General features: G+C 31.3%; 61 protein-coding genes, 1 tRNA gene and 1 other RNA gene (1 of these 63 running past the window's edge). 45 read left to right on the top strand and 18 right to left on the bottom strand.

Annotated features, from left to right (window positions below):
• From QZN45_RS01875 to QZN45_RS01840, 8 genes are all read left to right on the top strand, one after another.
• Positions 1-135 carry the 3' portion of a 30S ribosomal protein S17e gene (locus tag QZN45_RS01875; RefSeq protein WP_067043908.1) on the top strand. The gene continues 63 nt to the left of window position 1, outside the view, so only the last 135 of its 198 coding nucleotides appear in the window; the start codon falls outside the window, past its left edge; it ends in the stop codon at positions 133-135.
• Positions 136-352: 217 nt separating this feature from the next.
• Complete coding sequence (locus QZN45_RS01870) at positions 353-1,573, top strand: aspartate kinase (protein WP_292605256.1); 1,221 nt, start codon at positions 353-355, stop codon at positions 1,571-1,573.
• A complete protein-coding gene (gene dapA, locus QZN45_RS01865; protein WP_296810734.1) occupies positions 1,570-2,463 on the top strand; it encodes a 4-hydroxy-tetrahydrodipicolinate synthase in 894 nt (297 codons plus the stop codon). The genes QZN45_RS01870 and dapA overlap by 4 nt, the downstream gene beginning before the upstream one ends.
• 12 nt (positions 2,464-2,475) lie before the next feature.
• On the top strand, positions 2,476-3,297 hold the full coding sequence (gene dapB, locus QZN45_RS01860; RefSeq protein ID WP_296810731.1) for a 4-hydroxy-tetrahydrodipicolinate reductase: 822 nt from the start codon (positions 2,476-2,478) through the stop codon (positions 3,295-3,297).
• A 9-nt stretch (positions 3,298-3,306) separates the two neighbouring features.
• Positions 3,307-4,356 carry an aspartate-semialdehyde dehydrogenase gene (gene asd / locus QZN45_RS01855; RefSeq protein ID WP_292880429.1) on the top strand — a complete coding sequence of 350 codons (1,050 nt, stop codon included), beginning with the start codon at positions 3,307-3,309 and terminating at the stop codon, positions 4,354-4,356.
• A gap of 230 nt (positions 4,357-4,586) precedes the next feature.
• Entirely contained in the window at positions 4,587-6,023 is a 1,437-nt protein-coding gene (locus QZN45_RS01850) for a hypothetical protein (RefSeq protein ID WP_296810727.1), read from the top strand.
• 369 nt (positions 6,024-6,392) lie between these two features.
• Positions 6,393-8,003, top strand: a complete 1,611-nt coding sequence (thsA, locus tag QZN45_RS01845) for a thermosome subunit alpha (protein ID WP_292880422.1) — start codon at positions 6,393-6,395, stop codon at positions 8,001-8,003.
• Positions 8,004-8,045: 42 nt separating this feature from the next.
• Positions 8,046-9,050, top strand: coding sequence for an adenosylcobinamide amidohydrolase (locus QZN45_RS01840; protein WP_296810724.1), 1,005 nt, complete (start codon positions 8,046-8,048; stop codon positions 9,048-9,050).
• Here the strand turns inward: QZN45_RS01840 and xseB are convergent.
• Entirely contained in the window at positions 9,040-9,258 is a 219-nt protein-coding gene (gene xseB / locus QZN45_RS01835; protein WP_292605245.1) for an exodeoxyribonuclease VII small subunit, read from the bottom strand. The two genes, QZN45_RS01840 and xseB, sit on opposite strands and share 11 nt — an antisense overlap.
• Positions 9,258-10,646 carry an exodeoxyribonuclease VII large subunit gene (gene xseA, locus QZN45_RS01830; protein WP_296810721.1) on the bottom strand — a complete coding sequence of 463 codons (1,389 nt, stop codon included), beginning with the start codon at positions 10,644-10,646 and terminating at the stop codon, positions 9,258-9,260. The genes xseB and xseA overlap by 1 nt, the downstream gene beginning before the upstream one ends.
• Before the next feature lie 147 nt (positions 10,647-10,793).
• Here xseA and QZN45_RS01825 point away from each other — a divergent pair, with 147 nt between their 5' ends.
• The gene (locus QZN45_RS01825; RefSeq protein ID WP_292605241.1) at positions 10,794-11,027 is read left to right on the top strand and encodes a PRC-barrel domain-containing protein; all 234 of its coding nucleotides are present in this window, start codon (positions 10,794-10,796) and stop codon (positions 11,025-11,027) included.
• Positions 11,028-11,036: 9 nt separating this feature from the next.
• Positions 11,037-11,564, top strand: coding sequence for an orotate phosphoribosyltransferase (gene pyrE / locus QZN45_RS01820; protein ID WP_292605239.1), 528 nt, complete (start codon positions 11,037-11,039; stop codon positions 11,562-11,564).
• Between the two features lie 38 nt (positions 11,565-11,602).
• Here pyrE and QZN45_RS01815 read toward each other — a convergent pair whose 3' ends face one another.
• The 4 genes from QZN45_RS01815 to QZN45_RS01800 are packed head-to-tail and all read right to left on the bottom strand — an operon-like array spanning position 11,603 to position 14,018.
• Complete coding sequence (locus tag QZN45_RS01815; RefSeq protein ID WP_296810717.1) at positions 11,603-12,109, bottom strand: molybdenum cofactor biosynthesis protein B; 507 nt, start codon at positions 12,107-12,109, stop codon at positions 11,603-11,605.
• A gap of 14 nt (positions 12,110-12,123) precedes the next feature.
• The gene (locus QZN45_RS01810) at positions 12,124-12,423 is read right to left on the bottom strand and encodes an ArsR family transcriptional regulator (RefSeq protein WP_292605235.1); all 300 of its coding nucleotides are present in this window, start codon (positions 12,421-12,423) and stop codon (positions 12,124-12,126) included.
• Between the two features lie 6 nt (positions 12,424-12,429).
• Entirely contained in the window at positions 12,430-13,227 is a 798-nt protein-coding gene (locus tag QZN45_RS01805; RefSeq protein WP_292605233.1) for a winged helix-turn-helix domain-containing protein, read from the bottom strand.
• Between the two features lie 5 nt (positions 13,228-13,232).
• The gene (locus QZN45_RS01800) at positions 13,233-14,018 is read right to left on the bottom strand and encodes a winged helix-turn-helix domain-containing protein (protein ID WP_296810715.1); all 786 of its coding nucleotides are present in this window, start codon (positions 14,016-14,018) and stop codon (positions 13,233-13,235) included.
• A 302-nt stretch (positions 14,019-14,320) separates the two neighbouring features.
• Between QZN45_RS01800 and QZN45_RS01795 the strand changes: the two genes are divergently transcribed.
• The 4 genes from QZN45_RS01795 to QZN45_RS01780 are packed head-to-tail and all read left to right on the top strand — an operon-like array spanning position 14,321 to position 17,728.
• Positions 14,321-14,827, top strand: coding sequence for a ribonuclease VapC (locus QZN45_RS01795; RefSeq protein WP_292605229.1), 507 nt, complete (start codon positions 14,321-14,323; stop codon positions 14,825-14,827).
• Positions 14,824-15,945 (top strand): DUF2117 domain-containing protein, encoded by a 1,122-nt coding sequence (locus QZN45_RS01790; RefSeq protein ID WP_296810712.1) that lies wholly within the window; start codon positions 14,824-14,826, stop codon positions 15,943-15,945. Before QZN45_RS01795 ends, QZN45_RS01790 begins: the two co-directional genes overlap by 4 nt.
• 14 nt (positions 15,946-15,959) lie before the next feature.
• Positions 15,960-16,934: a methanogenesis marker 2 protein gene (locus QZN45_RS01785; RefSeq protein ID WP_296810709.1), complete on the top strand. Its 975-nt coding sequence runs from the start codon at positions 15,960-15,962 to the stop codon at positions 16,932-16,934.
• Between the two features lie 5 nt (positions 16,935-16,939).
• Positions 16,940-17,728 carry a DUF4013 domain-containing protein gene (locus QZN45_RS01780; RefSeq protein ID WP_296810707.1) on the top strand — a complete coding sequence of 263 codons (789 nt, stop codon included), beginning with the start codon at positions 16,940-16,942 and terminating at the stop codon, positions 17,726-17,728.
• Here the strand turns inward: QZN45_RS01780 and QZN45_RS01775 are convergent.
• A complete protein-coding gene (locus QZN45_RS01775; protein WP_296810705.1) occupies positions 17,725-18,474 on the bottom strand; it encodes a thermonuclease family protein in 750 nt (249 codons plus the stop codon). The two genes, QZN45_RS01780 and QZN45_RS01775, sit on opposite strands and share 4 nt — an antisense overlap.
• Before the next feature lie 129 nt (positions 18,475-18,603).
• Between QZN45_RS01775 and QZN45_RS01770 the strand changes: the two genes are divergently transcribed.
• The 10 genes from QZN45_RS01770 to QZN45_RS01725 all read left to right on the top strand — a co-directional run bounded on the left by QZN45_RS01770 (position 18,604) and on the right by QZN45_RS01725 (position 27,286).
• Positions 18,604-20,151: a methanogenesis marker 3 protein gene (locus tag QZN45_RS01770; RefSeq protein WP_292880399.1), complete on the top strand. Its 1,548-nt coding sequence runs from the start codon at positions 18,604-18,606 to the stop codon at positions 20,149-20,151.
• Positions 20,123-20,590 carry a methanogenesis marker 6 protein gene (locus QZN45_RS01765; protein ID WP_292605215.1) on the top strand — a complete coding sequence of 156 codons (468 nt, stop codon included), beginning with the start codon at positions 20,123-20,125 and terminating at the stop codon, positions 20,588-20,590. Before QZN45_RS01770 ends, QZN45_RS01765 begins: the two co-directional genes overlap by 29 nt.
• 13 nt (positions 20,591-20,603) lie before the next feature.
• Positions 20,604-21,059, top strand: a complete 456-nt coding sequence (locus QZN45_RS01760; RefSeq protein WP_292605213.1) for a methanogenesis marker 5 protein — start codon at positions 20,604-20,606, stop codon at positions 21,057-21,059.
• Between the two features lie 4 nt (positions 21,060-21,063).
• Entirely contained in the window at positions 21,064-22,305 is a 1,242-nt protein-coding gene (locus QZN45_RS01755) for a methanogenesis marker 15 protein (RefSeq protein ID WP_292605211.1), read from the top strand.
• Positions 22,306-22,321: 16 nt separating this feature from the next.
• On the top strand, positions 22,322-22,882 hold the full coding sequence (locus QZN45_RS01750; protein WP_292605209.1) for a methanogenesis marker 17 protein: 561 nt from the start codon (positions 22,322-22,324) through the stop codon (positions 22,880-22,882).
• A gap of 65 nt (positions 22,883-22,947) precedes the next feature.
• Positions 22,948-23,814, top strand: coding sequence for a radical SAM protein (locus QZN45_RS01745; RefSeq protein ID WP_292605207.1), 867 nt, complete (start codon positions 22,948-22,950; stop codon positions 23,812-23,814).
• A 98-nt stretch (positions 23,815-23,912) separates the two neighbouring features.
• Entirely contained in the window at positions 23,913-24,833 is a 921-nt protein-coding gene (locus QZN45_RS01740; RefSeq protein WP_296810702.1) for a manganese-dependent inorganic pyrophosphatase, read from the top strand.
• Positions 24,834-25,066: 233 nt separating this feature from the next.
• The gene (gene mtnA / locus QZN45_RS01735; RefSeq protein ID WP_292605203.1) at positions 25,067-25,996 is read left to right on the top strand and encodes an S-methyl-5-thioribose-1-phosphate isomerase; all 930 of its coding nucleotides are present in this window, start codon (positions 25,067-25,069) and stop codon (positions 25,994-25,996) included.
• Between the two features lie 385 nt (positions 25,997-26,381).
• Positions 26,382-26,708, top strand: coding sequence for a hypothetical protein (locus QZN45_RS01730; RefSeq protein ID WP_292605201.1), 327 nt, complete (start codon positions 26,382-26,384; stop codon positions 26,706-26,708).
• Between the two features lie 71 nt (positions 26,709-26,779).
• Positions 26,780-27,286, top strand: coding sequence for a hypothetical protein (locus QZN45_RS01725; RefSeq protein ID WP_292880392.1), 507 nt, complete (start codon positions 26,780-26,782; stop codon positions 27,284-27,286).
• Between the two features lie 27 nt (positions 27,287-27,313).
• On the opposite strand, the gene QZN45_RS01720 is transcribed toward QZN45_RS01725, so the two are convergent.
• Positions 27,314-28,315, bottom strand: coding sequence for a class I SAM-dependent methyltransferase family protein (locus QZN45_RS01720; protein ID WP_296810699.1), 1,002 nt, complete (start codon positions 28,313-28,315; stop codon positions 27,314-27,316).
• A 35-nt stretch (positions 28,316-28,350) separates the two neighbouring features.
• Between QZN45_RS01720 and dph5 the strand changes: the two genes are divergently transcribed.
• Complete coding sequence (gene dph5, locus QZN45_RS01715; RefSeq protein ID WP_296810696.1) at positions 28,351-29,142, top strand: diphthine synthase; 792 nt, start codon at positions 28,351-28,353, stop codon at positions 29,140-29,142.
• Between the two features lie 376 nt (positions 29,143-29,518).
• Here the strand turns inward: dph5 and QZN45_RS01710 are convergent, their stop codons facing one another.
• Positions 29,519-30,454 (bottom strand): 3-hydroxyacyl-CoA dehydrogenase, encoded by a 936-nt coding sequence (locus tag QZN45_RS01710; protein ID WP_296810694.1) that lies wholly within the window; start codon positions 30,452-30,454, stop codon positions 29,519-29,521.
• A gap of 299 nt (positions 30,455-30,753) precedes the next feature.
• Between QZN45_RS01710 and QZN45_RS01705 the strand changes: the two genes are divergently transcribed.
• The 3 genes from QZN45_RS01705 to QZN45_RS01695 all read left to right on the top strand — a co-directional run bounded on the left by QZN45_RS01705 (position 30,754) and on the right by QZN45_RS01695 (position 32,699).
• Positions 30,754-30,897 carry a hypothetical protein gene (locus tag QZN45_RS01705; RefSeq protein WP_292605191.1) on the top strand — a complete coding sequence of 48 codons (144 nt, stop codon included), beginning with the start codon at positions 30,754-30,756 and terminating at the stop codon, positions 30,895-30,897.
• Between the two features lie 464 nt (positions 30,898-31,361).
• Positions 31,362-32,273, top strand: coding sequence for a hypothetical protein (locus QZN45_RS01700; protein ID WP_296810692.1), 912 nt, complete (start codon positions 31,362-31,364; stop codon positions 32,271-32,273).
• A 3-nt stretch (positions 32,274-32,276) separates the two neighbouring features.
• A complete protein-coding gene (locus QZN45_RS01695) occupies positions 32,277-32,699 on the top strand; it encodes a PsbP-related protein (RefSeq protein WP_292605185.1) in 423 nt (140 codons plus the stop codon).
• Here the strand turns inward: QZN45_RS01695 and QZN45_RS01690 are convergent.
• Entirely contained in the window at positions 32,691-33,434 is a 744-nt protein-coding gene (locus QZN45_RS01690; RefSeq protein WP_296810689.1) for an archaeosine tRNA-ribosyltransferase, read from the bottom strand. The genes QZN45_RS01695 and QZN45_RS01690 overlap by 9 nt on opposite strands.
• Positions 33,435-33,617: 183 nt before the next feature.
• Between QZN45_RS01690 and hdrC the strand changes: the two genes are divergently transcribed.
• From hdrC to QZN45_RS01645, 9 genes are all read left to right on the top strand, one after another.
• Positions 33,618-34,607: a CoB--CoM heterodisulfide reductase subunit C gene (hdrC, locus tag QZN45_RS01685; RefSeq protein WP_292880382.1), complete on the top strand. Its 990-nt coding sequence runs from the start codon at positions 33,618-33,620 to the stop codon at positions 34,605-34,607.
• A 23-nt stretch (positions 34,608-34,630) separates the two neighbouring features.
• Positions 34,631-35,527: a CoB--CoM heterodisulfide reductase subunit B gene (gene hdrB / locus QZN45_RS01680; protein ID WP_292880379.1), complete on the top strand. Its 897-nt coding sequence runs from the start codon at positions 34,631-34,633 to the stop codon at positions 35,525-35,527.
• A 191-nt stretch (positions 35,528-35,718) separates the two neighbouring features.
• The gene (locus tag QZN45_RS01675) at positions 35,719-35,985 is read left to right on the top strand and encodes a DUF749 domain-containing protein (protein ID WP_292607040.1); all 267 of its coding nucleotides are present in this window, start codon (positions 35,719-35,721) and stop codon (positions 35,983-35,985) included.
• On the top strand, positions 35,982-36,509 hold the full coding sequence (locus QZN45_RS01670) for a DUF2096 domain-containing protein (RefSeq protein WP_292607043.1): 528 nt from the start codon (positions 35,982-35,984) through the stop codon (positions 36,507-36,509). The genes QZN45_RS01675 and QZN45_RS01670 overlap by 4 nt, the downstream gene beginning before the upstream one ends.
• A 9-nt stretch (positions 36,510-36,518) precedes the next feature.
• Complete coding sequence (locus QZN45_RS01665) at positions 36,519-37,208, top strand: metallophosphoesterase (protein ID WP_292880376.1); 690 nt, start codon at positions 36,519-36,521, stop codon at positions 37,206-37,208.
• Between the two features lie 101 nt (positions 37,209-37,309).
• Entirely contained in the window at positions 37,310-38,221 is a 912-nt protein-coding gene (locus tag QZN45_RS01660) for a 2-phosphoglycerate kinase (RefSeq protein WP_292607048.1), read from the top strand.
• Positions 38,199-38,591, top strand: a complete 393-nt coding sequence (locus QZN45_RS01655) for a CBS domain-containing protein (RefSeq protein ID WP_292607050.1) — start codon at positions 38,199-38,201, stop codon at positions 38,589-38,591. Before QZN45_RS01660 ends, QZN45_RS01655 begins: the two co-directional genes overlap by 23 nt.
• Positions 38,592-38,745: 154 nt before the next feature.
• Positions 38,746-39,061, top strand: an RNA gene (gene ffs, locus QZN45_RS01650) — signal recognition particle sRNA.
• 62 nt (positions 39,062-39,123) lie between these two features.
• Positions 39,124-39,207, top strand: a tRNA-Ser gene (locus QZN45_RS01645).
• A 6-nt stretch (positions 39,208-39,213) separates the two neighbouring features.
• On the opposite strand, the gene QZN45_RS01640 is transcribed toward QZN45_RS01645, so the two are convergent.
• From QZN45_RS01640 to QZN45_RS01625, 4 genes are all read right to left on the bottom strand, one after another.
• Complete coding sequence (locus QZN45_RS01640; protein ID WP_292880372.1) at positions 39,214-40,122, bottom strand: cation diffusion facilitator family transporter; 909 nt, start codon at positions 40,120-40,122, stop codon at positions 39,214-39,216.
• Positions 40,115-41,233: a pyridoxal phosphate-dependent aminotransferase gene (locus tag QZN45_RS01635; protein WP_296800452.1), complete on the bottom strand. Its 1,119-nt coding sequence runs from the start codon at positions 41,231-41,233 to the stop codon at positions 40,115-40,117. Before QZN45_RS01635 ends, QZN45_RS01640 begins: the two co-directional genes overlap by 8 nt.
• A gap of 59 nt (positions 41,234-41,292) precedes the next feature.
• On the bottom strand, positions 41,293-42,846 hold the full coding sequence (locus QZN45_RS01630; protein WP_296800451.1) for a radical SAM protein: 1,554 nt from the start codon (positions 42,844-42,846) through the stop codon (positions 41,293-41,295).
• A 392-nt stretch (positions 42,847-43,238) separates the two neighbouring features.
• Positions 43,239-43,445 carry a hypothetical protein gene (locus QZN45_RS01625; protein ID WP_296800450.1) on the bottom strand — a complete coding sequence of 69 codons (207 nt, stop codon included), beginning with the start codon at positions 43,443-43,445 and terminating at the stop codon, positions 43,239-43,241.
• A 157-nt stretch (positions 43,446-43,602) separates the two neighbouring features.
• Here QZN45_RS01625 and QZN45_RS01620 point away from each other — a divergent pair, with 157 nt between their 5' ends.
• The 4 genes from QZN45_RS01620 (at position 43,603) to fwdF (ending at position 48,134) form a co-directional block, all read left to right on the top strand.
• Positions 43,603-46,263 carry a transglutaminase domain-containing protein gene (locus QZN45_RS01620; RefSeq protein WP_292607062.1) on the top strand — a complete coding sequence of 887 codons (2,661 nt, stop codon included), beginning with the start codon at positions 43,603-43,605 and terminating at the stop codon, positions 46,261-46,263.
• Between the two features lie 107 nt (positions 46,264-46,370).
• Positions 46,371-46,829, top strand: a complete 459-nt coding sequence (locus QZN45_RS01615; protein ID WP_292607064.1) for a phosphopantetheine adenylyltransferase — start codon at positions 46,371-46,373, stop codon at positions 46,827-46,829.
• A gap of 102 nt (positions 46,830-46,931) precedes the next feature.
• Positions 46,932-47,123 (top strand): 4Fe-4S binding protein, encoded by a 192-nt coding sequence (locus tag QZN45_RS01610; RefSeq protein WP_292607067.1) that lies wholly within the window; start codon positions 46,932-46,934, stop codon positions 47,121-47,123.
• 9 nt (positions 47,124-47,132) lie between these two features.
• A complete protein-coding gene (fwdF, locus tag QZN45_RS01605) occupies positions 47,133-48,134 on the top strand; it encodes a tungsten-dependent formylmethanofuran dehydrogenase subunit FwdF (RefSeq protein ID WP_296810684.1) in 1,002 nt (333 codons plus the stop codon).
• A gap of 23 nt (positions 48,135-48,157) precedes the next feature.
• On the opposite strand, the gene QZN45_RS01600 is transcribed toward fwdF, so the two are convergent.
• Together QZN45_RS01600 and QZN45_RS01595 are read right to left on the bottom strand one after the other, a co-directional pair.
• The gene (locus QZN45_RS01600; protein ID WP_292880358.1) at positions 48,158-48,373 is read right to left on the bottom strand and encodes a class III signal peptide-containing protein; all 216 of its coding nucleotides are present in this window, start codon (positions 48,371-48,373) and stop codon (positions 48,158-48,160) included.
• On the bottom strand, positions 48,333-48,539 hold the full coding sequence (locus QZN45_RS01595; protein WP_292607073.1) for a class III signal peptide-containing protein: 207 nt from the start codon (positions 48,537-48,539) through the stop codon (positions 48,333-48,335). Before QZN45_RS01595 ends, QZN45_RS01600 begins: the two co-directional genes overlap by 41 nt.
• A 182-nt stretch (positions 48,540-48,721) precedes the next feature.
• Between QZN45_RS01595 and QZN45_RS01590 the strand changes: the two genes are divergently transcribed.
• Both QZN45_RS01590 and QZN45_RS01585 read left to right on the top strand, forming a co-directional pair.
• Complete coding sequence (locus QZN45_RS01590) at positions 48,722-49,888, top strand: hypothetical protein (protein WP_296810682.1); 1,167 nt, start codon at positions 48,722-48,724, stop codon at positions 49,886-49,888.
• On the top strand, positions 49,888-50,607 hold the full coding sequence (locus QZN45_RS01585; RefSeq protein ID WP_292607078.1) for a metal-dependent hydrolase: 720 nt from the start codon (positions 49,888-49,890) through the stop codon (positions 50,605-50,607). The genes QZN45_RS01590 and QZN45_RS01585 overlap by 1 nt, the downstream gene beginning before the upstream one ends.
• Here QZN45_RS01585 and rqcH read toward each other — a convergent pair.
• The gene (gene rqcH / locus QZN45_RS01580) at positions 50,604-52,613 is read right to left on the bottom strand and encodes a ribosome rescue protein RqcH (RefSeq protein ID WP_292607080.1); all 2,010 of its coding nucleotides are present in this window, start codon (positions 52,611-52,613) and stop codon (positions 50,604-50,606) included. The genes QZN45_RS01585 and rqcH overlap by 4 nt on opposite strands.
• Positions 52,614-52,700: 87 nt before the next feature.
• On the opposite strand from rqcH, the gene QZN45_RS01575 reads away from it, so the two are divergent.
• Positions 52,701-52,973 (top strand): hypothetical protein, encoded by a 273-nt coding sequence (locus QZN45_RS01575; protein WP_292607083.1) that lies wholly within the window; start codon positions 52,701-52,703, stop codon positions 52,971-52,973.
• Here the strand turns inward: QZN45_RS01575 and QZN45_RS01570 are convergent.
• The gene (locus QZN45_RS01570) at positions 52,968-54,782 is read right to left on the bottom strand and encodes a DUF2070 family protein (RefSeq protein ID WP_292607086.1); all 1,815 of its coding nucleotides are present in this window, start codon (positions 54,780-54,782) and stop codon (positions 52,968-52,970) included. The genes QZN45_RS01575 and QZN45_RS01570 overlap by 6 nt on opposite strands.
• A 426-nt stretch (positions 54,783-55,208) precedes the next feature.
• Here QZN45_RS01570 and QZN45_RS01565 point away from each other — a divergent pair, with 426 nt between their 5' ends.
• On the top strand, positions 55,209-57,284 hold the full coding sequence (locus QZN45_RS01565) for a hypothetical protein (protein WP_292607089.1): 2,076 nt from the start codon (positions 55,209-55,211) through the stop codon (positions 57,282-57,284).
• Positions 57,285-57,671 lie beyond the last annotated feature (387 nt).

The following is a 57,671-nucleotide window of genomic DNA, read 5'->3' as shown; positions in this document are numbered from 1 at the left end:
GGTGTTTTCACTACTGATTTTGAAGAAAACAAAAAATTAGTACAAGAATACTCCACTGTAAGTACTAAACATTTAAGAAATAAAATTGCTGGATATGTAACAAGACTTGTAAGGTTAGAACAAACTCAAGAATAGACTTTTTACATATTTTTTTCTTCTCTTTTTTTTTTAATTATTTTTAATTGTATAAAATTTTTATAAATTATTAATTTTTTTTTAAACATTTCTTTCAATATTTTATTCTATCTGCAAGTTGTTTAAGTATAAAGTTTATTAATATGATTAAATATAAATACTAATGTATAATTATTTACTTAATTTCAATGAACTTTAAGAAAAATAGGTGAAATTAATGGATTTGTTAGTAGCAAAATTTGGAGGAACCTCGGTTGGTGATGGTTCCAGAATTAAAAAGGCAGCACAGTCTGTTGTCAATGAATATATGAAAGGGAATCAAATTGTAGTTGTAGTTTCTGCAGTTAATAAATCTACTGATGACCTTATTGGTTTGTCTGATGAGGCCGTAGGTGAAGGTTTGACTGATAGGCAAAGAGCAGAAATTGTAGCTATGGGTGAATTAACTAGTGCAAGATTATTCTCTGCAGCTGTTGAATCATTAGGTGTCAAATCAGAATATATTGACCCTTATAATGATTTATGGCCAGTAATAACTGATTCTGATCCTTTAGAAGCAAAAATTGATTTTAAATCTACTGATGTTAAAATGCAAGGAATTAAAACTCTTCTTAATCAAGGCATCATACCTGTTATCTGCGGATTTTTAGGTAAAGGCCCTCGCGGTGAAATTACTACTCTAGGAAGAGGAGGTAGTGATGTTTCTGCATTTTTAATTGGACATTGTTTAGATGCTAGTGAAGTAGTCATTGTTACTGATGTTGAAGGTGTAATGTCTACTGATCCGAATAAAATTGAAAGTGCTAAACTGTTGGATGAAATTACAGTTGAAGAAATGAGGGATTTGGCTACCCATGGTGCACAAGTGTTGCATCCTCGCGCATTAACATATAAGGACCCTGTAATTAGTGCAAAGATAATCAATTTTGAACACGGAGACTTGTCTTCAAAAGGTACACGAATTATTGGTCCGCATAGTGATGATGTATTAAAAGGAGTATCACTTTATAAAAATCCTATTTCTCTTATTGCTGTTGTTGGTGAAGCTATGCTTAAAAAAAGCGGATTATTCGCTGGATTAAGTGGATGTCTTGCTAAAGAAAAGATAAATATTTTCGGCATTTCCGCAGCTCAAAATTCAATGTCCACTTTTGTTGATAAAGCAGATTCCAATAAGGCATATCATTTATTGCACCAATTTGTTGTAGAGACTGATGTTTTAAGTTCATTGTCATTGGGAAGTGATACTGCAATGATTACATTTGTCAGTCCGGATATTATTGAAAAACCAGGTATTATATCTGACATTACTGAACCGTTAAGGAAAAATGATATTAATATTGTTGAAATTATTTCATCACAGACTGCAATTGTCTTATTTGTTGATTGGAAAGATGGTGAAAAAGCACGTGACTTAATTAATGAGGTTTTAAAATGAGATTTGAAGGTACATATGTTGCAATGGTTACTCCATTCGATAAAAACGAACAGATTGATGAAGAAGGTTTCAGGTCAAATATAAACTATTTGATTGATCAAGGAGTAAATGGTTTGGTTGGAGCTGGAACTACTGGTGAATCAGCTACAATTGACCATGAAGAACACAAAAAAATCATTGAAATTTTAGTTGATGAAGTTGATGGTAGAGTAGAAACAGTCGCTGGAACTGGAAGTAATTCTACATATGAAGCTGCTGATCTTACTAATTTTGCTGCTGATGCAGGAGCGGATGCAGCTTTATTAATAACTCCATACTACAACAAACCACAACAACACGCTTTGATTGAACATTATAGGTATGTGGCTGAAAAATCTGAATTGCCTATTATTGCTTACAATGTTCCATCCCGTACTGGTGTTGACATGACTGTTGACACTATTGTTGAACTTGCAAAAATTGACTATATTGATGCTGTTAAAGAAGCTAGTGGAAGCGTTGACAAAATATCCGATATCTACAGAGCACTTCAACATGAAGGTCTTGAAGACGACTTCAACATACTTTCCGGTGAAGATTCCTTAACATTGCCTATTATGGCTGTAGGTGGAACAGGTGTTATTAGTGCATCAGCTAATATTGATGCAAAAAGAATGGTTTTGATGGTTGACAGCATCTTAAATGATGATTACACAAGAGCAATGGAACTTCACTATGAAATGGTTGAATTAATCAGAACTCTTTTCATAGAAAGTAATCCAGTGCCTGTAAAAACCGCAATGAATCTTATGGGTCTTCCTTCTGGTCCTTTAAGATTGCCGTTAGTCGACATGAAAGATGAAAATTTAGAACAACTTAAAAAAGCATTAAAAGATTCTAATTTAATTTAAAAAGGTTATATTATGATTAAAGTAGCAGTTACTGGAGCAGCAGGAAGAATGGGCTCCGGTATTATTAGAAAAATATCACAACAAGATGATATGGAAGTTGTTGCAGCTATTGAAATTCCAAATACTCCTCTTGAAGGAAAAGATGCTGGAATTCAAGCTGGAATTGGCGAAATAGGCGTTAAAATTACTGGATCTCAAAATTTAGAAGAAGCATTAAAAACATCCGGTGCAGATGTTCTTGTTGATTTCACAATCGCTCATGCAGCTGTTGATACTATTAAACGTGCAACTGGATGTGGAGTTTCCGTTGTTGTCGGTACTACTGGAATGTCAGAAGAACAAATGGAAGAGAACATCAAAAACATTAAAGAAAATAATGTTTCTGCAGTTATTTCATCAAATATGGCTATCGGAGTTAATGTATTCTTCAACACTTTAAAGAAGTTAGCTCCATTATTATATGATTTTGATATTGAAATTATTGAAGCGCATCACAATCAAAAACAGGATGCACCATCCGGAACTGCAGTTACTGCATTTGAAGTAATTGCTGATGCTCTTGACCGTGACCCTGAAGAAGTTGGCGTTTATGGTAGAGAGGGAATGGTTGGAAAAAGAACCAAGGAAGAAATTGGTATCCATGCTGTTCGTGGTGGAGATATCGTAGGTGACCACACTGTAATGTTTGTTGGTGACGGTGAAAGAATAGAAGTTAAACACCAAGCTCATACTAGAGAAGTATTTATTGCTGGTGTTATTAGAGCAATTCGTTTTGTTCCTACTGCTGAAAAAGGTGTTGTAAGCAGTATGAATGATGTTTTAGGTTTAGAATAGGTGATTAATATGGTAAATGTTGGTATTCTTGGTGCTACAGGAATGGTAGGTCAAAGATTTATACAATTGTTAGCTGATCATCCTGATTTTGAAATTACTGCATTGGCTGCTTCTTCAAGGTCTGCTGGTAAAAGATATGAAGATGCCACAACATGGTATATGGATAATGAAATGCCAGAATCTGTTAGGGACATTGAAGTAGTTGAAACTAATCCTGATGCAATGGATAATGATGTGGATATTGTATTTTCATCTCTTCCAACTGATTTTGCACTAAAAGTTGAAAAAGAATTTGCTAAAGACTATGTTGTTGCAAGTAATGCCAGCGCTCACAGGATGAAAAAGAATATTCCATTAGTAATTCCTGAAGTAAATCCTGAATGCTTAGATATGATTGATGCTCAACAAAAGGAAAATGACTGGGACGGATTCATTGTTACCAATCCTAATTGTTCCACTATTGCTTTAGCTTTAACATTAAAACCTGTTGTTGATAATTTTAATGTAAACTCCATTAGAGTTTCAACCATGCAGGCTGTATCCGGCGCAGGATATAATGGTGTTCCGTCAATGGCTATTGTAGATAATCTCGTACCATACATAGGAAGTGAAGAAGAGAAAATGGAAAGCGAATCATTGTATCTTTTAGGTTCTTATGATGGTAATGATGTGGTTCGTGCAGATTTCAAATTAAGTGCATCATGTCATAGGGTAGCTGTAATTGATGGTCATACTGAAGCGGTGTTCATTGAGTTGGATGATGACTTTGACATTGAAGATGTTAAAGATAGTATGGCTAACTTCAAAGGATTGCCACAAGAACTTGATTTGTTCTCAGCTCCTGAAAATCCTGTGATTGTTCGTGAAGAAGAAAACAGACCACAACCTAGAATGGATAGAAATGCAGGAAATGGTATGGCTGTTAGTGTTGGTAGATTAAGAAAAGACACAGTATTTGATAATAGCTTTAAATATGTTCTTGTAGGTCATAATACTATTCGTGGTGCTGCTGGAGCTTCCATATTGAATGCTGAATTGATTAATGATAAAATCTTGTGATTTTATCTCTTTTTTTCTATTATTTTTTTTAATATTTTTTATTTTTTCAATCTGTTTTCTTATTGTTTTTAATTTTATTTTTAGGTTATTTTAAGGGTTTAATTTAAATAGTATAAAATTAATATTTTATATCAAGGAATTATATTGTACAATATATCGAAATTTTCAAATTCATTAATATTTGTAATTTGAAATCGGTATTGGGATAAAAATTTTAACTAAGGGATAGAATGGAAATAGGAATTGATGCTGAAAAAGATACATTACAATCTTTAATTCGGTCTTGCCTATTGGAGCTTAATCGGCTTAAATTAGAATTAACAAAGCTCGAAGTCGAAAGAGCAAATGATAACACTCCATTAAGGATAAAAGAACTCGAAAAAGACATTGTAGAGAAAGAAAAAGAAGTTTCTGTTATTAAATTCAAGGCTGAAGATGAAATTAATCTTTTGAAAAAACAACTTGATGAAAAGGATATTCTGATTAAAAATCAAGAAGACAGGATTTATGAATTGGATTATGTAAATAATTCTCTTGATGAAATCAAGGAATATTTTGCTGAACAGTTGAAAGAGTATAAGAAAAAGGAATTGGCTGATGTTAATGAAAGGTTGAACGAATCTTTCAGAAGTGTAGCTGAAAAAGATGCTCAAATTAATTCTCTTTCAAGAACAATCGATGAGTATAAAATCAAGATCATTAAACTAGAGAATAACGTTGAAGTTCAAAATCAGATTATGGAACTTGAAAAACAAATCGAGCTTAAGAATAGTGAACTTTCACTTAAAGATAGTGAAATTTCTGAAAGGGATAATCAAATAAATCTTTTAAAAGAACAAACTATCCCTAAAGAAGAGTATGATGATTTGCAATCCAAATTCGAATCTGAAATCAGTGAAATGGATGCAGAAATTGCTACTTTAAAAGAACAAACTATCCCTAAAGAAGAGTATGATGATTTGCAATCCAAATTTGAAACTGAAATTAGTAATTTGGACACATTATTAAATAATCTTAAAGAAAAAACAATTCCTAAAGAAGAGTATATTTCTGTTAAAAACCAATTGGAAACTAAACTTGCTGCTACAAGCACAGAACTTGAATATTTAAAAGAAAAAACTATTCCTCGTGAAGAATATGTTTCTCTTCAAAACAAATTGGAAACTGAAATTGTAGCTAAGAATAACGAGCTTGAATATTTAAAAGAAAAGACTATTCCTCGTGAAGAATATGTTTCTCTTCAAAACAAATTTGAGAATGAAATTGTTGCTAAGAATAACGAGCTTGAATATTTAAAAGAAAAGACTATTCCTCGTGAAGAATATGTTTCTCTTCAAAACAAATTGGAAACTGAAATTGTAGCTAAAGATAAGGAACTTGAATATTTAAAAGAAAAAACTATTCCTCGTGAGGATTACATTTCCCTTCAAACTGAACTTCAGGGCGAAATTAATTCAAAAGATAGTGAACTTAAATATTTAAGGGAACAAACTATTCCAAAAGAAGATTATATTAAACTTCAAAATGAGTTAAATAGGAAAAATGATAAAATCAAAAGGTTGGAAGAAATCAATACTTTCTTTAATGAGCTTCAAGAAGAACAAGAAGCTTATGAAACCATGGATTCAACTCCTCCTTTTAGATTAGAGAAAAAACAAGGTAGATAATTCTACCCTTATTATTTTTTTTCAATATAATTCAACTTTGTTGGTGAATGACCTATATGCTCTTGTGGGTATGTGTTTTTTTTGGTGATTCACTTTATAATTTTTTATTTTTCCTGTGATTATATGATGTTTTTATTTCAAATCTATTAAAATTATCAAAGCATAATCTTATTATATTGGATTAATTTTTTTGGGATGATGTTTGATATTATTTTTCTTACTTTTATTTACTTTATACCATAAAGTATTTATATAACCTTAAACTCATGTATTATGTAGAAAGGTTTAGTCAACACTAAAACTTATTTTCTCATGTTGATATTTAAACTGATCTAATTATTTTATAAAATTAAAAAAAGGTGATTATTAATGGCACAAGGACAACCAATTTTTATTTTACCTGAAGGTACTAACAGGTCTGTCGGTAGAGATGCACAAAGAAATAACATTTTAGCTGGAAAAGTATTAGCTGAAACTGTAAGAACTACTTTAGGTCCAAAAGGAATGGACAAAATGTTAGTTGACGGACTTGGTGATATTGTAGTAACCAATGACGGTGTAACAATCTTAAAAGAAATGGATATTGAACATCCTGCAGCAAAAATGCTCGTAGAAGTTGCAAAAACCCAAGAAGATGAAGTTGGAGATGGAACTACTACTGCAGTTATCATTGCTGGAGAATTATTAAAAAAATCCGAAAACTTACTCGATTCTGACATTCACCCAACTATCATAGCTATGGGATACAGAAAAGCAGCAGAAAAAGCACAAGAAATCTTAGATGAAATCGCAATCGATGACGTAGATTCTGAAATTTTACTCAAAGTAGCTATGACTGCTATGACCGGTAAAGGAACCGAAGCAGCTCGTGAACCATTAGCAAAATTAATCGTTGAAGCTGTTGAAGCAGTAGAAGAAGACGGTGAAGTTGATATCGATAACATCAAAATCGAGAAAAAAGATGGTGCTGTTGTTGAAGAATCCAACTTAGTTGAAGGTGTAATTGTAGACAAAGAAAGAGTACACCCAGGTATGCCATCTGAAATCAAAGATGCAAAAATCGCATTAATCAACGCTCCATTAGAAGTAAAAGAAACTGAAATGGACGCTGAAATTACCATTACTGACCCTGCTCAAATGCAAGCTTTCATTGAACAAGAAGAAAAAATGGTTAAAGACATGGTAGATAAAGTAGTTGGCGCTGGTGCAAACGTATTATTCGCACAAAAAGGTATTGATGATTTAGCACAACACTACTTATCCAAAGCTGGCGTTTTAGCTGTAAGAAGAGTTAAAAAATCTGACATTGAAAAATTATCCAGAGCAACCGGTGCTAATGTTGTAACTAACTTAGATGACTTAACTGAAGATGATTTAGGTATTGCTGGAACTGTTGAAGAAAGAAAAATCTCCGGTGAAGACATGATCTTCGTAGAAGAATGTTCCGGTGCAAAATCAGTAACCTTATTCGTAAGAGGTAGTACCAAACACATTGTAGATGAAATTGTAAGAGCAATTGAAGATGCAATCGGTGTTGTAGCAGCTACTGTAGAAGATGACAAAGTTGTTGCTGGTGGAGGAGCTCCTGAAATTGCAATGGCTAAAAAACTCAAAGATTACGCAGAATCCATTTCTGGAAGAGAACAATTAGCTGTAAACGCATTTGCAGAAGCTTTAGAAATCGTACCAAAAACCTTAGCTGAAAACGCAGGTTTAGACAGCATCGACTCATTAGTAGATTTAAGAGCTGCACAAGAAGACTCATTCTACATGGGATTAGATGTATTCACTGGTGAAGTAGCAGATATGAAAGAAGCTGGTGTAATTGAACCTAAACGTGTCAAAAAACAAGCAATCCAATCTGCATCTGAAGCAGCTGAAATGATTTTAAGAATCGATGATGTAATTGCATCCACAAAAGGCCCTGAAGACATGGGTATGGATCCTTCCGCAATGGGCGGAATGCCTCCAATGATGTAAATCTAAAGAAATTTTTATAATTTCTTTTCTTTTTTTATTTTTATGAAGCACAGGCTTATTTTCAAAACATCACTTGATGATGAAGTATATTATTTAAAAGACACTATTTTTATTAAGTTTTCAGTTAAACGTAGGGGAATTTCAACATCCAAATTAAATGGTGGAATTTCAACTAATTTAAAAACAGTCTTTAATCATCATTTGTCTCAAGAAAACATTGATTATCTAACTGACCATGATGTGCGGGAATATTTGATTAATCTCTGTAATGATTTTGATATTGATTATAAACAATCCACTGGCCTTATCACTCTTGCAAAAATGAATAATGTAAGTATTGTTGAAAAATCTTTTAAAAACTTAGAAATTACAGTCCTTACGACAGCGGGCGTGAGAACAAACGCTTCACGGGCAGGTGATTCCTCTTCTTACTATGAGGAATATGGTAAATTCGGCACAATTAATACTATAATTTTAACCAATGTTGCCTTAAATGATGATACTCTAATTGATGCGGTTATGACTGCAACCGAAGCGAAAACAGTAGCATTGAATGATTTGAAAATACCTTCCCAGTATTCCAACGGATATGCAACGGGTACAGGTACTGATGGTATAGCAATCTTTTCCAATCTTGAATCGGATAACTCTTTAACAAATGCAGGCAAGCATTCAAAACTGGGGGAGCTAATTGCTAAAAGCGTTATTGAATCAACTAAAAAAGCTATAAAAAAACAGGTTTGGATTTCTCAAAAGTCTCAATCAAATGCATTGGTTAGGTTAAATCGATATTATTTGGATATCAATGAATTTTATAATAATTTGGATTATGATAAATTTGAATTTATAAAATTATTGCAAAAAGACATGAAAAAACAGGATAATGTTGCCATAACATCATCCATTTTAAATTTAATTGATGAAGTTGATGCCAATTTAATTAAAAGGGATGAAGCCAGGAAACTGTCCATTTCGATTAAGGATAAATGTGAAAGCTATCCAATAAAAAAATTGTTGGAGTATTGGATAGACTATTTCATTCGTTAATATTGAAATCGATTAACTCTCCGTTATCTTCAACTATTTTAGCAATGGCCTGTTCAGCATTGTTTAACTTATTGTTACATACTTTTACAAGTTGCATTGCATTGTTGAATTCATCAATCGCATCATCAAGGGGGACGTTTCCGCTTTCTAATTTGTTTACAATTTCTTCCAGTTTTTCTAAACTTTCTTCAAAACTTAAATTTTCCATTATATCACCTTTGTATTTATAGTTCCATCATCAACTTTGATGTCTACTTCATCTCCACTTTCAACATCTTTCACGCTTTTTATCACTTTATCTTTCGATTTGGCTATTGAATAACCTCTTTTCAATGTCAGTAGAGGATTTAAAATTGATAACTTGTCAACATTAACTATAAGTCTTTCTTCTTTTTTATTTTTAATATCATTTGGATTTTTCAGTATTTTTGAGCTTTTTATTATCTCTAATTTGTTTTTGTTTTCTGTTATTATGTTTTTTGATGAATAGTTAAGATTCTTTATCAGGTTGTTGAGGTGTGTTTTTTTGTTCTCGTAAATGTTTTTTGGATTTTTTAGTACGGCATTATTTTCAAGAAGCTGTAGCTTGCTTTTATTTTTAGTGATTATATCCTTTGAAGAGTGATCCAGGTTATTTATTAACTGGTCTAAATGCATCTGTTTGATATCATAGATTGATTCGGGATTTTTAATAATCTGCTTTTTACAGATGTTGTCTAATCTTTCTTTATTGTTTGAAATCTTATTTTCTATGATTTTAGTTAATCTTTTACTGATTTGATATATTCTGTTATTCAATTCGTCCGTTTGGGGAACTGCAAGTTCAGCCGCAGCAGTTGGTGTAGGCGCTCTCAAATCAGCTGCAAAATCAGATATTGTAAAATCGGTTTCATGTCCTACAGCACTGATTATTGGTATTTTGCAATCAAATATTTCTCTTGCAACAATTTCTTCATTGAATGGCCATAAATCTTCAATGCTTCCTCCGCCTCTGCCGATGATAATGGTGTCCAAATCATATTTCTGGGATTTTTTCAGTTGGCTTACAATTTGGGGAGCTGCGAAATCTCCCTGAACCAATGTTGAGAAAACATAAATTTCACATTGGGGATATCTTCTGTTGATGGTTGTGATTATATCCTTAATGGCTGCTCCGGTTTTGGCAGTTATGACTCCAATTCTTTTGGGATACTTTGGTATTTCTTTTTTATGTCTTTTGTCAAATAATCCTTCACTTTGAAGCTTTTTCTTTAGTTTTTCAAAGGCTATATACAAATCACCAATTCCATCCTTTTTGATTGTATTGGCTTTTAGCTGATAATATCCGTTTTTTTCATAAACTTCAACACTGCCTTTGATTATTACCTTCATTCCATTTTCAGGTTCAAATTCAAGGTTCCTTTTTCTTCCTTTATATAAAACTCCTTTAATTTGTGAATTTTCATCTTTTAGTGTAAAATAATCATGGCCGTTGGCATAAGATTTATAATTTGAAAGCTCTCCCTTGATTTGGATATTTTTTAATTTGGGGTCCATGTTAAACTTTTTCTTTAAGTAGGAATTTATTTGAGATACACTAAAATTGTTATTTTCCATAGATTCACCTGATTACATTGTTAATATGTTGTTTGTATTTAAAACAATTTGCTATTTTCAAGTCAATATTTCCTTTGAATCAAAAATAAGTATATAATAGGGAATGAACTAATTAATATATATTAATAAAAATTTTTTGGTGATTACATGAGAATTAAAGATGAACTATTTGGAAAAGAAGTTCTTGATGCCGATATTCAAATCGTCGGTAAAATTAATGATGTGCTTTTTGATAAGGATACTTTTGAAATTACTGACCTTGTAATTAAAAAAACAGGATTCTCTGAACAGATTAAAGCTAGCGAAAACGTAATTCCAATGGAACTTGTAAAAGTAATTGGTGATAAAGTTTTGCTTAAAGGCGAAGATGATTTATTATAATTGATTAACATGATTTCAAAAGAATATTTAATCGATTTATTGAAGGATAATGAAGTTTTCCTTGAGGGCGACTTTACATTATCTTCTGGTAAAAAGAGCAATTATTATATCAATATGAAAAAAGCCATTACAGAACCTGAAATTTTGTCTACAATTTCCAAATTGATTAGTGATAAGATTAAAGATGAGGACATTGATAAAGTTGCAGGTCCAGCATTAGGTGCAGTTCCAATAGCTACTGCAGTTTCTCTTGAATCTAAACTCCCTTTATTAATGATTCGTAAAGAAAAAAAGGGATACGGAACTTCAAAATTAATTGAAGGTGAACTTTTAGAAGGGGATAATGTTATTGTTGTTGAAGATGTATCAACTACTGGCGGCTCACTTTTAAAAGCAATTAAAGCTATTCAAGACAATGGCGGTAATGTAAAAAGAGCATTTGTTGTAGTTGACAGACAAGAAGGCGCCATTGAAGCATTTGAAAAAGAAGGCATAACACTTGAACCTTTAATCACTGTCAATGAATTTTTTGATTAAAAAAAAGAAAAATGATGAAAGTAAATTTCATCATTAAATTATTTTTTTACATGATGAACAAAATGTGGTAGTTCATTAATAATTAGACTTAGTCCAGTTTTCACAGCATTTGGTGAACCTGGCATTGAAAAAATTACTGTTTTCCTGTATATTCCAGCTGTTGCTCGTGATAATAATGCTGCAGCACCAATTTCTTCATACGATTTAGCTCGGAATAGCTCGCCGAAACCGTCTAATCTTTTTTCGAAAAGCTCTTCTACAGTTTCAACAGTAATGTCTCTGGCATCTAGCCCAGTTCCTCCTGTCGTGATGATAACATCAACATTATCTTCAATTAATTTTTCAATGGATGATAATAAATCTTCTTTTTCATCAGGGATTATAATTCTTGAATTCAGGGAATATTTTGTTTCAATTTCTTTTTCTATGTATTGCCCGGAGAGATCTGCTTTTTTTGATTTCCTGCTGTCACTTAGAGTAATTATTGCACATTTGATATCTTTAGATGAATTATCATAATGTTCCTTTGCAGTTTCACTTTTCATAATATCACATTTCTTTATTTTAAGTGCTTTTTAATTTGTTCATATTCACTTAAATTATTTATTAATTTTTGAGAAGGATAAAACAAAGTGCCATACTTCATTTCATTTTGCACAACTACTTCTGATTTTAAAACTAAATAGATGTGATATTTCACGGTCTTATAATCTAAATTCAATTCTTTTGATAATTGATTGGCATTATAAGGATGTTTTAATATCTCATCGATAATTCTAACAGTAGTGTTGCCTCCTTTTCTTCCCAAAATTAAATTGTTCATTTCGCAAATGAATTTGGAGGAATTATCATTCTCCATGTTTTTTCACCTCCTGTATATTGAATAAACTTCAGAGGCCCATTTTAAGCTGTTGGTAGATTTTCCAATTAGCATTTGTGAATCATCATAATGCCCGTCTTTAAAAAAGAGAGTTAGTGACATGAAATCATGTGAGTAAGTTAAAAACAATTTCAAATTTTCTTTAACGCAAATTATTTTTACTTTTTTATTTTCAAGCAGGTATTTTCTAAAAGTTCCATTTATTTTTATTGCTTTTAAAATCTCTTCACTTATTACTAGTTCTATATATTTTAATTTATTATTATTTAACAACTCAATGATGTGTTTAAAGTGATTTTCTGAGTATATTGGCATTATAATTTTCAATTCTATGGAATTTGATATTAGGTCTATATACTTGTTGAATGCATTCGAAAGGTCGCTTGTTGTTGATGTTATGTAGTTTGCATCCTTTAAAAGATGCATATTCTTTAGAAGTTCCTTTGGAATGCATGTGAGGTCATGATTATCCCAAAATTCGGTATTGTTGTTAATTGCAGACCAATTTTCAATAAGTTTTATCATGTTTGTAGCTAGAAGAAATCCATTTGATGTTAACTGATACTTTTTTTGAACTTTTTTAACTAGATTTTCTGTCTCTAACTCTTTAAGGCCATGCAATATTGTTGCTGAAGGTTTGTTTAAATCATTTCTCAATTCTTCTAGATTTCGAGAACAGCTATACATTGCCAAAATTAATTTGGATCGCATAGTTGATGTTAATATATATTTAATATTTTTGTACTCTTCATTTAATTGATTTTTTGTCTGTAAATTTGTCATTTTAATCACATTTTTTCTTTTATACTTGTAAAAAGATTATTTGCCCATTTTTGTGATTTTTCACTTGATGAAATTAAAAGTCTGTTCTGATCAAAGCTGCCGTCATTTTTAAACAACCCTAAGCTCATTGTATCATCGCATAATGTCAGATATAGATTCAGTTCTTTTGATGTGGTATATACTTTCAAATCACCTTTTGCAGTTGCAGGCTTTCGTATATCCTCATTTATCTCAAGAATCATTTTAGAAAACATGTTTCTGGGTAAGACTATCTCAACCTTTCCGTTATTTTTCAGGATATTCTCAATCAATTGGGGATACTCTGGATGGAGATATGGAAAAATAGCTTTAAGACTTTTTGATGTAATCATTTTTTCTTTAATTGTATTGTGTGTTTTGTAAATGTCTAAGGGTGTTGTTTTTATTAGTTCTGAATCTTTTAAGTCATTGATGTTTTGAATTGAATCAAGAGTTAATTGGTCAATGTTATGTCTGCCCCAGAAGTCATCGAAAGTGGTTATTAAATCGACGCTCATTTTGAAGTCCATTAGATTTCTATAATAAATTTTGCTCAATGGCTTCAAGTGATACTTATTTTTCTTTTTTATGACGTAGTTGCGTTCCTCAAGCTTCACCAGGTTGCTTGAAATGGAACTATAGGTAATGTTTGTTGTATTTACCAGTTCTTTGACAGTTTTTGGATTTTTTTCTAGTTCGCCAATTATTTTTAGCCGAATTTCGGATTTTGCAAGAAATTGTATTTCATTATTTAAATCATATGAATTAATCATTTTTTCGACCTCCGATTTTTTTCATTCATGAATATCATATGTCGTATTCACGAATTATTTTGCAATATAAGATATATTTTCAAATTTTAAATATATTTTTTCAAATTTCCACCATATTTTCCCCCCATTTCATCCCTATTTGTCCCCTATTTCTTTTAATTTAGATTAAATTCATTTTATCATTAATGGGTGTCATAGTAGTATTCTAAACTGTTTTTTATAATTCTGTATTCTTGGATATTTTTCATCATTTGAATAAAATTTTGCCAAGTTTTATTTAATTTTAAAATAAAAATAGTGGTATGGAAATTGTTTATATTTTAGATGCATCAGCTTTTATCAATGGCTTTCAATTAGATTCTAAAAATAATTTTACAGTCCCTGAAATAACTTCTGAGATAAAAGATTTTGAGTCACGTTTAAAATTTGACGCTGCACTTGCCGAAAATAGGCTGACTATTCAGGATGTTCCTGCTGAGTATGTGGAATCGGTTGAAGAAATCATTTCCAAGTCGGGTGATGTTTTAAGGTTATCTGTTCCTGATAAAAAATTAATTTCACTGGCTTATATGAAGTTTAGGGAAGGTGAAAATGTAAAGGTCATTAGTGATGATTATACCATACAAAATACTTTAAGGATAATGGATATTCCATATTCCGGAATCATTACTGATGGAATTAAAGGAATTTATAACTGGAAAAAGGTTTGTGAAGGATGTAAAAAGGAATATGATGAGGATTATCCATTTGATGATTGTGAAATATGTGGATCTAAAATATTTAAAAAAAGAATTAAGGTGAATAGATGAAAATTGGCGTAGTGGTTCATGGCCCTAATATAATTGATTCCGGTTATGCTTTAAAATTAATTGATTTGCTTAATGAGTACGGTGAGGTTACTGCAAGGCTTGGAGGAACAATGGGCAGGACTGCGGTAATTGATGCCAGCTTGGAAAACATTATAGATATTCGAAAAAAACTGGTTCCAAGCGATTCCTTAAAAATATTTCATGATGATAATGTTGATGTAATCTTTTTGCTTAATTATGGAAAATCTGATGTTACAGGCCAAGTTTTTGGATATAAGGTTTATAATCATTATGTTCAAAAAATTGATGATTATTCAATTCCTGTTATTCAAATTGAAAGGCCTGGTGAGGATGATGGTAGTGTCATACCTTGGAATGGAAACTTCGAATTGGCGAAGGATTTGGCTCATAGGCTAAATTTGACTTTAATAACTCCGGAAGAGGTTTATGATAACCACATTAAACAGGATGATGTTCCTGATAATCATACTCATAGGATAGTTCATGGCGTAAGTCCTGGTGAAAATATCATGGTTAACAGTGTGGTCATCGGTAAAACTGATTCAGACAAGCTTACATTAATTGCAAAGGATAATATGATTGTAGATATTGTAGGAGGAACTCTAAAAGGGCATGGCGTTGAAAAATTGGGTGAAGTTGACCTTGAAACTGCAATTATCAAAACGGGCCTTTTAAGAAAAGCCAAAGTTACTCCTCGCATTTTGCAAAGGGATGACAATGCTGATTTTGAAGTTGCATTTTTAGACCATGCCGGTGAGGACGTTTACAGGTTTAGGGGTTGTGATGTGGTTATTACAATTGGTGATGATACAACATTAATATCTTCTGATATTCTGTACCGATTTGATATACCTATAGTTGGAATTACTGATGGTGATTTGGACAAGGTTGTTGAAAATGGATTCAAAGCTAAAAATTCCATCATCTTTGAAGTTGAAAGTGGTTTTGATGATGTCTGCGGACAAGCTATTGAAAAGAATTTATTCACCGATAATCAGATTAATTCTGATTTTTCAAATATCTCTCAAGTTGAACAAAAGATTATTGAAATAATAAATAATATTAATTGCAAATACAAAATTAATTATATTGATTAAACGGATGTGTTTAAGTGGATTTGGAAAGTCTTGTAAAATCTATTCAAGAGTTTGAAGGAGTATCACGTAAAAGTTCAATCGATAACGTCATTTCTCTTTTAAAGGAATCTTACAATGTTTCTGGTGATGTAGTTATTGATATTGGGGATGATGCTTCTGCAATAGACATTGGTAATAATCAAGTCGTATTAATTGCTGCTGATGGTATATGGGGTCAGATAATGAATGTTAACCCTTACTGGGCAGGATACTGCGCAGTTTTAGTTAATGTAAATGATATTGCTGCAATGGGCGGCAAGCCTCTAGCCATGGTTAATATAATGTCAATAAAAAATGATGATATCTATGAGGATTTATTGAGAGGCATAAATGACGGATGTTTAAAGTTCGGCGTTCCAATGGTTGGAGGACACTTGCATCCTGATGGGGATAGTGACTCTTTAGGTGTGGCAATTGTTGGAATAGCTCAAAAAGATAAAATCATTACTAGTTTTGGTGCCGAGGTTGGGGATAAAGTTATTGTTGCAATTGACCTTGACGGCAAACCTCATGAAATGTTCAGTCTAAATTGGGACACCACTTATGATAAGGATGCAAAATTGGTTCGCGATCAGATTAGTGCAGTTCAGTATTTGGCTGAAAACGATTATATCAAATCAGGAAAGGACATTTCAAATCCTGGAATATTGGGAACTTTGGAAATGCTTTTGGAAACTTCCAAAAAAGGAGCAGTTGTTAATCTGGAAAATATTCCAAAAAATGAAAATATGGAATGGGTTGACTGGCTTCGGGTTTATCCGGGTTCAGGTTTTGTTTTCACTGCTGATGAAGATTACTGCGGTTATATTAAAGAATATCTTGCAAGGTTTTCCATTGAAGCAGAAGTTGTGGGTGAAATTACAGATTCCAATTCACTTTATTTAACATATCGTGATGAAAAAATTGAAGTTTTCAATCAAGAAAAAAATCCGATATTCATATTTAGGTGATTTTCATGAAATTCAGTAGGATTATTTCAAATTCTTTTAAGTATCCCTTTAGTGGCAAGGAACTTATTTTTTCCTTTTTGCTATTTGTTTTGGCCATAATTTTGCCGCTTGGCTTCATATCTGATAATAATATTGTAATGATTTTAGGTTTGATTTCATTAATTATTTTTATTTTCATATTGCCTGGATATATGTTGTCTGTAGTAAAAAATGGGACAAAAGAATCATTTAAAATTCCAAAAGTCAGTCTTAAAAAGAACTTTATAGATACTTTAAAGCTAATTGTTTTGGATATTGTTTACAGCATAATTCCCGTGATTCTATTTTTAATTCTAATTCCAGTTGGAGCGGTCATGTCCCTTTCAGTAAATGATTTAAATTCATTTCTGGTTCAATGGGGATTGATTTTAGGTATAATTGCTATTGTATTTTTTATATTTTCAATTTTGCAGTTTATTGCAACCGCCAGATTGGCTCATTATGATAGTCTGTCTAAGGCAGTAGATTTTACACAATCCTATAGGGATCTTAGAAACATAGGTGTTTTAAAAGTGCTTGGAGTATTTTTGATAATTCCTATCATGACTTCCATTATAGAATTCATATGCTTTTACATTTCCATGTTCGTTCCATATGTCGGACTTTTAGTATATTTCTGCATAATTATTCCTATAGTTTGTCTAATTCGTGCTTTTTCATTAGGATTACTATATTCTGACGGTTCTGGTGATGATTTCGATTTCGACAAATTTGAAAAAGAGGTACAAAAGATAAAGTATGGAAGATTGTATTAGGGATTGCAGATTTTGCAGGGCACATATCCCTGACTAATCGCTTCATCTCTACTTGAAAAGAATACTTTATTTCCTTCTGACATTTTGCTGACGCTAGTGCATCCTGCATCGTGGAATTTTCCAGTATTGGCATTTCCAACATAGCTTCCAGAGTCTGATGAACTTGAAGATGAAGTACTTGTGTGTTGTGAATGGCTGGAAGATGAGGATGAATGGCTGCTTGCAACATGCGTATCTCCATTTGCCCAGTCATATGGATAGAATTCACTTGGAGGCATATACATCACTTCTGCAAGGCCTTCTTTTAAAAGCATTTCATTCACATTTTTTCCATCAACAATAACAACAGCTAATGTCCTCCCGTAGCGGTCATTGTTTTTAGAATCGTCAATATCTATGCCCACTTCTTTATTAAGGCATAATTTTTGAACAAAGTTTTTAGAGGTAATGTATCCTTCAACACCTCTTTCGGGAGTATTCACACCAACGAAACGTATCTTTTTACCATTGTCCAAATATATTGTATCTCCATCAACCACCTGTGTACAGACTGCACTTTCTTCAACGTGGCAATCGGTATTACCATATTTGCTTAGGATATCTGAAGCAGACATGTCATAATACTTTGAACCGGGTATGTTATGTGAAAAACCTGTTCCAGTATAAGCGCTGGCAATTGAAATTGCAGACAGTGCTATAATTAAAATGACTATCAAAGAAAAGAGATGTTTTTTTCCAAATTCCATTTTTTTTACCTCCACTATTATAATTGTTATAATTGTGTGTAAATATAATTTTTGAATTTCAAATAAATAATTTTAATATATATAAGGATTATAAATATAAAATGTTAAAAATTCTTATTAGGAGATTGTATGTTAATTAAAATTAATGGAGAAGAAAGAAATGTGGCGGAGGATTCTACAATTCAGGATGTAATTGATGAAACTAACGCCCCATATACTCCTGGTAGTATTGTTTGTTTGATTAAAGGAAAAAAGGAACTTGAGAAAAATATAAACAAGTATAAAATTAAAACAAATTCCGGTTCCATTATCATCCAATTAGACGAGTCTGATGAAGCAAAACCTTTAATTGATGTTTGGAAAAACCAATATGAGGATTTTGTTGATTTGGATGTAAGATGGTCTACTCCAACTGAAGTGGCTATTGGTCCTGTTGTAACTGATTTAGAACCAACTTCTGATGAACACAAATATTTTGAAGGAGATGTTGTTTTAAGTTTATCCAGTTTTAGTAATGAGTCTACTCATTTAATCATACTTAAAGCGAATACAACTAACGTTTATAGTGTACCTCCATATAATAAGGGTATTTTTGCCCGTGTTATTGGTGGTAAGAAAACTTTAGAAAATCTCACAGATGATGATGCCATAATTGGCATTGAACCAATTATTGAAAGAAGCACAACCACTGATATGATTGGAGTATCTGATTTAAGTACTGTTTTAGATGAAGGAAATGAGTTATTTACTTATATCTCTTTTGAAATTGATGAGGAGTCTCCAGTTTGTGTAGAGCATCTATTCTCATTAATCAAAGATGGAAGAATTAAAGTTTCTTATGATAGTGAATCTTTCATAGGCTTTTATGATTTGGAGGGAATCGAAAAGCCTAAAGAACACACTACTCAAAGGCTCAGGGGAACAGTCACTATCAGAAATGTTGGAAAGGGTATTGGAAGACTATTTATTTATCGTGAAAATAGGGTTTTAACTCCTAATCACACTACTGCAGGTAAAATCGTTAATGGTATGGAAATTATTGACGTTGCAAAAGAAAATGATTTCATTACTGTAAAATCCGAAAGTCAAAGATTAATGCTTTTAAACAAAACTCAAAAAGAAGCAACAGAAATGTTGACTCAAGCGGGAGTTGAACATTTGATTGATGGGATGGTTGATGATGATGCGATTATTGTCGAACAAAATCCTAAACATACAATTGATATTTTAAAAGAAGGTAAAGTAATTACTAAATCAATTAATAAGGATGATTTATGTAGGATTAAATTTGCAGATAATGCACCAAGGTCTGTTAAATACTTCAAACGTTTGTCCGGTCTTTTAGAGAACCCTGTCGGTAAAATCAAAGTTCATTTTGCAGTACCTGGAATGCATATTGTTATGTTTGAAGGGGATAAAAAATCTGCTAAAGGTTTAGTTCCTGAGAATAACCCTGTAGATAAGGTTATAAGAGGTCAAATCGGTATTACGAATATGGCTTCTAAAAGTGCAGGTTTGATTGGTATCAGATTTGAAGATAATTTTGAATATGGTCCGACTGCCGAAGCTTTTGAAGCAACAAACATTATTGGTGATATTGTTTCTGATTATGATGCTCTTGAAAAATTAAAAGAAGGAGTTGTAGTATATGTCACAGAATCTAACAATGAGTCCTGATTTGGGAAAAGAAGATTGGGATCCTGACGTAATTACTCGTATGATTTTTATCGGGCCGGGAGCTCATGTAAGTGAACAAGAGATTGTAAGCGAATTTCATATGCTTGATTTGCCTCTTACAATTAAGAACACTTGTTATGGGTCCATGATTAGTGGAAAAAGTGAGGATGTTTACAAAGCAATTGAGGAAATAAGAAAACTTGATCCAAACCACATTTTCACTAAGGAAAGAGGTTTCGCTCCAGGGGATCCTAGAAGATGCAGAGGTCACAGATTCGGGCCTAGGGAAGGATTCCACCAAATGGAAAAAGAGTATAGAATACTTGGTTTTGTTGCTGAAGCTTTGGAAAATCCTAAAGAAGTGGAACTTGAAGAGAAAAAACCAATTGATGTTGACGAATTTAAAAAGATTATGGATGATTGTATAGAAAATAAATAATATGGGTGAGAACATGGTTAAAATTGCAGTTTATCCTCCAAATTCATTAATTTTGGCAGATTTACTTGAAAGGAGAGGTCATACTCCTTTAGTTTTACAAAAACAAATTAGACAAAAGATTAAAGATCCGGAGATTGATTCTCCACCAATGAACATTACTGAAGAAGATCCTATTAAAGGACTTAAATATGCAGCTATTGAAGTTCCATCTGGTGTTCGTGGAAGGATGGCTATTATCGGACCGCTTATAGATGAGGCTGAAGCAGCAATAGTTGTTGATGGAGCTCCTTATGGATTCGGTTGTATTGGTTGTGCAAGGACCAATGAATTATCAATATTTTTGCTTAGAAACAAAGGTATTCCTGTATTGGAACTCAATTATCCAACTAATCAAGATGAAACATATGTTATGGTGAATCAAATCAATGAGTTTGTAGATTCACTTGAACAAACTGCTGAGGAGGAATAATAAGATGGTTAAAATTGCTTTAGTTTCATGTGGAACAGAATATAGTGGAATTCAAAAGGAAATAGAAAAAGCAGCAAATAAATTCGGTGCTGAAATTATTCTTCCGGAAATCGATTTGGATTATATTGATGAGTCTTATGAAAAATTTGGATTTTCAGCCCAAAGTTCAAGTTTAAAATTAATGATTGCAAGGGCTATGGCTATTGTTGAAGGCAGATCCAAACCTGATGCAGTTTTTATTGCAACCTGTTTTAGATGTGCGGAAGCAGCATTGGTTAGAAATGAAGTAAGAAGATTCATACAAAACAATACTCGTATTCCAGTAGTTACTTACTCTTTCACTGAAAGAACAAAGGCTGATGAATTGTTTATTCGTATGGAAGCATTAGCTACAACCGTAACTCGTAGAAATATTCTTGCCCGTGAAAAACAAGAAGGACTTACTCTTGGACTTGACTCAGGTTCAACCACTACAAAAGCAGTGCTTATGGAAAACAATGAAGTTATTGGAACTGGTTGGACATCTACCAAAGATATCATTGAATCTGCTCAAACAGCTGCTGCTGAAGCGTTCGGTCAAACAGATTATGGTTGGGATGACCTTGATGGTATTGGAACTACAGGTTATGGTAGGTTCACTATGGGTCAGGAGTTTGGCGCTGAACTTATTCAGGAAGAGTTGTCTGTAAATGCAAAAGGTGCAGTATACTTGGCAGACCGTCAGAAAGGTGAAGCTACTGTATTGGATATTGGTGGTATGGATAACAAGGTAATTACTGTTAATAATGGTATTCCTGACAACTTCACTATGGGTGGTATCTGTGCTGGTGCATCCGGAAGATTTTTAGATATGACTTCCCGTAGGTTAGATGTGGATATTACTGAACTGGGACCGCTTGCAGTGCAGGGAGATTGGAGAAAAGCAATGTTAAACTCTTACTGTATTGTATTTGGTATTCAGGACCTTGTTACTACTCTTGCAGCTGGAGGTTCTAAAGCAGATGTTGCTGCAGCGGCATGTCACTCAGTATCTGAACAAGTTTATGAACAGCAACTTCAGGAAATTGACATTCGTGAACCATTAATCCAAGTGGGAGGTACAAGTTTAATTTCAGGTCTTGTTGAAGCCGTAAGCGAAACCTTAGGTGGAATAGAAGTTATCGTACCTGAATATTCTCAACACATTGGTGCTGTCGGAGCAGCTCTTTTAGTATCTGGAATGGGACACAGACAAGATAACAAATAGATTAAGGGTTGATTTGATGTTAGTTGAATGCTATGATGAAAAGGGTGCTGAAGTTTACGAAATCATCATTAAACAAATCTTTCAAGATTTGGTTCTTGGCGCATCTGTAGATGATTTAAAAGCTTATGTTAATCCTGATGATCCTGTATTTGTCTTAGCTATTAAAATGAAAAAAACTTCTAAAGTGGTTTTATTTAGCGATGTAGCTAATTTCACTTACGATAAAGAAAGGGATGTTACCATGATTTTAGTTGATAATGAAAACTATCTTCCAAATATCTTGAAAAGATTATGGAGATTATTCTCTAGGGATGAAATTTATCAACCTAATAGATATCAACTGGAAATATCTGGTAATTATTTGGAGTTAGAATCATTAGTAGTTGATGACCCTCATTCTAATTTACAAAGACGTATTTATGATGCGGTCTTTAGAATATTGCCTGAAGGTTTTAAAATTATTAAAGATTTGTCTACTGAAGATATCGTGTGTGTTGTGGCTACTGATGAGTTAATTAAAGATGCATGGATTGAAAAGGCTCATGAATATATTGATGAGTTAAATAATGGCAAGTAGAAAACTTTATATATTTGTTCGTATCAATACAAATTAACGAAGTTATATTTCGGAGAGGTGAGAGTATGGCTGAACACAAAGGTGCAAGATTTGCACACATAACAAAAGCACATCCATGTTTTAATGAAAAAATGCATGATAAAGTCGGAAGAGCGCATGTACCTGTAGCACCGAAGTGTAATATCTTCTGTAACTTTTGTACAAGAGATATTAATAATGAAGAAGACAGACCTGGCGTTGCAAGCTGTGTCATGAATCCTGATTCTGCAATTAATCATATTAATGAAGTTACTGCTGAAGGTCCAATTTCTGTTGTTGGGGTAGCTGGACCTGGAGATTCACTTGCTAATGAAGAGACATTTGAATTTTTTGAAAAATTAGCGACTGAACAACCTGATTTAATCAAATGTATGAGTACTAATGGTCTTTTACTTCCAAAATATGCAGATAAACTTGCAGAACTTGGAGTAAACTCTGTTACTGTAACCATAAATGCAATTGACCCTGATATTGCAGTTGACATTTATTCTTTCATAAAATATGAAGGAAAAGTGTATAAGGGTTATGAAGCAGTTGAAATATTAATTAAAAATCAACTTGAAGGTGTTGAAAAAGCAGCAGCTAATGGTATGGTCGTTAAAGTTAATTCAGTTTTAATTCCTGGATTAAATGATGAACATATTGTTGAAATTGCAAAGGAAGTTAAAAAAAGAGGAGCTTCCTTGATGAATATTCTGCCATTAATTCCATTGGCTAAAATGAAACACTATTCTCGTCCGGACTGTTCCATGATGGAAAGTGTAAGAGAACAAGTTGAAGAGATTATTCCAGTATTCAGAGCATGTACTCAATGTAGGGCGGATGCTTATGGAATACCTGGTAAAAAAAGCGAAGATCATCATTTGGGAATGACTCCACAAAGTCATTACTAAATCTATTTTTTTTTATTTTTTTATCATTTATAGCAATTTTAATATTGTATGAAGAAGATATATTATACTGATTTTATTTTTTTGTGAGGAAAGATAATATGGTAGAAACTTTTATTTTTGGACATAAAAGTCCAGATAGTGATTCAATCACATCAAGTATTGTAATGACTAATTTAGAAAAGGAATTAGGCAACAGTGAAGCTAAAGCTTACAGATTAGGAAATATTAATAAAGAAACTGAATTTATTTTAAATTATCTGGACATGGATGCTCCAGAACTTTTAGAAAGTGTTGAAGATGATGCTAATGTAATTTTAGTTGATCATAATTCTCCTGCTGAATCTGTAGATAATTTGGAAAATGCAAATATTTTAAAAGTCGTTGACCACCATAAACTTGCATTGGAAACTTCATATCCTTTATTTTTAAGATTTGAACCGGTGGGTTGTACTGAAACTATTTTATGCAAGTTATATGAGGAAAATGGCATTGAAATAACAAAGGAAATAGCTACATTAATGTTATCTGCAATCATTTCAGATACTTTGCTTTTAAAATCACCGACCACTACTGATGATGATGTAAAAGCAGTTGAAAAACTTGCAAAGATTGCTGACATTGACGCTGAGGAATATGGTTTGGAAATGCTTAAGGCAGGTACAGATTTAAGTAGTTTTTCAATTGATGAAATACTTTCATTGGATGCAAAACAAATTGATTTTAAAGATGTAAAGTCCATTGTCAATCAAGTCAATACTGCAAGCATAAGTGATGTTTTAGAAATGAAAGAAGAATTGGAAGCTGGCATAAATAAAATTATTGAAGAAGAGAATTTGGATTTATTCATGCTTTTAATCACTGATATTGTCAACAGCAATTCACAGGTAATTGCACTTGGTAAAGATGCAAGTCTAGTTGAAAAGGCATATGGCGTAACATTAGAAGATAATACAGTATTACTTGAAGGTGTTGTGTCACGTAAAAAACAAGTTGTGCCTATAATGACAGAAAATGCATAAGTTTTTAGGTATTTCTAAAAACATTAATTTTTAATTGTTTCATATAAAGATTTATTAAGTAGTTTAATAAAAATATAAATTAGATGTATTTTTATACATCTCTAATCAATCCGAATTGGATATTATTAGGCGGAGAGCATAATTAAAAATTGTCTATAAATTGGACTTAGAAACTAACAATTAATTATGCTTTCAACTATTTTTTATAATACTTTTTTTATAGGTGTTAAATTATGAAAACACTTGAATGGGAAGATAATAAACTAAAACTCATTGATCAAAGAAAGCTTCCTGATGAATTGACTTATGTTTGGTGTGATAATTATCAGGATGTAATCGTTGCTATTCGTGATATGACTGTTCGTGGTGCTCCTGCTATTGGGGTTTCAGCAGCTTTTGGAATGGCGTTGGCTGACATTGAGGGTGTAGATTTACAAAAAGCAGCAACAGAAATTAAGGCTGCAAGACCGACTGCAGTAAATTTGTTTTGGGCAGTTGACAGAGTATTGAATAGTGAGGATGCACTTTCAGAAGCGTTAAAAATGTATGAAGAGGATATGGCAACCAATAGGGCTATTGGAAAATATGGTGCTGAAATAATTGACGATGGAGATACTGTTTTGACACATTGTAATGCTGGTGCTCTTGCATGTGTTGATTATGGAACTGCTTTAGGAGTATTTAGGGCAGCAAGGGATGCTGGAAAGAAAATCAACGTAATATGTGATGAAACTCGTCCAAGAGGACAGGGAGCTAGTTTAAGTGTTTGGGAAATGCAACAGGAAAACATCCCCGTTAAATTAATTCCTGATGTCGCTTCAGGATTTTTAATGTCACAAGGTAAAATTGATAAGGTAGTAATAGGTGCTGACAGGATAGCCAAAGGAGGTGTCGTAAATAAGGTAGGTTCCTTTATGGTGGCATTGGCTGCAAAACACCATGATATACCATTTTATGTAGCTGCTCCTTACTCTACATTTGATAATGAAATATCAATTTATGATACGATTATTGAAGAAAGGGATGGCGATGAAGTAAGATATTATGGTGGGGCTAGAATTTGTCCTGAAGGGACTGAAGTCATCAATCCTGCATTTGACATAACTCCAAAAGAATTGATAACTGGGATTATTACTGAAAAAGGAATAATTGATCCTATTTAATTAATTATCAAAGTTAAGTGGAAATTATGGACGTTGAATTTAACATTATCCATATTTCCAATTTTTATCGCATGATTTTTGTTAATGTATAATAATTTTTACAATATTTTTGAAAATGTTTTTTTAAAACGCTTGGATAATTAAAAATATTTATTTTATTTAAAATTGGCTAAAATTACTTATTTATTTAATTTTAATCATTTTCAATAACTATTTAAATAATAACTCTGAAATATTTATATAACATTTGTAGAGTTTTCTACAAAAAAGCTATTATGAATATGACTGTTATTATTTTAGAAATTAATAGCTAATTTAATGAATGATGGCTTTATTGTGTTTTAATATGGTTTGAATTATTGTTATTTTGTAATGAGGAGATATTATGGAGATAAAAAGTAATAAAAGTGCAAATTATCCGCTTTTGATTGATGATTTAGTTAAAGAATTATTAAAAGATGATTTTGTACACTTCAAAATATTGTGTGCTAATGAAGTTCATCATTTTAATAAGGAAGATGATTCAATCATTGAATTTGAAGAAACCTATGTAAAGGAAACCAGTGGAAATGGAGATATGTTATACATACCTTATCCGGATATTTTCAGGGTTAAATTATATAGGGATATGGAACAATATCTTGAAGATGAAAAGAAATTCAATGCATTCAATGATGATGACGATTGGACTGGTAACAGAATCCAATTCTGATTTTTTTATTTTTTTAACTATTTTTTTTTAAATTAATTAATTTTCAATAATTAACCCAACTTGGTAATTTGATGGATAAAAAAACTGTTTTTGTTATAGTATTTTTTGTAATTAGCTTGGCTGTGCTCTTTATGTATCATGGAGGTGATCCGGTTCCAGGCTCTTCTAAATACCATCTTCCTGAACCTAGAAATGTTGAAATTAATGGGGTTAACTTTTCTGTTTCCTGGGGGTTTTTAGAGGATGAAAATTCATCAAATATCTCATATTATGATGAAATTCTAAATCATAAAGTCTTAAAGGAACAAAGAACATTCCATCAAAATGATATATTGCTTTTAGATATTTGCGTGTATGATTATGGTGAGGATATTGATATTAATCTTTTAAATGATGGAACATATCATGATAAGTCCATTAATGGTGTTAAAGGGATTTTTAGAAATGAAACGGTCACTACTTCTTCGGGGCTGGTAAAAAATACTCATCAGAGGTATTATTTCAACTATGCAAAAGATGGAAAAATTGTCATGATTCAGTGTGATAAGTTAAATACGATTGGTGAAATTGTATCTTAACTATAGAAAAAAGATGGAAGTTGATTTTTAGTGTTTAATTTTCCCATCGATGGCGACATGCCATTCTCCTGGACTTGTTGATTTGACTTTACGTGTATTTATTATTTCCACTTCTTTTCCAACTTTCCCACAAGCGTCTTTTAATCGTTTTATTCCTTGTTCATATGAATCAGAAAATTCATAATAGTTGATTATTCCACCATTGTCTATTAAATCGACTGCAACATCAAGGAAAGTATATGCAAGACCTGGAAGATTCATAATTATTCTATCAAATTTCAAGTTAAATGACTTGCTAACTTCCCGAATATCTCCGCAGTAAGTTTCGATACGACCTTCAAGTTTATTTAGTTTAATATTTTCATTCAAATATCTGATTGCAGACTCATTGATGTCTACTGCAGTTATATTAACATTTTTGTTTCTGGCAATTACGATTGGAAACGGTCCGATTCCACAAAACATGTCAAGGATTTTTTCACCATCCTTAACGCTTTCCATCACCCGTTTTCGTTCAGTTGCAAGTCTTGGTGAGAAATAAACTTCACGCACATCTAATTTCAATCTAGCTCCGTGCTCTTTGTGGATTGTCACAGAATCATCAACTCCGGATAGAAATTCCAAATCACGAACTCGTGTTGTTCCTTTGATTGCACTTTTCTTCATGTAAATTGCTTTTCTTTTTGTAAATTTAAGTGCCGCATCGCCGATGATTTGCTTTTTATCCTGTAGATTCTCCGGAATTTCTAAAATCACTATGTCTCCAATGGTATCAAATGAGGTTCTTAGGTTTTCAATTTCCTCGTTAGTTAGTTCTCCTTCAAGCAATTCGGAAAAATTGTGCGGAACTCTTTTCATGGGTTCTAGCTCAATATCTACAATTTCATAATCGTCAACATCTTCATTGATGGGAATATATCCGTATTTCTCTTCAGCTTTTATTTTATATTCCATATTCATTTGGCCATTTTCCATTAATTTTATTCGTGTGTCATTTAACCTTTTTAATGGAACTTTTACACATTTCATAAGATTTATTATGTTTAAATTCTTATATAATTTATATGTTTTATTTAGTGGGTTTAGGTTTATTTGACCATAAGGATATTTCTATTAAAGGTTTAGAATGTTTGAAAAATGTTGATAAAATTTATGCTGAGTTTTTCACATCAAGATTATTCGGTTCAAGCTTTGAAGCTATTGAAGAATTGGTAGGTCAAAAAATTGAAATACTGGTTAGAAATGAAGTTGAAGAAGAGTCTAAATTTATCGAAGAAGCCAAGACATCTGATGTTGCTTTGATAACAGGTGGTGATCCTTTAATTGCCACAACCCATAGTGATTTTTTGGTTCAGTGCTCAAAAAAGCAAATAGACTATGAGGTTATTCATGGATCTTCAATTCTCTCTTCAGCTCCTGCGATTTCAGGCCTTCAAGGGTATAAATTCGGAAAAGTCACTACAATACCTTTCCCAGATTATAATTTTTATCCCAAATCCCCTTATGAAGCTATAGAAGAAAACTTAAAGATGGATTTGCATACTTTGGTTTTGCTTGATATTCAGGCTCATAAAGACAGATATATGACTGTAAATCAGGGTCTGGAATATTTGATGAACATTAAAAATGATTTGGACCGTGATGGTCTGATTGGAGAAGATACATTGGCTATGGGAATAGCTCGTGTCGGTTCCAGTGATGTTATTGTAAAGGCAGGCAAAATTTCAGATTTGATTGACTACGATTTCGGAGGACCTCTCCACTGCATTATAATTCCTTCCAAACTTCACATTGTTGAAGCTGAATATTTGGTGGAGATTGCTGGTGCTGACCCTGAAATATTGAATGAAAATTAGTTAAAAAGGGGGAGTGTGGAAGTAGTTTTTCTACTTCCCATAATGAAACATATTCTAAACATTTTGGAGATTATAAAATGGTTGACCGATGTTATCATTAGACATGAAAATTATTTCACATCGTTTATTAGTTATATTTTCATATTATATAAATGTTTTTATTTGATTTTTTACAGATTTTATATATTTTTTATTTTTTGTTTAATGATATTTTGTCATTAAAAGTGTTATGGTAATAATATTTTACACGAATAGGTAATGCTTTTAATTTTTTCAGATAATATTGTACATCTGTTTTAAAACAGGTTTAAAAAGAGTTATTTTTCTGGTGCTGTCTGATTTGTGTAATTTATCAAAAAATAAGAAAAGGAAGGAATTAATATTTATAAAATCCTTCTCCAGCATTGATACCAGTTTTACCAGCATCTATTTTTTCTTTAAGCATTTTAGCAATTTTTCCAGGGGTTGTATTCTGGTCTTGCGCTTCTGGATTCATTATTATGATGTTGTATGCTGTAGTGAGTCCTACAATATCCAATATGTGGAATGGTCCTGCAGGAGCGCCGGTTGCTAAAATCCAAGTTTTGTCTATTGTTTCATGGTCTGCAACATCATTTGCAAGTAATGCTTCAGCAGCACTTAAAAATGGAACCAACAATGAATTAAGAATGTATCCTGGCTGTTCTTTTTTAAGTTTTAATGGAATCATATTGATGTCTTCAGCAAATTGAGCTACTTCGTCGTAGTATTTTTGATCGGTTCCTGGATGTCCCATTACTTCTGCTGTATTGTTCTCCCAGATTGTATTTGCAAAGTGGAGTGAAAGATATTTTTCAGGCCTTCCGGTATATTCCGCAAACATTGACGGAAGCAGTGTTGATGAATTGGTTACAAGAATAGTTTCTTCATCCATGTGTTTGGCCAGCTCCTGATAGAATGCTATTTTTTGTTCAGGATTTTCGGCGATTGCTTCGATAATTAAATCTGCACCGGATGCAGATTCATCATAACTTGTTGTTAATATTATATTATTGTATGCATCTTCAGCATTTTGTTTCAATTCATCAATTTCACTATCACTTAAATCGGTTTTTTTACTTAGGCCTCTGCAATATGCGTTGGCATCAGTTTTCATTTTTTCAAGAGTGTCCACATAGATATTTTTAAATCTTTCAAGTTTTGGTTTTGCTCTTTCGATTGATCCTTCACTTCTAAGCCAGATTGTTACATCAAATCCACAATATGCGCTTTGTAAAGCAATTTGACTTCCGAGTACTCCTCCTCCTGCTACAACAACTTTTTTGATAGTCATTTTGATACACCTCTATTCTTATTTTTGAAATTGTTTATATAAATCTCTTTTCAGTAAATTATTTTTTACAAAAATGGATTTAAAATGAAAAAATGTCAGAAATTCATTAAATATGGGTAAATTGTATGCTTTTCGAATAGTTTCTGATGAAATTTGAGGGTATCAATTTATATAATTGGAATAACAAAAACTATTAAAAATTTTTAATAAAAAATTGCTATTTGTGTTTTTTGATTGTGACAATTATTGCACTTTCTTAAATTAAAAAACATTAATAATTAAATTTGTGAGGTGAAAAAATGTCTGATGGTTCAGATAATGATAAAGGTGCATTTTACAGTAAACAGGAAGGTAGAATAATTCGCACCGGAGAAATTCATGAAGGTCCCGACGGCAATAAATATGAACATTTGGGAAACAATGAATGGAAGCAGGTTGACTAATCATATTTCACATATTCAATGAATTTTCATATTGTTGGATTTAAACATTCAATGACTTTCCAAAATCTTTCAGAATTAAAAAATTGAAATTTTAAAAACATTTATACACACTATATTTAGATTAAATCATGCTAATATTCATTTTTACATAGAAAAATGACCTGAAAAAACACTGAAGCATTTATTAACTAGTATGTACTATCTAATTGTATGTCTAAAAACAAACGTGTTACTATTAGCATCAATAATGATATTGACTTGAATTTTCGCAGATTAGCCTCTAGTAAGATGTTATTTAAAACTGGTTGGTATTCCAGAGCGATTGAAGAGGCTATGTTGTTGTGGATTGAAAAGGAAAACAAATAATAAATTACTTTTTTTCTTTTTTCTTTTTTTTCGATAAATAAATAATTAACTATTTAAATTAAACTAATCTTATTTAATATTATAGAGTGGGTGTAATAATGGAAAGTGATGAATTTAGAACTGTCCGAGTTTATACTAAAAAATATAATAGTAAAGATAAAGATGGTAACACTGTTGAAAAAGAATCTAAACAAAAGCAAGTAAGTCTTAAAAAGGAGGATCCTTTTGAAGATAATGAATTGGTGAAAGTTCTTGCTCAAGAGGAATATGAAAATTTAATTGATAATCAGTTTTCTGATGAAAAACTTGAGGAGTTTAATCAGACAATTCAGGAAAAAGATGATGAGATTGCTAATCTTCAAGACCAAATTCAGACTCTTAAGGGCTCTTTTTTTGATGATGTGGATTCCTTAAAGGAACAGTTAACTGATAAGGAAGAACTCATTAAAGCCAAAGATGAAATTCATGAACTAAACAAAAAAATTACTAAAATCGATGATGAAAGAGTAGCTATTTTTAAAGAACTCGATTATAAAAATAAAATGATTTTGGCTTATAATGTGGAACTCAACAAATCTATTTTGAATGCAATAAATGTTGTTATTGATGAAGCTCGTGACAATATCAACAGAAGAAATGCTCTTTTGGTTAAGGATTTGGAAAAATCCATTGAAAAATCCAAACATGATGTTAATGAGAAAAATAAAGCTATAGCATATGAGATAAATAGTACTGTTGAAGATATGAATGAGCAGATTAGAAATACAAGTACTCTTAAAATGATATTGAATAAGAACAAGATTAATTTAAGGGTACCTACTGGAGATTTACTAAAACCATTTGAATTTGAATTTGACGTTAATCAATTGCTTTCAGGACAGGCATTGGAACTTGATGCAGCTGAAATCTTAAAAGAAGTAATGCCAAAACTTCCAGAACCTTTCTCAAAATATATTGACACTATAGAAGAAGCTCCAGAAACTATTGAAACATCCAAAAAAGAGGAGTAATTCATGAGAACTTTTAATAGTGGAAAAATCACTTTCGAATATCCCGACGAATGGGAAGTTGAAAAGGCAGACATATTGTCAAATCCGGATTGCATTGCGACATTGTCCAAAGGTCAGGATAATTTAATTAATGCAGTTATGTTTCCAACAGCGACAAATCTTGATGATTATAAGATATTCATGGAGGATGCGATATCTGATGATGGTGGAGTAATCATTGCTTCTGATTTTGTTGAAATTGCAGGGTTGGATTCAATTAAGTTGCATGCCAATATGGATACTCCTGAAATAAACTTTGATATCCACACTTATGTCTTTATAGAAAATGGTGAGATTTATATTTTTGAGTTGAGGACTTTAGATGTCTCTGGTGAATCTGAAAGGCAATTCAAAAATATCATTCAATCATTTAAAATTTTAAAATAATTTGGTGTATTCCAATAAGTAATCCATTTGAGTTTTATCGAGAATTTTTAAAGTTGAGATGTTTTGGGGTGTTGTTCCTGATCTTTCTTCAACTAAATTTCTCAATGAATTATTTTTCATATGTGCATGGATTTCTTTTATTGTAAATTCCATATTTTCAATGTTTTTTTCTTCTAGTTCTTTTTGTGTGATGTCATCATAAATTGGGTATGTATTCAAATCATATGCTTTTGTTGGAGTTTGAAGTACATTCAAATGACTGTAATAATTCGCAGAATCTGCTAGGAATCCGTCAATCCCCATATAAGTTAAAATGGGCATAAAAGAAAGTTCTGCAAATGAAAAAATAAAGTAACTTGATTTTTTAGATTCTTTCTTAAGGGAAGTGACTACTTCTACTAATTCTCTTGGATTGGTTAGAAGAGCATCTCCATTAGCTATGATAAAACCATTGTAACCTATTTTTTCTAGTTGTTTCATGCATTCTAATCTTAAATCAATATATTTGGATCCTTGAATAACTGCGATATCTGCATCATTAACATGTTCTTTAGCTAATCTTAATGTTTCTTTTACATTGAATTCTGCAATTTCACGGTCAATATTGTATGAGGAACCCTGATTAGGAGCAATTTTCATCTGATTTTTGTAAAAAATTTTTGGAGTTAAGTTTCCGTCAAGTTTTCCGATTCTTCCAGGACCGTCATGTGATTTAATTTCGAATTTTTTTATCATTTGCTTCTTTCCTCTTTTTGTTGATAATAGTTATATTTTTTTAGGTTAATAAAAATTTTTTTTATAGTGTAATCATTTGGATTACACTAGCAAAAATTTTAGTAACCTTTATATATGTTCTTTTAAAGAATATTAGTAAGGATTTGAGGAAATTATCCAATGATTATCCGAGGTGTGTTTTCAATGTCTATAGTAAATCGTCTTAAACATCTATTTAAAGGAGAAAATGAAGGAAAAGACATCAAAACTGATGTTTCAAACACATCTGATGATGTCGAAGTTACTCCTGGAAGAACCAAAGGAATATCTATATCTTTTGATAAAAAAGAGGATGGTTCTAAAGAGTTGACTTTTAAAAAAGACATCGAAACTTTAGAAGGAGACACAATAGAAAAAGAAACTGTTGTTAAGTTTTCTAAACCAGATAAAGTTCCATCTGAAGAAATTGTGGAAGAAACTGAAGCTGATGAGGAAGCTGAAGTTCTTGTTGAAGATGGAGTAGAATCTGACGAATCTATTGTTGAAGAATCAGCTGAAGAAGTTGAAGAAACTTCTGAAGAAGTAGATGCTGATGAAAATGAAGAAAAATCAAATGAAGATAAAAAAGGAGATAATATGACTTTATTAACTGATAAAGAATTATTAAATGATAGTAATCGTGACCCAGATTTCACTGCTGAGTTCATTGATGCTGGAATTGAAACTGTAAAACACTGTTTCCAATGTGGTACTTGTAGTGGAAGTTGTCCTTCTGGAAGAAGAACCCCATACAAAGTAAGACAAATTGTCAGAAAATGTTTATTAGGATTAAAAGAAGAAGTTATTGCTGATGATGCTTTATGGATGTGTACTACCTGTTACACTTGCCAAGAAAGATGTCTCAGAAGTGTTAAAATTGTAGAAATCATCAAAAAAGCACGTAACATCGCAGCACATGCTGGATACATGGCAAAACCACACAAAATGACTGGTGTATTTGTAATGAATACTGGTCACGGTGTACCAATCAATGATGCTACAAAAGCTTTAAGAGCTAAAATTGGTCTTGCTGAAATTCCACCAACTACTCACGCTTTCCCTGAAGCATTAGAAGAAGTACAAAAAATTTGTAAACTTACTGGATTTGATGAATTAATCGGTTACGATGAAGCAACCGGCGGATTAAAAGAATAAATTTAATTGAGGAGAGTTATAATATGGAAATTGCATATTTCTTAGGTTGTATCATGAACAACCGTTATCCTGGTGTTGAAAAAGCTACCAGAAAATTATTTGAAGCTTTAGATATTGAATTAAAAGACATGGAAGGTGCATCTTGTTGTCCTGCTCCTGGTGTATTCGGTTCTTTCGATGAAGAAACCTGGGCTACTATTGCAGCTCGTAACTTAACTATTGCTGAAGACATGGGTGCTGACATCATGACCGAATGTAACGGATGTTTCGGTTCATTATTCGAATGTAACCACATGTTAAAAGAAGATGAAGACAAAAAAGCAAAAATTAATGCTAACTTAGCAGAAGTTGGAAGAGAATTCAAAGGAACTACTAATGTTAAACACTTTGCTCAAATCTTAAGAGATGATGTAGGATTTGAAAAATTAGCTTCCTTAATCGAAAAACCTTTAGACTTAAATGTTGCTGTACACTACGGTTGCCACTTCTTAAAACCTACTGAAACCATCGGTATTGAAGACAACGCAGAAGACCCATCTATTTTAGATGACCTCGTTGAAATTACTGGTGCTAAATCTGTAGATTACAAAGACAAAATGATGTGCTGTGGTGCTGGTGGAGGTTTAAGATCCAGAGACCTTGATGTAACCACTAGTTTCACCAAAGAAAAACTCGATCACATGACTGCAGCTGGTGTAGATGCAATTGTTAACGTATGTCCATTCTGTCACTTACAATTTGACCAAGGACAAGTTGAAGTTAATGAAAAATACGGAACTGACTTTGCTCTTCCTGTTTTCCACTTAGCTCAATTATACGGATTAGCAATGGGATTATCCCCTGAAGAATTAACATTTGATGCTCAAAGAATCGATGCAACTCCTGCACTCGCTAAAGCATTAGGTGAAAACGCTAAATAAATTTAAGGATTTTTATCCTTTTATTTTTTTTATTTTAGGCCTTGAAAACACAATTCGGGTAATGGTTATCTTTTTGATAACCTTTTTTTTATGGATTATTTTTTTTGTTTGTATTCATACGAATAATCTATAATCATCTTTATATATGATTATCAAGATAAAATATACTAAAATATATTAGAGGTGTAATTATGTTTTTAGCAACATTGGATGGAATATTCAAATATTCTGACCTTCCAGAAGAATATGAACCATATGTTCAATTTAAAGCGACTATTGAAAAAAGAGAATTAAAACAAAGTGATGAAATTGCAATTTTAAATATTGCAGGTACTTCAACTCACCATGTATTATTTTTAGATTCCTATCAAAATATCAGCGAAATTGAAAATGAATTGAAAGAAGCTGATGCTAAAATCAATCATACTACTTTAAAAATTATAGGTGGACATTTATGAGCTTACCGTCTGAACAAAATTGGTTAGTTAATCATCATCTCCTTACAGATTTAAGTAAAAAAGGTTATGATATTCCTAAGGGAGTTAATGCTGAGATGGGTATAATCAGATCTTCTATCAGTTCATATAAAAGAGACCCTTCTCATCCAGAATTAATCAATGGTTTGGCAAAAGCTGAAATGTCTTTAAATAATATTCAAAGAACTCTTTTGATAATGGCTGAAGAAGAAGGCGATGAATATGTTGACCATTGGCTTGACTTATTTAAACAAGCCATGCAAGGAGAAGAAGTGTTTGAATTCGCAAATTCCAAATCAAGATTCCTTGTAAATACTCCTCCTGGTTTAACTACTGGTAGAATAAATTTAAAAGTTCCATTAGCTGAAGAAAGAGTTCAGGAAATTGCAGAATGGAATGGTCTCATAATAGAGTTTGATGATGATGTTACTGTACAATTACATGGAGATAAACCTGACCTTCAAGTTGGTTTAAAAGAGATGGGATCTTTCTTTTTAGAACAATAAGGTGATAAAATGACTAAAATTTTAGCAATTAGTGATGTTCACGGTGAAGAAAACGAAAATTTATATAATTACTTAAACAATAATGATATTGATTTAGTATTAATTTTAGGTGATATAACTGATTTTGGACCGTTAGACTTTGTTTCTACTTTTATTAATAAAGTAGCAGATTTTGATGTGGATGTAATAGCTATTCCAGGTAATTGTGACCCTACCGGAATATGTAATGCGATTAATGAAGTGGCATTTTGTCTTCATAATAACATTATCGCTTATGGGGACGCTATTCTATTTGGTTTTGGCGGTTCTAATCCTACTCCATTCGATACTCCTGGAGAAATGGATGATGATAAGATTTATGCTGAAGTTTATGATTTATTAGCTAATTATGATTATGTTTACAATTCAGAAATTCCTAAAGTAAAAATATTGGTTACTCATGCCCCACCTTTCAATACTGAAGCGGATAGGGTTGCAAATGGTGAACATGTTGGAAGTTCTGGAATTCTAAAATCCATTCATGAATTTGAGCCTGAAATTAATCTTTGCGGTCATATTCATGAAGCTAAATCAATTAGTAAAATTGGAAAAACTACTGATGTAGCTAATCCTGGAATGCTTAAAGATAATGGTGCTATTTTAATTGACATTAAAGATGGTTCTAATTATGATTTAAGCCTTATTTCTTTAGATGAATAATTTTTTATTCATTTTTTTTCTATTTTTTCAAAAAATCAAATGACAAATTTTATTTAACAATAACTTAAAATATTTAATCATATTCTTATTAATGTGATATTATGATTTGGGTTATTGGAGATGTGGATGGTAAACAGTATAAGGAACCATTTTCAAAAGGAATCCTTTCTCGTTCTCTTAACGTTGCAGATTTGGGTACAGAAAGAGCACATGCGATAGCTAGTGATATTGAAGCTGATTTAATTAAAAAAAATATTACTGAAATTTCCAGTTTTGATTTGGCGAATGAAGTATTAAACCATCTAAAAGCAATTGACCCAAATATTGCTCAAAAATATTGTAACTGGCGGTCTCTTAGGACTTCTAAAAAACCTTTGATTATTTTGATTGGTGGAGCATCCGGAGTTGGAACTTCATCAATGGCTTTTGAGTTAGCCAGTAGATTACGTCTGAAGAATCTTATCAGTACAGATATGATTCGTGAAGTCATGCGTAAGATTATTTCAAAAGATTTAAGTCCAGTTATTCATAAATCTAGTTTTGATGCATATGAAAGTTTAAGAACCCCTTCTATTCGTATTGATTCTGTTGTTGAAGGTTTTATTAATCATGTCGATGTTGTTAATGTAGGTATTGAAGCAATTATTGAGCGGTCTGTAAAGGAGGGTATCAGTACTATCATTGAAGGTGTCCATATTGTTCCAGGATTCGTTAAAGAGGAACTAATTGAAAATAATAATATTATTATCTTTACTTTAACTGTAGATGATGAAGAATCTCACAGACAAAGATTTTATTCAAGATGTAGGCAGCCTTGGGTTAAAAGGTCTCTTGAAAGGTATATGGATTATTTCCCTACTATTAGGAAAACTCAAAAATTTTTAGTTGAACAGGCAAAAATTCATGATGCACGTATAATTAATAATGTGGATATTAATGAAACTATAGATATCATGGTAAGTGATATTCTTGAAAAATTCGGAGGAATAGATGATGTTGAACAAGAAAGTTAAGGATATAATGACAACTGATGTGATTACAACCACTTCAGACATAGATGTTGTATATGCTTTTGAAAAATTGATGAAACATAAAGTTAGTTCTCTTCCTGTTGTTGAGGATGATAAATTAATTGGAATTATAACCGCAACTGATGTGGGTCATAATTTAATCCTTGATAAATATGAATTGGGAACTAGTGTTGATGAAATAATGATTAGATCTGTCATTACAATATCACCTGATGACAGTCTGGAATCCGCTATAAAAATGATGAAAGAATGTGTTTCTTCTTCTGGAATTTTAAATCAGCTTCCAGTTGTTGAAGATGGTAAATTGGTAGGTATTATATCTGATGGGGATATTATTCAAGAAATATTTTAATTTACTTTCGTATTATTTATTTTATTTATTTTTTAAGCTTTTTTAATTAATTACTATAAAAAATTTTTTTTCTAGAAATTTTTTTTATTTTATTTTTTTATTATTTAATAGGAAATTTTAGGTAACATTTATATAATATTAATATCATATATTAATATTGGCTAGACTGGAGGGTTAGGGGTCCTCTGTAAGCACATACCCCCTTTGGTGCGGTCGAAGTTCAGGAGGCGGCTTTTTAAGAGAGTATAAGCCTAGAAAAAACAACATAGAAACCTCGTCCTGCAGGATTGGTGGTGGTGAGATTTTTACTGGAGGGTAAAAATTAGTCATCTTCAATATGGGAATGGGTCAGGCCCGGAAGGGAGCAGCTCTACTATTAACATGCGATGCTTGTAGAATCCCGGGGTGGAGTTGGGTTTTTTAGATCACTTATATTTTTGAGATTAGTCCACTTCTGAATGTGCCATTAATAAAAATAATTAAGTTTATAAATAAGTTTTTACATATAATTTATTATACTTGTTTTTTAATTGTCGGGATGGCCCAGCCTGGTACGGCGTCGGACTGCTAATCCGATGGTCATATGACCTCCCGGGTTCAAATCCCGGTCCCGGCGTTATTATTATTTTTCATCATTTTCCTGGTCATGGTTGTATTCCAATCCTATTGGGCAGACATGTACCATAGCATATTTTACTTCGGGAATCTTTTTTATGAGGTTTTTTTCAACTGAGTGCGCTATTTTATGTGATTCATCTACTGTCATATTTCCATCAACTTTGACATGTAAACTGACTACTGCATAAGAACCCAAATAATCGACTTTGATGTTATGTGCATCCTGTGCATTAGGAGTTTTATTGGCAACTCTTTTAATTTTGTTTATGAATTCGGGGGAAGGTACCTTTCCCATAATATGGTCAATGTTTTCTTTACCTACTTCATATGCTGTTTTTAAGATTAAAACTCCAATGATTAATCCAATTATTGGGTCTAAAATAGGATAACCCATATTTGATACAACAACACTTAACAATACTGCTATTGATGAAAAAATATCTGTTTTTTGGTGTTTACCATCTGCAACAATTGCAGGACTTCTAATTTCTTTTCCAATTTTTATAATATATTCGCTGACGGAAAAATTTATTATAATGCCAAAAACTGCCATTATTGCTGCATAAAAGTCTGGTGTTGTAATTAATGATGGATTTAATAGCCTTTCAATAGCTCCCTGCATTATTTCATAAGCAACCATTCCTAAGAATAAAACTATTATTAATCCTCCAATTGCTTCTGCACGGCCGTGTCCTATAGGATGTTCATCGTCAGCAGGTTTTTGACCTATTTTAAATCCAACAAATGCGATTACAGATGTAGCTACATCAGATAATGTGTGTGCCCCTTCGGATATTAATGCATAACTTCCAGACATTATTCCTATTGCTATATTGAATGCGGTTAAAAAGCAGTTTGCTACTATAGCAACTATAGCCGCTTTTTTACCTGCTTTGCTTCTAAAATCATCCATTTACTACACGCTCTTCTAGTATATCCATCGCTTTTTCAATGTTTTCATAGGAATTCGCATAGGACATTCTGACATGTCCCTTACCGTTTGATCCGAATGCAGCTCCTGTAACTGTCACTACTCCAGCATCTGCAGCTTTTTTAACAAAGTTTTCATCTTCAATTTTTGGAAATACATAAAATGCTCCTTCAGCATTCACGGTTTCGTATCCCATTTCATTTAATCTGGAAACAATTAAATCTCTTCTCTTTTTAAATTCACTAACCATTTTATGAACTTCATCCTGTGGTCCTGTTAAAGCTTCATAAGCACCTTTTTGTGCAGTGGAATTGGCACAGGCAATACTGTTTTGGTGTATCTTGAACAACTCTTCAGTGTGCTCTTCATTTGCTGTCAAATAACCGATTCGCAATCCAGTCATTGCATAAGTTTTTGAAAAACCGTTTATTGTAATAACATTGTCACTGTATTTTGCTGGAGAGTAATGATTTTTATCATATATTATTTTTTCATATATCTCATCAGAAATGATTAGGAAATTATGATCCATAGATAAGTCGGCGATTGCCTTGATATCTTCTTTTTCCATTACTGCTCCTGTTGGATTGGATGGGGAATTTAAAATAATTGCTTTTGTTTTATCAGTAATTTTTTCCAAAACATCATCTGCTTTTAATTTAAATTCATTTTCCATTTTACAGTCAACCGGAACAATGCTCCCTCCAGCTAAGTTAATACATGATTCATATAATAAAAAACTTGGATTCGGTAGAAGTATTTCGTCACCAGCTTCCATAAATGCCTGAGCGCTGATGTATAATGCTTCACTGGCTCCAACTGTAACGATGATATTTTCAGGATCTGTTATTATGCCATTGTCCTTTTTGAATTTTTCAGCGATTTTTTCTCTTAATTCAATATATCCTTTATTTGGAGTATATTGTGTTTCATTATCATCAATTGATTTTTTCATCGCATCCTTAATGTTTTGAGGTACATTAAAATCTGGTTCTCCTATTCCAAGGTTTATTGCACCAGGCTTTGTTGCTTCAAACATTTTTCTAATTTGTGACAATTCAATAGTATTTGTTCTTTTCGCTGGGTTAATCATAATTTTTCCTCACTTATTATTATTTATATTATTATAGTAATTTAATTTTTTTCTAGTAATTATTTTTCACATGCACCACAATTATAGCATGGACTAGTCTGACACCATGGTGTTTGTTTTAAATTTTTCAGTCGTGAATGTTCTATTTTCAAAAATCTTTTATCTACGCTAACATCAATATTATCCCAAGGCAGTTCATCATCAATTTGATAATGTGGGAGTTGTTCTTTCCATTCTTTTAGTGTAACCGTTTTTGTCAAAGTTTTCTCAATAATTTCACCAATGCCACTATTTCCACAAGATAGGATATATTGAATCATACTTTTTTTAGGACTTTCGCACTTTATGTTATATTTTTTCAATTCTTTTTTCAGATACCTAGTTTTGTTTTTAATATCTTTAAAATCATATCCTTCCCATTGTAATGGAGTATGAGGTTTAGGAATTAGTGGGTTTATACTAAATTTTACATTTTTAATATTATAATGCATATCTGCTATTCTTTTCAAGTATTCGGCAAGTTCTTTAATGTCATCCATATTTTCACCAGGTATTCCAATCAGAAAGTATAACTTGATTTTGAAGTCCAATTCAACAGCATTTTTTATTACTGTAAAAATTGTTTCATCTAGTATCTCCTTATTTATTACCTTTCTCAATTTGGGAATGGATTCTGGTGCAAGAGTTATTGTTTTAAGTCCACTTTCTTTTAATGTCTGTAATGTTTTTTTGTTAATTGATTCAATTCTAAGTGATGGAGTTGATATTTGAAAACCTTTTTTTTCAAGACCATCTATCAGATTTTCCAAATTGATATAGTCAGATACTGCAGCACCAATTAAAGTGACTTTATTTAATCCTGTGTTCTGTCTGTTTTGTATTGCAATGTCAATCAGCTTTTCATGACTTGTCTCTCTTGTGGGTCTATATAGATATCCGGACATGCAGAATCTGCATCCTCTCATGCAGCCTCTTGAAACGTTCAGCATTATTGTATTGTTGAAAACTGTTTGATAATTTTCATCATCACTTTTGCTTATAATAGGTTCAGTTATATGATAAGCATTTTCCATATCATCAACCAGAACGATTTTTGTCTTATTGTTGTATTCCGGAATATAAACTCCCGGTATTTCTAGAAACTTCTTTAGATTTTTATTTGGGCTTTTAAGATATGCATTTAAAATGTCATTTAGAATGTATTCTCCTTCACCAATTACAAAAAGATCAATGTAATCGGATAAAGGCATCGGATTTGCAGTTGCACAGGGGCCTCCGGCAATAATTAATGGGTACTCGTCTCCACGTTCTTTTCGTTTAAGTGGAATTTCAGCTTCTTTTAACATTTTTAAGACATTAAAGTAATCTTCTTCAAATTGCAATGTAAAGCTGATTATGTCTAAATGTTTCATGGGCATATTTGATTCGATACTTTTTGTATTCGGATATATTATCCTCTCACACCATGTGTCATCCCGTTCATTCAATTGATTGTATAAAATGTTATAACCTAGTGAAGACATCGCAGTCTTATATATGTTGGGGTAAGTTAATCCTAAATGAATTTCAGTATTTTTATGGTTTTTCCTGAATGTATTTTTTTCATATAACATATAATCAGCTATTTATTTTGACTTTTTTTATTTTTTAATTTAAATTCTTTGTTTATGATATAAGTGTTAGTATTGTAATTAATTTTCATTAATCAATCAATAATTTTTCTATTTTTTTTATAAAACATAATTATATTCTAATTTTTCTTATAAAAAACCATTAAATTAAAATTTCATTTTTGATGCCATTGTTTTTTATTTAAATTAAATTTAAGATATTTAATCTTATTATACTTTATTTCAGTAAAATTATTCTTTTATTTCCTATTTATATATCTTTTTAACTTTTTTTTAACGATTTATTTGTTTTTAATTTGTTTTTAAGATTTTTAAGTTGTAAAAACATTTATATATAGATAAATTATATAATGTTATCTACTCATTATGAAATACTATACATTAGTATAATCATATTTTACTATAAAATTTTCGTAATGAGAACCAAGAGGTGGAAAAATTTCGATAAAAAATAAAACATTAACTCTATCAATAGTACTGACATTCTTTATTTTATTAAGTGCTGTTAGTGCAGTTGATAATACAAATGTTTCAATTACAGAATATTCAAATTTAGATGATGATGTTAATGCATCATCCATACAAAATAAATTAGAAATTTCTAACGAGGATTCTATCTCAGAAACTAATATAGTTAATTCTCATGATGATAATTTAGAAAATTATCCTTCTGACACTGTTTTATCAAGCAGTATTATTTCAGATTATGAGGATAATAACGGAACTTATGACTCTTCCTTGGTTTCTATCGCAGATGAGAAATTATCTTTATCTTCCAATGAAATTATTGCCGTTTCCGACATTGATGATGTTGTCAGCGTAAGTTCACATAATTCAGATGTTTTAGGCAATAGCAGTAAAGTAGCTACAAAATTGTCTGTAAGTGACACTTCATATAGTAAGTCTGGTACAGTTTTCAAAGTTACTTTAAAAGATAATTCAGGTAAGGCTTTAAATAATCAAAAGATTTCTTTGAAAGTTAACGGAAAGACATATTCTGCAAATACTAATAATCAAGGTATTGCATCAATTAAAACAGCTGCTTTATCAGTTGGTACTTATACTCTTTCTTTAACTTATGCAGGTAACTCCAATTACACTGCTTCTTCTCTTTCAAAGAAAGTTAAAGTATTGTCTTCTGTAAAAGGAAGTGACATTAAAAAATATTATGGATATACTTCCGTGTATCAAGCAACATTCTTAAAAGATGGTGCGGCTTTAGCAAATACTAAAGTCACATTCAAACTTAATGGAAAAAATTATACAAGAACAACTAATAAAAATGGAGTTGCAAAGTTAAATATCAATTTACGTGTAGGTAGTCATACTATTACATCAGTCAACCCATACTCTGGTGAAAAGTTATCCAATAATATTGTAGTCAAAAAGGATAAGTCTAATATTACTCATTCACCATATAAAACATACATTCACCCTAAAACTAAATATGTTTTCACTGTTGTTTTAAAATCTAAACATGATGTTAATATAAATGGGGCAAAAGTATACTTTGATTATAATGGTAAAATTTTAACTGCAATTACAGATAAGAACGGGAAAGCTAAAATAACTATTTCCGGACTTTCAAAAGGTACATATGATATTAAGTATACTTTTCGTGGAAACAGTATGTTTTATTCATCTTCTGAATCCAGTAAATTATATGTTCGAGACCCAACATGTAATTTAACCGCTTCTGATTTAAAAATGAAGTATAAAGATGGATCTTATTTCAAAGCAACTCTTAAACAACGCGATAAACCTTTAAGTAATAAAACAATTAAGTTCAATTTAAATGGTAAAACCTATACTGCAAAAACCGATGCAAAGGGTGTTGCTAAACTTGCTGTTGGTAAGTTGAAACCAGGTACTTATACAGTCAAATATTCTTATGATAAGAAAGGTTCAAAAGATTATGCTTACGGTTCAAATAAGATTATTGTTTCCAGATTGGATTCAAAATTAACTGTAAAAAATTTAAACATGAAATATAAAGATGGATCTTCATTCAAAGCGACTGTGAAAGATATGTCTGGTAAACCTTTATTCAATGTTACTGTTAAATTCACATTCAAAGGCAAGAATTATTATGCTAAAACTGATGCTAAAGGTATGGCTAAGTTAAAAATTAATGCTAAAGTAGGCTATTATCCTATTGACACTATTGTTTATGGTAAGTATTATACATCAGATACAATAACTAAGAAAATTTTAGTAAACGGAACAAAATTCGTTGCTAAGCAAGCATATGCATCTGTTGGAAAAACTGTTTATTATTCAGTTAAGGTTATTGATGGTAAAAGTAATCCTGTTAAAAAAGTTAAAGTTACTTTTACTTTAAATAAGAAAAATTATGCTGCTAAAACTAATGATGCTGGTGTGGCTAAAGTTAATTTAGGTAAATTGTCTAAGGGAGATTATAAAATTCAATTTACTGTTGATTCAACTTCAGGTTCATCAACAATTCATGTTTTAAATACGCTTACTTTAAACCAAATTATTTCAGCATCTAAATATGTTAAAGGATATGTTGAAGATAATGAAAAATTACCTTCTAAAATTAAAATTGGTAGTTTATACTATTCTACTGCAGATTTCTTATATTTAGTTTCCGAAGCTATAATTAATTTGAAATCCGATAATAAAGATAATCTTCCAGTTTTAAAAGTTGCAAGTCCTAAAAAACCGGGATCTGCTTCAGATATGGGTAATTTATATAATTATCTTGCAGTAGCTAAAAGTTTAGTGAAAACTGCAGAGTCTAAAGGTATCATGCCTAATTATGTAAGTTCCGATTTGGGAAATATCGGATTTAAAGGTGTAGTTTATGCTTTAGCACGTGTTGTTGCATTTTATGGAAATGAAGGCGTTATGCCTGCTTATACTGCTGTAAAATCTTTATCTGAGTCAACTACTAGTAAATTAAATTCTAAAAATACTATTAAGGATTTAAAACCTTACTTGGCAGCTACTGCAAATTGTCAAGTAAATAATGATAAAATTAAGAATTTGGTTGCTAAATTGACTAAAGGATTAACATCAGAAAAAGCTAAAGCTAAAGCAATCTTTAATTATGTTAGGGATACAGTGTCTTATAGTTTCTATTATGATACTAGATATGGTGCTGTTGGTACATTGAATGCAGGAACTGGAAATTGTGTTGATCATGCACATTTAGTTGTAGCAATGTCTAGGGCAGCAGGCCTTCCAGCCAGATATGTCCATGGTACATGTACATTCTCCAGTGCTACTTATGGTCACGTATGGGCTCAAGTTTTAGTAGGAGATACTTGGACAGTTGCTGATGCAACAAGTACTAGAAACTCGTTTGGAAATGTAGTAAATTGGAATCCGGATACTTATAGTCTTCATGGCTATTACACAAGTTTACCATTCTAGTTTTCTACTTTTATTTTTTTATTTTTTTTAATCCTTTTTTTTTCAATAGCTAATAATTTATAATAGTTTTAATAAAGATTTAATTAGCAAGCTATTGAGACAATATTATGAATTCTAAAAATTATTCTAAAGTGGCTGTTGGAGGAACTTTTGACAAATTCCATGATGGTCATAAGAAATTATTATCGACTGCTTTTGAAATCGGAGATTTTGTGGAGATTGGTGTAACTTCAGATGATTTTGGAGGTTTAAAAGGTAATATTGATTCTTGTGAATTGAGAATGAAGAATCTTAAATATTTCTTTTCTGATAAATCTAATTTCACTGTTGTTCCTTTGGAAGATCCTTATGGTACTACTATTTATGATGGTGATTTTGAAGCTATTGTTGTAAGTGCTGAGACAGAACCAACTGCAGTTAAGATTAATGAGATTAGAATTTCTAAAGGTATGAAACCTCTTGATATTGTTGTTGTTAGTTTTGTGTTGGCTTATGATGGAAATCCAATTTCTTCCACTCGTATTCGGAGTGGTGAGATAAATAATAGAGGATATCTAATTCGTTAGCCGAAATATAATCGATATGTTTATATATTCATTTCGATAAATTTTTAATTACATGTGCATTATTTTTAATAATAATCATATGAAATTATTTGAGGTGGTTATATGGCAGTAAAAATTGATTCGGAGGCATGTGGACATATTCAAGATTGTCCTGTGCAAGGATTATGTATTAAACTTTGTGAACAAGGTGCAATTATTGAAGAAGATGGGGATGTAAAGATAGTCCCTGAAAATTGTGATGATTGTGAACTTTGTATACAAAATTGCCCAAATCAAGCTATATCTAAAGCATGAGGTATTTTTATGTTTGATATAGAGCGTGTTGGTGAAGAACACCGTAAATTGTCTTACAATGATGTAAATTGTGTTGGTTGTGGAATTTGTGTTGATACATGCCCTACTTCATCATTGAGATTAGGTCCGTTGGTTCCTATTGCACGAGGATTAATAGAGATGGATTTAATTTCTGTTAGTGATTCTTGTGTATTCTGTGGGTTATGTTCAGTATCTTGTCCATTTGATGCATTATCTTTGACAATTGATGGTAATAATATTAAAAATGATGATTCTTATCCTTTATGGGAAGTTCAATCCACTATTGATGAAGAAGATTGCATTTATTGTGGAAGGTGCAAATCTGTTTGTCCAAGAGATTCTATTTTATTTGAAAGAAAACTTCCAGATATTTCTACATTAGTTCGTGGAGAAATAAGTTTTGATGAAGATAAGTGTATTTATTGTTCTTTCTGTGCAGATTTATGTCCTGCTGAAGCTATTACTCTTAAAAATATTGCATCATCAAGTGTTGATAAACTGAATAATTCCATTGAAGTTGATACATCCAAATGCGTATATTGTGGTGTATGTAAAAGAATTTGTCCAGAAGATGCAATTAAAGAAGTTTGTTCAACTTGTATGTTGCGTGAGGAAATTGAAGTTCCTGAAATTTCTGGTGAGGCATTTATCATAAAGAGTTCATGTGTCAGCTGTTCATGGTGTTCTGAAATTTGCCCTGTTGATGCGATTACAGTTACTAAACCATTTGAAGGTAAACTTGAATTGGTGGAAACTGAAGAAAAAATTTGCAAAGGCGACTCATGTCATGCTTGTTTGGATGTTTGTCCATGTAATGCAGTTGAAATTATTGATGGAAAATCTGTTACCAATTTAGACTTCTGTAATTTATGTGGTGCTTGTGTAACTGCATGTCCTCAGAATATTAGGGTATTAACCAGAACAGATATGAATTTAGTCAATATTAATTCTGAATCATGGGCTGAAATTTTAAATTCATTAATTAGTTGAAAATAGGGTTAATGTCCCTATTTTCAAATTTTATTTATTAAATAATCTCTTTCTTCTTTTAACAAATTATTTAATGTTGTTTGCGTTTTTTGGGTTATGTTGGACATATAGCTTGCAACTAGAAGTATTATAACAATCAATCCTCCTGTTATTAGGATCAATTCTGCACTTCCTTGTCCTTTGTTGTCTAATTTCTTTTTATACATGGGTTCTGTTGTCCAATATTGTGTTTCTGACATCTATGATGTCGTCTTTTGCTTTTAAACTTCTGTCACTGGTCTCCATATATGACCGGTAAATTGTTAATGCAAGTAATGCAATAACAATCACTCCACCAAATAGTAGAATGTATTCTGCAGCTCCTTGTCCGGAATTTTCATTTATGAGTGTGTTTATTTTTTTCATATTTTCACCAATTATAATTATAGATTTTCAAATTATATGAATATTACTATTTTTTAAAAAAGTATTACGAAAAAATTTTTTTATTGATTTTTCCCTATTTTTTCCATTAGGTTTATTAATAGTGTTGTAGATAAAATATAATTAGTTAAATATAGAGTGATTAAATTGATAAGGGTGAAATCGTGGGAAATACATTAAAGTTAGTTTCAGGTTTTATTTTATTTGTAGTAGGTATTCTCATAGCGTATGAGACTAGTGTATATAACTTATTAGATATTTTATTAATTGTTGGTCTTGTCATTTCAATTGTCGGAATAATTATGATTGTTAGTTATTTTGTCGATTCAAATGCAGATAGGACTACAAATGCTATTAAAGAATTTATTACTTCAAATGAATTTGATTCTCGTTCTCTTAATCGGTTTGAAAGGAAATCTGATAAACCTAATCAGCCGTTACATGTTCGAAGAGAATTCAATGAGTATGATGATACAAATTATGATGAATTGATGCTTGAAGATTATCAGGAACCTTCATCTGATATTTCTTATGAAGATATTCATGAAAATAATCCGAAAGCTGTTTTAAATGTTGTTCGTCAGGAACCACATGAAGATGCAGATTTCAACAGACAACTTCATTTCACTCCCAGGTATGACAAACCGTTAAAAGTTACTAGAGCCCCTAAAAGACGTGAAGAAGATTATTTCACCAAGGATGTACCAGAATTCATAGTTGAAACTGATAAATCTAATGAAATTAAAAAAGCATTAGCTCAAGAGGCTCCTGCCGAGGAGATTACTGTCGAACATAAACCAGAAACTGAAGAATTTACACAACCTAGGGATATTAAAATTGATATTAATGATCCTGAAAGTCTTCCAGTTCCAAAATCTCTTAACAGTTATGTAATATATAATGAAAGTTTAGTATCTTCCCAGGATGCTTTCGATAATCTGGCTGTGAATGTAACTAAAGAAATAATGCTGGAAATTCCTTCCTTGAATGATTTATCAGACAGATTTTTATCTCATGTACCTACAATTTATTCCAGAGTAATTATTGATGAATTCGATGTTTCAGATATGTCATACATGTTTTTAATATCTTCTCTTTTAAAACAGGGAGTTCATATTAGAACTGTTCCTAAAGTACATACCGTTAATTTAATTACTGATGATTCCCATGCGATGATTATTTCAGATGGTCCTGACGGAATGGAATATGGTGCAATTTATGATGATAGGAATTCCATTTCAGATATTAGGTCTGACTTTGAAAAGACATGGGATATTGCATCCAGCCTTGATGAATCTGTTGTCATGAATAGTGTTGGTGGTGCTGCATAATGGAAATAAGATGGTTAGGTCACTCAGCATTTGAAATAATTAGCGATGATGATGTTAAAATATTGATTGATCCATTCATTAGCAATAATCCTGCTTGTCAAGTGCCAGTTGAGGATTTAAACCCTGATATTATATTACTTACTCACGGTCATTCTGATCATTTTGGTGATGCATTGGAAATCTCCAATAATACTAATGCTCCTATTGCATGTATCCACGAAATTTCACTCTTTTTAGCAAAACAGGGCATTAGAAATATTAGTGTTAATATTGGTGGTTCTTTTATCTTTAGAAATATTAAATTTACAATGCTTGAAGCTAAACATTCCTCAGACATTGACATTGTTGAAGAAACTGTTCCTGGAGGAACTGCTGCAAGCTTTTTAATAACATTTGAAGATGGTACAAAAATATTCCATGCTGGTGATACTGGATTATTCAGTGACATGAAAACAATTATTGGAGAGATTTATAAACCTGATATCGCATTGGTTCCTATTGGTGATAAGTTTACAATGGGTCCTTTTGAAGCGGCATTGGCTTCAATGTGGTTAAACCCTAAAGCAGTTATACCTATGCATTACAATACTTTTCCTCCAATAGAGCAGGACCCTGCAATTTTTGCTAATTTTGTTAGTCAATTCAACCCTAACATTGATGTAGTGGTCATGAATCCGGATGAATATTTTGAGTTTGATCCTGAAAACTATCAGGATTAATTTTTTTCATATTTTTTTCTTTGATGATACTCTTCATCAATATCGCATTTTCCAGACGGCAACACTCTTATTATATCATCAAGAGTTATTAAATCGTCTTCATTTATTTTATGCAATATTTTTTTAGCTATTGCTTCTTTTTTTGTAAAACCTGGTTTTAAAACAACAAAATTTTGACTGTGCTTTTCTAAAGCTTCAATTGGACCAGCCATAATTCTTTTACCTTCATAATCAACTATTCCCACAGCCAATTTTAATCTTGCTCCCCTAATATAATTACGATGGCCCCTTATTACAAATGACCCTTTTGCTAAAAATTCTCCAGCTTCAGGTGTTTTTGAAACTTGGTCCGGATGGACCCAAAATACGTCTTGAGATGTGAAACCTTTTGACCAAGCAGATGAAAATGATGCTGCAAACTCACCAGATTCTTTAAGGAGATTGTCATTTAATTTATTTCCATTTAATTTTATTGCAGTTGATGTCGCACCATGTATATCTGCATGTAGATAAATATCATTTGGTTCTAAATATTTTTTCACAACACTTTCATTACTGTTTGCGTCACGACCTCCAACCACTAAAATGTCATCTGAACTTACAAACCATCTTAATTTCTCATACCACTTGAGATCTTTCTTAACTCTTTTTTTAGGCACTGAAATGTTTTCCATTGCACTATCCTTTTTAGATTTGATATCTTCAAGTTGTTTTTTGGTGTTTTCAATTGCTATTAAAGCACCTTTTGTTTTTCTTTTAGCTTTTTTAGATTTTTCATAGTAATTTTCAGCATTTTCAGGTATTGTCAATTTTGGATCGATGTTTAATGTTGTATCATCTATTTTTAATGTCAATATTCCCATCGGGTCAATTGATTCATATATTTGAGCTTCTGCCATTCCATCTTTTTTGGCTTTTTTGAGTGTTTTTCCAATTTCCTTAAAAGAGTAATCCTTATCTCTAGCAGTATTTACTACATTTATTATGTTTTCGATGGTTGTGTAATTGGAATAGATAACTTCTCCTTTAAGTGTACTTTCGGCAATTGTTTTTTCAAAATTATCGAGGGTCTCTTGCTGTAACTTTAATCTTTTTTCAAATTTACCTACCTTTTTATTCCATGCATTTTCTTTAATTTGTTTGATGTCGGTGTTTACTTTTTTTGAATAGAATTCATCACAGGCTTCATTGAAAGTATTATAATATGTTTTTTCAAATGAATCATATTTTATTAAATCAAGAGGAATCACATCTTCTTTAGAATCACTTTTGACTATTTGCGGTTTGATTGATTCATTTTTTAAATTATCAAACAATTTTTTAAATCCTTCATATAGTCCATTGAGCTGTTCTTCTGTAAGATTGTTATTTACTGTATTTTTATCGATTTCAGTTATTTCATTTGCTCTTGCGATAACTTCTTCGGCATATAGGCTTCCGAGTCCGTTTCTTGCAAGTGTTCTGACAACATCGCTGTCGGCATTATTTTCAAATAATTCTGTAAATTCATTTTCTGAAATGGTTATAGGGTTCATTCCTCTTTCTTCTGGGAAAACATATTCTCTTTTGGAACTTATGTCCCTATTGCTCCAATGTTTCCTTTTAAGGGGTAAAATGATATTGTTTTCATCATCTAAAAGAATGATATTCCCTTTGTCAAATAATTCAACTATTATTGTGTAATATTTGTCTTTTTTGACTCTAATTTCAACCACACGATCAAAATTATGTTGTTTTATGCTTTCAACATGCCCACCTTTAATTCTTTTTCTTAAAAGCATAGGAAATGTTGGAGGCGTGGTTGGATTTTCGAGGGGATATTGGCTTGTATGTATTCTTGAGCCACATTGCATTACTAAATCAATTCTTCCGGTTCCGGGGACGTGGAATCTCATTACTACAATGTCTTTTGTTGGTTGGAATGATTTATCTACTCGAGCACCACTTAATAAATTATTCAGTTCATCACTTATTGTAAATATGTCTACATTGGACATGGGTTTCATAGTAAACACCTTTTTTTTATCAATCAATACTTTAATATATTATAATTACTAAAATTATATTAATATATTTAATTAAGGAGGATATCAATGGACACAACTATTAAGGTTACTAGTATTCATATTGTTGCTGCACTTGTCGCCGCTATAATTTCAACTGCTTTGACTGTAGGTTGGGTTGGATTTAAAAATGATATATTTGCTGGCTTTGTAGCATTAATAATACTTTATTTTGTAGGTCAATTCAGTCAAAAAATGGCTGGAGATGAAATTTCTGGATTTTCTCAATGGTTATGGGATGGAATTGCACCATTTTTCTTTACTTGGGTTATTTCATACACAATCTTTGTAATGTACTTATAAACCGAAGAATATCCAAATAAATGCAATTATTAATGAAGTTATTAGTAAAACTGGAGCTATAATTTTACTGACTGCAACAACTGAACTGATTGTTGAGATTAGTTCAGTTGAATTTTTTGGACCAAATGTGTTGAGATTTTCTATTTTTTCGGTTCCAGTTCCAACTTCAACTTCTTCTAAATCATTAATTGCTTCTTTTATACTTTTTTTAACATATTCTAAAATTTCAGGTCTTTTGGTAATTCCAACTGGATTGTATCCTCTTGAAATGGTGTTGACTGTATGTGTATCAGTAGTCATTACTTCAATTTCATCGATTTCCAAATCTTTTACCGCTTCCATTATCTCCTGTCTAAATCCGACTTCCATATTGTTGGAATCAAATAAAACATAAGCTGTTCTTTGATTATTTACTTCTATAATCATTGTTTTCAAGCCACTTTCTCCAATTCCTTCCTGTTTATTAAGTGTATCCATATTGTTTTGCCAGCATCCAACTTTTATGTTTGTTTTATCTTGATCTGTCTTAATTTTATCAATCACGTCAATCAAATAGAATACTTCAGCATTTCCAGGCAAAACTTCTCCACTTTCAGGAGCAAAGGAGTTATGACAATCAACAATTACGGAATCTTTAACAGCACATTTGCTTCTGCTTTGAGCCATCATTGTAAGTCCAACACCAAATTCAATGTCATCACTGCCCTCTGGTGCAAATGTTGATAATATCACCATCCCTTCATTGAAAAATTGAACTCCAATGTTTGCTGTTTGTGCATTGTATCTTACAAATTCGCTTGCGCTAGGTTTATATTCGACTTTTTTCAATCCCTTTTTTACTGCAGTTTCGATTTTATCTATTTCAGAAACTGCAATTGGGTTGAAATCGTGAGTTGATGGTCCATGTGCGACCATGGTGAAGTGATCGAATTTGTTTGCTAGAATTGTTGGCATATTGGATCCTCCAAGGTCTCCAAGTGGCCCTGGATGGACAGATGGTGAAATGAATAATGCTTTTATTCCATTTTCAGTCTTGAAACTAACAAATGTGACTACTGTATCAATAGCTTCACTCATATTTTCAAACAGTCCTTCAAGAGAATTTGAACCTTCGTTCATGTGTGCAATGAATAAACTCAATAAATCTAAAACTCCAATTCCTAAGTTTTTCTTAAATGGGGAAGCTATTATTGTGATAAATGCATAAATCGCTAAAACAAATATTATTCCAGCAATCAATGCTTTTAATGTAATTTGTATAATTATAGGTCCTAAAAAACTAGTGTCAATTACTAAAAATGTAACGAGAATGTACATTGCCAATATGAGCACTGGTTGAATTAATGCTACTGTAACCGCTTTTGTGAACCTCATCTTTGAAGTGGCCCAGAATACTAATGTGTTGAACCCATATATCAAAACACAACCGAATAATAATGAGTTTAAAAAGATATCCAAATTTAGGATTCTTGAAATTACTCCTCCAATAAGTAATATGATGCATAATATTGTCATTGAAAGTGCAGACAAAAACATGGAATGCTTTATTTTAACGTTTATACCATCCATTATACTTATGACCTGCTGATTAAGCCCACCACTCATAATTGATGTAATACCGATAATCATTAAAAAATAAATTCCACCATATAAGATTTCTTCTAGAATACTATGGCTCACGGAATCAATTAAAAAATATAATGATCCTGTTAGGGTACTTATCAATATCATTCCAATTATGGAAAATTTTGTTTTGGGCAGGGTGGTTATATATTTTGAAAGTCCTGCAACGCTACTCATGCTTGACATAAAAAATTATCTCACTACTTTTAATTAATGTTCATATAAAAATTTAGTCATAACAAATATATTAAATTTGTCAAATTTATAATTATCATATTTCATTATTCATGATGACACAAATAATTGATATGAAGTTTAGTCCAACAATTATTGATGTTTAATTGGTGATGTGAATCATTTTCAGTTTTTAATCAAAAGGTTTCTATCCTTGAATTTCACATGAAATATTATAATGATTAGTATTTTTAACATCATGCTGATATTTTTGGTCGAAAAATCAAATCATAATAAAAATATTATTAAAGATGTTGTTTTTTTTTATAAAAGTTTTTATAAGTGGTTAAATATAGTATAACTATATTAAATAATATAATTCAAATAATATCTATTTATTATTTTAGATTTTTTTCAAAAAGTGTGGAGGAATAATTAATGAAGAAATATACGTTTATACTTTCAGTTATACTTATTTCTTTACTTGCTGTTGGTGCAGTAAGTGCTTCAGATAGTGATAATTTCACTAATGATGTAATTTCTTCAGTTAAAGATTCCAATATTAATGATCAAATAGCTGTCGATGAAATAAATGATTTGGAAGACAAATCATTGGCAACTGAGATTGGAACTATTGAAGAAAACATAACTGATGATGTAAATAATCAATCAACTGAAAATGATGTGACTGATGTTGATACGGCTGTAAACGCTATTGAAGATACTAATTCCGACGAGATCAAATCAGTTCCGGCCAAAATTAATGTTGATAATGTCCTTGGTGCTCAACAAGATGTCGTTGTTTTAAATGATGGAAATGGAGTTTTTAATTTTAATTTCACCGAGGTCTTTGGTTGGAATATTTCTAGTTTCTGGACTGGTTTTAATTTCACAGGTTTGAATCTCACTGGCGTCTTTGATAATTGGAATGCTTCTAGTTTATTGTCTGGTTTGAATCTCACTGGCGTCTTTGATAATTGGAATGCTTCTAGTTTATTGTCTGGTTTAAATATTACTGGTTTGAATCTCACTGGTATTTTTGATAATTTTAATATTACTGATTTTTTAAATAATTTGAACTTTACTGAATTATTTAAAAATTGGAATATTACTGGATTTTTAGATAACCTTAACTTTACTAATATATTTGGTGGTTTGAACATTACAGGATTTTTTGATAAGTTGAATTTCACTGAATTTTTCAATAATTGGAATGTCTCTGGATTTTTAGATAATCTTAACTTTACTAATATATTTGGTGGTTTGAATATTACCGGATTTTTAGATAACCTTAATTTTACTAATATATTTGGTGGTTTGAATATAACTGGATTTTTAGAAAATTTAAATATTACTGGATTTTTAGATAATTTCAACTTTACTGAGTTTATCCATGGTTTGAATATCACTGGACTTTCAAATATTACTAAATATTTAGATAATTTCAATTTCACTGAGTTTATCCATGGTTTGAATATTACTGAATTTTTAGATAATTTGAACTTTACTGATATATTTAAAGGTTGGAATATTACTGAAATTTTAAATAATTTGAACTTTACTGCGTTATTGGATAAGTTAAATCTCACTGGATTTTTAGATAACTTTAACTTCACTGAGTTTATCAATGGTTTGAATATTACTGGATTATTAAATAATTTGAATTTCACTGATTTATTTAATAAATTAAATATTACTGGATTTTTAGATAATTTGAACTTTACAGAGTTATTTAATAAGTTAAATATCACTGGTTTCTTAGATAACATTACTAAATTCTTTAATATTACTGCTTTATTAGATAACATTACTAAATTCTTTAACATCACTGGTATCATTGATAATATCATTGACTTTATCAAAGATTTCGATATCTCTAAATACATAAACATTACAGAAATTATAAAGATTATTGAAGATGCTGGAAAAGCAATATTGGGCATTAAATCTTCAACTGTAGTTTATGCTGATGATTTAAGTGTTGTTTATTTAAACAGTAAAAAAATGGTTATTACTTTAAGAGATTATGAAGCTAATCCTGTAAGTGGTAAAACACTTTATGTTGTACTTAATGATAAAACCTATAGTGGGGTTACAGACTCTGCAGGTCAAATATCAATTACAGTTCCAAGTAATTTAAAACCAAAAACATATGTTGCAACAGTTACTTTTGCAGGTGATTTAGCTTATGATAGTTCAATTAGGGATGCTAAAGTTGTAGTCGCTAAAGGAACTCCGAAAATAACTGCTAAAGCGAAAACATTTAAACGTACTGTTAAAACCAAAAAGTACACAATAACCTTGAAAAATCATAAAAATAAAGTTATTAAAAATGTCAAAGTTACTCTTAAAGTGAAAGGTAAAACCTATACTGCTAAAACCAATAGCAATGGTAAAGCAATCTTTAAAATTACCAAATTAACTAAAAAAGGTACTTTTAAATCTGTTATAACCTATAAAGGTAATTCACTCTATAAAAAAGTAACTAAATCTGTAAATATTAAAATTAAGTAGATTTAATTTATCTGCGTTGAAACAATATTAAAGCAATGTTTTTAAATCATATGTGATTTGGAAAACATTGCTCATTTTATTTTTTTTCTCATTTTAGTCATATTCATGCATATCTATTAATTATGTGATGTTTTTTTTTGAGTTTATTTATTTTAATGAAAAATATCAATCACTTAAATTAAAATAAATTCTAAACAGGCAAAATTATTGATCATTATTTTAAATATTTGTGGTCTAATAATATAGTGAAAAACTGTATGTTTAATTTTTTTCTTTAATATGTGTATGTTTTGAACCTCTCCGGCTTGTAGAAGCCGGAGATTCTTAGGCCATGCCTATTTTTTCGTCAAAGCATTTCCATTCATAATAATATGTGGATTTTCCTTG

It is taken from the genome of uncultured Methanobrevibacter sp., from assembly GCF_900314695.1.
Lineage (GTDB): Archaea > Methanobacteriota > Methanobacteria > Methanobacteriales > Methanobacteriaceae > Methanocatella.
This window is presented reverse-complemented; position numbering and strand designations above follow the sequence as displayed.

Coding starts and splice junctions, on each gene's coding strand:
- QZN45_RS01570 (WP_292607086.1), bottom strand. CDS start 54,782: ATGTCAAGCATGAGTAGCGTTGCAGGACTTTCAAAATATATAACCACC.
- hdrC (WP_292880382.1), top strand. CDS start 33,618: ATGTCTATAGTAAATCGTCTTAAACATCTATTTAAAGGAGAAAATGAA.
- QZN45_RS01695 (WP_292605185.1), top strand. CDS start 32,277: ATGAGAACTTTTAATAGTGGAAAAATCACTTTCGAATATCCCGACGAA.
- QZN45_RS01635 (WP_296800452.1), bottom strand. CDS start 41,233: ATGATTAACCCAGCGAAAAGAACAAATACTATTGAATTGTCACAAATT.
- QZN45_RS01585 (WP_292607078.1), top strand. CDS start 49,888: ATGGAAATAAGATGGTTAGGTCACTCAGCATTTGAAATAATTAGCGAT.
- QZN45_RS01780 (WP_296810707.1), top strand. CDS start 16,940: ATGAAATTCAGTAGGATTATTTCAAATTCTTTTAAGTATCCCTTTAGT.
- QZN45_RS01725 (WP_292880392.1), top strand. CDS start 26,780: ATGGATAAAAAAACTGTTTTTGTTATAGTATTTTTTGTAATTAGCTTG.
- QZN45_RS01745 (WP_292605207.1), top strand. CDS start 22,948: ATGGCTGAACACAAAGGTGCAAGATTTGCACACATAACAAAAGCACAT.
- QZN45_RS01770 (WP_292880399.1), top strand. CDS start 18,604: ATGTTAATTAAAATTAATGGAGAAGAAAGAAATGTGGCGGAGGATTCT.
- QZN45_RS01850 (WP_296810727.1), top strand. CDS start 4,587: ATGGAAATAGGAATTGATGCTGAAAAAGATACATTACAATCTTTAATT.
- hdrB (WP_292880379.1), top strand. CDS start 34,631: ATGGAAATTGCATATTTCTTAGGTTGTATCATGAACAACCGTTATCCT.
- QZN45_RS01705 (WP_292605191.1), top strand. CDS start 30,754: ATGTCTGATGGTTCAGATAATGATAAAGGTGCATTTTACAGTAAACAG.
- QZN45_RS01625 (WP_296800450.1), bottom strand. CDS start 43,445: ATGGATGATGCATTAACATCATCATCTAAATTTGAATATTCTGTAATT.
- QZN45_RS01740 (WP_296810702.1), top strand. CDS start 23,913: ATGGTAGAAACTTTTATTTTTGGACATAAAAGTCCAGATAGTGATTCA.
- QZN45_RS01840 (WP_296810724.1), top strand. CDS start 8,046: ATGAAGCACAGGCTTATTTTCAAAACATCACTTGATGATGAAGTATAT.
- QZN45_RS01765 (WP_292605215.1), top strand. CDS start 20,123: ATGTCACAGAATCTAACAATGAGTCCTGATTTGGGAAAAGAAGATTGG.
- QZN45_RS01815 (WP_296810717.1), bottom strand. CDS start 12,109: ATGAAAAGTGAAACTGCAAAGGAACATTATGATAATTCATCTAAAGAT.
- QZN45_RS01755 (WP_292605211.1), top strand. CDS start 21,064: ATGGTTAAAATTGCTTTAGTTTCATGTGGAACAGAATATAGTGGAATT.
- QZN45_RS01660 (WP_292607048.1), top strand. CDS start 37,310: ATGATTTGGGTTATTGGAGATGTGGATGGTAAACAGTATAAGGAACCA.
- QZN45_RS01870 (WP_292605256.1), top strand. CDS start 353: ATGGATTTGTTAGTAGCAAAATTTGGAGGAACCTCGGTTGGTGATGGT.
- QZN45_RS01800 (WP_296810715.1), bottom strand. CDS start 14,018: ATGATTAATTCATATGATTTAAATAATGAAATACAATTTCTTGCAAAA.
- QZN45_RS01610 (WP_292607067.1), top strand. CDS start 46,932: ATGGCAGTAAAAATTGATTCGGAGGCATGTGGACATATTCAAGATTGT.
- QZN45_RS01675 (WP_292607040.1), top strand. CDS start 35,719: ATGTTTTTAGCAACATTGGATGGAATATTCAAATATTCTGACCTTCCA.
- QZN45_RS01760 (WP_292605213.1), top strand. CDS start 20,604: ATGGTTAAAATTGCAGTTTATCCTCCAAATTCATTAATTTTGGCAGAT.
- QZN45_RS01565 (WP_292607089.1), top strand. CDS start 55,209: ATGAAGAAATATACGTTTATACTTTCAGTTATACTTATTTCTTTACTT.
- QZN45_RS01700 (WP_296810692.1), top strand. CDS start 31,362: ATGGAAAGTGATGAATTTAGAACTGTCCGAGTTTATACTAAAAAATAT.
- rqcH (WP_292607080.1), bottom strand. CDS start 52,613: ATGAAACCCATGTCCAATGTAGACATATTTACAATAAGTGATGAACTG.
- QZN45_RS01575 (WP_292607083.1), top strand. CDS start 52,701: ATGGACACAACTATTAAGGTTACTAGTATTCATATTGTTGCTGCACTT.
- QZN45_RS01810 (WP_292605235.1), bottom strand. CDS start 12,423: ATGGAGAATGATAATTCCTCCAAATTCATTTGCGAAATGAACAATTTA.
- QZN45_RS01775 (WP_296810705.1), bottom strand. CDS start 18,474: ATGGAATTTGGAAAAAAACATCTCTTTTCTTTGATAGTCATTTTAATT.
- fwdF (WP_296810684.1), top strand. CDS start 47,133: ATGTTTGATATAGAGCGTGTTGGTGAAGAACACCGTAAATTGTCTTAC.
- dapA (WP_296810734.1), top strand. CDS start 1,570: ATGAGATTTGAAGGTACATATGTTGCAATGGTTACTCCATTCGATAAA.
- QZN45_RS01710 (WP_296810694.1), bottom strand. CDS start 30,454: ATGACTATCAAAAAAGTTGTTGTAGCAGGAGGAGGAGTACTCGGAAGT.
- QZN45_RS01750 (WP_292605209.1), top strand. CDS start 22,322: ATGTTAGTTGAATGCTATGATGAAAAGGGTGCTGAAGTTTACGAAATC.
- QZN45_RS01790 (WP_296810712.1), top strand. CDS start 14,824: ATGAAAATTGGCGTAGTGGTTCATGGCCCTAATATAATTGATTCCGGT.
- QZN45_RS01690 (WP_296810689.1), bottom strand. CDS start 33,434: ATGATAAAAAAATTCGAAATTAAATCACATGACGGTCCTGGAAGAATC.
- dapB (WP_296810731.1), top strand. CDS start 2,476: ATGATTAAAGTAGCAGTTACTGGAGCAGCAGGAAGAATGGGCTCCGGT.
- QZN45_RS01730 (WP_292605201.1), top strand. CDS start 26,382: ATGGAGATAAAAAGTAATAAAAGTGCAAATTATCCGCTTTTGATTGAT.
- xseA (WP_296810721.1), bottom strand. CDS start 10,646: ATGGAAAATAACAATTTTAGTGTATCTCAAATAAATTCCTACTTAAAG.
- QZN45_RS01805 (WP_292605233.1), bottom strand. CDS start 13,227: ATGACAAATTTACAGACAAAAAATCAATTAAATGAAGAGTACAAAAAT.
- QZN45_RS01615 (WP_292607064.1), top strand. CDS start 46,371: ATGAATTCTAAAAATTATTCTAAAGTGGCTGTTGGAGGAACTTTTGAC.
- mtnA (WP_292605203.1), top strand. CDS start 25,067: ATGAAAACACTTGAATGGGAAGATAATAAACTAAAACTCATTGATCAA.
- QZN45_RS01640 (WP_292880372.1), bottom strand. CDS start 40,122: ATGGATGATTTTAGAAGCAAAGCAGGTAAAAAAGCGGCTATAGTTGCT.
- QZN45_RS01825 (WP_292605241.1), top strand. CDS start 10,794: ATGAGAATTAAAGATGAACTATTTGGAAAAGAAGTTCTTGATGCCGAT.
- QZN45_RS01720 (WP_296810699.1), bottom strand. CDS start 28,315: ATGAAATGTGTAAAAGTTCCATTAAAAAGGTTAAATGACACACGAATA.
- thsA (WP_292880422.1), top strand. CDS start 6,393: ATGGCACAAGGACAACCAATTTTTATTTTACCTGAAGGTACTAACAGG.
- QZN45_RS01665 (WP_292880376.1), top strand. CDS start 36,519: ATGACTAAAATTTTAGCAATTAGTGATGTTCACGGTGAAGAAAACGAA.
- xseB (WP_292605245.1), bottom strand. CDS start 9,258: ATGGAAAATTTAAGTTTTGAAGAAAGTTTAGAAAAACTGGAAGAAATT.
- asd (WP_292880429.1), top strand. CDS start 3,307: ATGGTAAATGTTGGTATTCTTGGTGCTACAGGAATGGTAGGTCAAAGA.
- dph5 (WP_296810696.1), top strand. CDS start 28,351: ATGTTTTATTTAGTGGGTTTAGGTTTATTTGACCATAAGGATATTTCT.
- QZN45_RS01600 (WP_292880358.1), bottom strand. CDS start 48,373: ATGTCAGAAACACAATATTGGACAACAGAACCCATGTATAAAAAGAAA.
- QZN45_RS01595 (WP_292607073.1), bottom strand. CDS start 48,539: ATGAAAAAAATAAACACACTCATAAATGAAAATTCCGGACAAGGAGCT.
- QZN45_RS01655 (WP_292607050.1), top strand. CDS start 38,199: ATGATGTTGAACAAGAAAGTTAAGGATATAATGACAACTGATGTGATT.
- QZN45_RS01630 (WP_296800451.1), bottom strand. CDS start 42,846: ATGTTATATGAAAAAAATACATTCAGGAAAAACCATAAAAATACTGAA.
- pyrE (WP_292605239.1), top strand. CDS start 11,037: ATGATTTCAAAAGAATATTTAATCGATTTATTGAAGGATAATGAAGTT.
- QZN45_RS01795 (WP_292605229.1), top strand. CDS start 14,321: ATGGAAATTGTTTATATTTTAGATGCATCAGCTTTTATCAATGGCTTT.
- QZN45_RS01670 (WP_292607043.1), top strand. CDS start 35,982: ATGAGCTTACCGTCTGAACAAAATTGGTTAGTTAATCATCATCTCCTT.